Source organism: Rhodococcus sp. NPDC060084, from assembly GCF_042730335.1.
Taxonomy (GTDB): Bacteria; Actinomycetota; Actinomycetes; order Mycobacteriales; family Mycobacteriaceae; genus Rhodococcus.
Genome location: NZ_JBHWWX010000040.1, coordinates 1 through 41,116 on the forward strand (window position 1 = coordinate 1; position 41,116 = coordinate 41,116).

The following is a 41,116-nucleotide window of genomic DNA, read 5'->3' on the forward strand; positions in this document are numbered from 1 at the left end:
CGCCGCAAGCTGACCGTGCCACCGGAACTCGCATACGGTCCGGCCGGTTCCGGTCACCCGCTCGGCGGCAAGACGCTGGTGTTCGTGATCGACCTGGTCGACCTGCCGTAGAAAATCGTTCATGAAGGCCCGAGTCCGGTGTATGCCGGACCCGGGCCTTCATGCATCCGGGCGCATTCACGAGCACGCGCCGGTTCTCGCTGCCAGACTGGGGCAATGGCAGTACGAGTGCAGGTGCCGGCGGAACTCCTTCCGCACCTGCGCCGCGCCCGCGACGTCGCCGACCGCGACTATGCGGAACCGCTCGAACTCGGCGAACTCGCCGCCAACGCCGGCGTATCCAAGTTTCACTTCCTCCGGTGTTTCGCCGCGGTGTACGGCAGGACTCCGGGGGCCTACCTCGCCGAGCGGCGCATCGAGCGAGCCCAGGACCTGCTGCGGGCGACCAACCTGACGGTCACCGAGATATGCCACGTCGTCGGGTACACCAGCCTCGGTTCGTTCAGCGCCAAGTTCCGGCAACTGGTCGGTACGTCACCGTCGGTGTATCAGGCGAAGTTCGCCGAGTCCGGTGCGCCGCGAATCCCCGGTTGCTACGTCTTCATGCACGGCCTGAGCGACCGGTCCTGAACGCCGCAATTTCGGAGAAGCGCGGGCACCGGCGCCGACCCTAGGTTGGAATACATGATTACCAACATTTCTCTGGTCACCCTCTGGGTCACCGACCAGGACGCAGCCAAGAAGTTCTACACCGACACGATGGGATTCGTCGAAGGCACCGACGTCACGCTGGGCGACGGGTTCCGCTGGGTATCGATCCTGCACCCCGACCATCCCGAATTGCAGGTCACGCTCGCCACACCGGGTCCGCCCCTCGACGACGACACGGCAGAAGCGATCCGGCGGGCACTGGCCGCCGGGACGATGGGCGGATTCGGTATGGCCACCTCCGACTGTCGTGCGACGTATCGCGACCTCGCTGCCAAGGGGGTGGAGTTCGTCCAGGAACCGGCCGAACGGCCCTACGGCGTCGAAGCCGTGATGCGGGACAACTCCGGCAACTGGCTGGTGCTGGTGGAAGGCCGGGAGTACACCGGAGAACCCTTCCCGCACTGAGTGATTCGGTCATCGATCGCGGGGGCGCGTGCGGGGCAACCGGATGACGAGACGCGCACCCCCGAGCGGGCTCTCGTCCAGGTACGCGTCGCCGCCGTGCAGGGTCGCCTGCTGCGCGACCAGTGTCAGTCCGAGCCCGGACCCGGTCTGGCGCGAGTTCGATCCGCGCCGGAACCGTTCGAACACTGCCGAGCGTTCGTCGGCGGGGACACCCACTCCGTCGTCGTCGACGATCAGGCTGGTGGCGGCATCGTCCCTCGAGACGGTGATCCGAACGAGCGATGCGCCGCCGTGCCGGACGGCATTGGTGATCGCGTTGTCCACCACGAGTCGCAGGCCTGCGGGCAGGCCGCGCAGCGTCCGGCCGGCATCCCCGCGGACGTCCACGGTCAGGCCCGGATATCGGCGCATCGCGTCCGCGGCAGCGGTGTCGCAGATCTCGACGGGATCGACGTCGACGAAATCGCGGTCGGTGGACAAATCGCCTCTGGCGAGGCGTTCGAGGTCGTTGAGGGTCGCTTCCAACCGTGCCTGAGTGCGCGCGAGGTCGGTGAGTATCTCGGACCGGTCGTCCGCCTCGAGATCGAGGGTCGTGAGTACTTCGATGTCCGTCCGCATCGCCGTCAGGGGCGTCCGCATCTCGTGTGCCGCTGCCGCCGCGAAGTCACGCGCCGTGGCCAGCGCGGCGTCGGTGGCGGCACGCGCACGTGCCACGTCGTCGAGCATCGCGCCCACCGCCGACGCGAGTTCGTCGGCTTCCGTGACTCCGGACGGGCGCGGGGAGAGATCCCGGTCGCGAGCGACGATCCGGCGGGTGAGGTCGACGAGGGGCCGCACCGCGCCGCCGCCGAGCAGCCAGCCGAGAGCGGTCGCGGCGGCCACCGCGACGGCGCCGGCGATCATGACCTGCCGGTGCTGATCGGTGGTGACATCCTGCGCTTCGGCCAAGAGCACGGCCACCGACATCAGACCCCGATTCGATTCGATGGGGGTGGTGTACGCCCGGTAGTCGATACCGTCGACGGTGACGGTGTGCGCGCCGGGTTCGAGGACTGGAAGTTCCGTAGGCGTGCTCGCACGCAGATCACCGTCGGGTTCCGCGCGGATCGTCATGGCGAACGCGCCGCCGTCGCCGAATACCGGGAGGAACAGTTCGGCAGCCGCGGCGTTGGCTGCCAGTACATCGGCGGCGAGGTCGAGCCGGCGGTCGAGTTGTGCAAGGTTGTTGCGCGAAATCGCGAGTGCCACAATGACGCCGAGGATCCCTACGACGATCGTCGTGCCGAGCGCGGTCGCGGTGGCCACTCGGGCGCGCAACGAGAACGAGCGGGACATCTCACGGCTCCCGCAGGACGAAGCCGACCCCGCGCACCGTGTGGACGAGCCTGGCGCGTCCACCCGATTCGAGTTTGCGGCGCAGGTAACCGACGAACACATCCACGACGTTGGTGTCCGACGTGAAGTCGTAGCCCCACACGAGCGACAGCAACCGGTCGCGGGACAGGACGATGCCCGCGTTGCGCGCGAGCACTTCGAGCAGTTCGAATTCGCGTTTGGTCATGTCCACCGGATCACCGTCGACGAACACCCGCCGGCCCGCCGGTTCGATGCGCAGAGCGCCGACCCGCACCACCTGATCGTCGACGGGCGCGCGACGGCGCAGCATTGCTTTGATCCGCGCGACGAGTTCGGCCAGAACGAACGGTTTGGTCAGGTAGTCGTCGGCCCCGGATTCGAGCCCTGCGATGCGGTCGTCGACGGTGTCGCGGGCACTGAGCACGCAGATGGGGATGTCGTCGCCCGCTCCCCGCAGAGTGGTGATGACGTCGGTCCCGTCGAGTCCCGGCATGTTCATGTCGAGCACCATCACGTCGGGTCGCGCAGCCTCCACGACCTCGAGAGCTTCGGCACCCCCGGCTGCGGTCAGCACCGAGAACCCGGACAGGCGGAGGCCGCGGTGCAGGGAAGCGAGGACGTCCGCGTCGTCGTCGACGACCAGTACGGAAGGGGACCCGTTCATGAAGGGCAGTATTCCCGCATTCGGGGCGTCGGCGCCAAGCATCGCGCGGTACCGTGCATCCACGGGTGCCACCCCGCCGGCCGACCGCCGCGCCCGGATTGCTCTACTGGGTGCGCGCTCGATCGGTACGCCGCCGAAAGGACCTCTCCATGCCTGCTCCCGTGCTGTCCCGCCGCGACCTGGACTTCTTGCTGTTCGACTGGCTCGACATCGAGTCCCTGACGACGCGTTCGCGGTTCGCGGAGCATTCCCGTGAGACGTTCGACGCGGTGCTGGATCTGAGTGCGGACATCGCTACGAAGCATTTCGCGACGCACAACAAGAAGGCCGACGCGCAGGAACCTCGTATGGACGAGGACGGCCGCGTCGAGATCATCCCCGAGGTCAAGGCCGCACTCGACCTGTTCTCCAAGGCGGGCTTGATCGCCGGCGGGTTCGACGAAGCGCAGGGCGGCATGCAGTTGCCTATGGCCGTGTTGCGGGGGTCGATGGCCTGGTTCCAGGCGGCGAATGCGGGTACCTCCGCGTACCCGTTCCTCACCGCGGCCAACGCGAGCCTGCTCGTCGCCCACGGCGACGACGAGCAGATCGCAACGTTCGTGCCTCCCATGCTGGAGGGACGATTCTTCGGCACCATGTGCCTCTCCGAGCCCCAGGCGGGTTCGTCGCTCGCCGACATCACCACCAAGGCGGTCCCCGCGGACGACGGCACCTTCCGGCTGACCGGCACGAAGATGTGGATCTCCGGTGGTGACCACGAACTGACCGAGAACATCGTCCATCTGGTGCTCGCGAAGATCGCGGGCGGACCGGCGGGCGTCAAGGGCATCTCCCTGTTCATCGTCCCCAAGTTCCTCGTCCGGCCCGACGGCACGCTCGGTGAGCGCAACGACATCGCGCTCGTGGGCCTCAACCACAAGATGGGCAATCGCGGAACCACGAACACGCTGCTGAACTTCGGTGAAGGTGTCCACACTCCCGGCGGCGAGGCGGGAGCCGTCGGCTATCTGCTCGGCGAACCGCACAAGGGCCTCTCCTACATGTTCCACATGATGAACGAGGCTCGTATCGGAGTCGGCTTCCTCGCCACCTCCCTCGGCTACGCCGGATACCTCCAGTCGCTCGAGTACGCCCGCACCCGGACGCAGGGACGCCCCCTGGGAACGAAGGACCCCGCCTCCCCGCAGGTGCCGCTCGTCGAACACCCGGACGTGCGCCGGATGTTGCTGGCGCAGAAGTCGTACGTGGAAGGTGCACTCGCCCTGGGCCTCTACTGTTCCAAGCTGGTCGACGAACAGCGAACCGCGCCCGACGACCACGCCCGCACCCGTGCGGGTCTGCTGCTGGACCTGCTCACCCCCATCGCCAAGTCGTGGCCGTCGCAGTGGTGCCTCGAAGCCAACAGTCTTGCGATCCAGGTCCTCGGCGGATACGGATACACCCGGGAATTCGACGTCGAACAGTACTACCGGGACAACCGGCTCAACCCCATCCACGAAGGCACCCATGGCATCCAAGGCATGGATCTCCTCGGCCGCAAGGTGATCATGCAGGGTGGTGCCGCGCTCGCGGTACTGGGGGAGACCATCGGCGAAACCGTGACGAAGGCACTGGACGCCGGTGGCGACGCCGCGGAGTGCGCACAGCAGTTGCAGCGCGCCGTCGTACGGGTGGGGGAGACGACGACCACCCTGTGGTCGACCGGCGATCCGGCTGTCGCGCTGGCGAATTCGACCGTGTACCTCGAAGCCGTCGGGCATGTGGTGGTCGCGTGGATCTGGCTCGAACAACTCCTCGCCGCAGGCGAGCGCGACGGCGCCTTCTACGACGGCAAGCGCGCCGCGGCCCGGTACTTCTTCCGGTTCGAACTTCCGAAGACGGGGCCGCAGTTCGACCTGCTCGCAAGCCTCGATCGCACCACCTTGGATGTCGATCCGTCGGTGTTCTGACCTCTGCCGCCGCGACCTTGATCGGGTCGCGGCGGCGCTCGTCAGCGACGCGCGGTCAGGCGGTTGATGGTGACTCCGCAGACAGTCCGGCTCTCGGCTGGTTCGAAGTAGTACGGTTCGAAACCCGTGCGGAACAACGGCACTCCGTCGCCCGCGACTATCGGATTGACCTTCAGAACGAGTTCGTCGATCTCGGGCAACAGCGCACCTGCGAGAGATCCGCCGCCGCACAACCAGATTCCCGCGCCGTCCTGCTGCTTGAGATCCCGCACGTACGCGAGCGGATCACTGTCGACGAGCGTGACGGTCTCGTCCGGCGCTGCGCTCATCGTGGTGGAGAAGACGTACTGCTTCAGGTGCTGATACGAACTCGTGACTCCGTCGGCGAGGGACGGCTCCCAAGTTCTTCTGCCCATGACCACCGCGTCGAAGTTCTTGTTCGGCGGGTCGATCCCGAGATGCGCACGCGCCTGGGTGGGGATGGTTTCCGGGAACTCCTCGACGAGTACCGACACCACCAGTTCGTCGGGTACCGGAAAGAAATCGAACCCGCCCGACGGATCGGCGATGAACCCGTCGAGCGTGGTGGCCACGTAGTAGGTCAGTGTGCGCAAGAATGCTCCCGTCTCGGCAGTCAGGCCTGTGCCCGATCGACGAGCAACGTTAGTGCATGACGCACCGTCCGAGCGAGCACTTTTTGCGGATCACCCTCGAATTGCTTTTCCTCGCAGCGGGTTCCCTCCGGCCCGGTCGTGGCGAACCAGACCGTGCCCGGTGGGCGCCCGTCCTGCGGATCGGGTCCGCCCGCCCCGCTCACGGCGACCACGATCTCCGCTTCGAGGAGTCGGGAGGTGGACTCGGCCATGGCCCGGACCGCTGCCTCGCTGACCACCGGTCCTTCGGGAACGCGGAGAAGTCCGTGCTTCACCTCGCGTGAGTACGCGACGATGCCGCCGCGAAACCACTCCGAACTACCTTGCGCCGCACCGAGCCTGGCGGCCAGAGTGCCCGCGGTGAGCGACTCCGCGCATCCCACGGTCAGGCCGCGCTCGGACGCGAGGTCGGCAAGCCGTTCGATCAGGTCGTCGGAACGATCCGTTCCCTCGACGATGTCGTCATCAGCCACGTGTTGCTCCTTTTGTGTTGTCGCGAATCCAGCGGGTGAGCAGGGTTCCGTCGTCGTCGCAGAGCAGGTGGGTCCGTCGCATTGGCGTGAGCGCGGGGGCAGGCGTCGAGGCGATGCGCCCCGCGGCACCGGCTGCCAGGACCGGGGCCCAGGTCAAGCACAGGTCGTCGACGATGTCGGCTTCGATCATGCTTCCGAACAATTGCGGACCACCTTCGCACAGTACGCGCGTCCACCCGGCCTTGGTGACGGCGGCGAGCAGGGCCGCACCGTCGATGGTGTCATCCGCGATCACCCGGACATCGGCGCCCGCGTCCTCCGCCGCGCGGCGATTGGCGGCCGGCGCACTCTCACTGGTGAGCACGACCGGCGGCACCGTGGTGTCGGTGAACAGCCGCAGATCGGAGGGGAAATAGCAGGACGTCGTCACGACCGCGATCGGAGGTACCGCTTCGAGGCCGTCTGCCTCACGACGGGCACGAAGCGTCTCGCTGGTGCGTGCGCCCCCGTAGTTCTCGGTGCGAGCGGTGCCCGCGCCGACGAGGATGACGTCCGCGAGTTCCCGCAGCAGCCCGAAGACCTTCTTGTCCGACGGGGTGCCGAGCGCTCCCGACCTGCCTTCCACTGCGACCGCCCCGTCGAGCGAGGAGACGAAGTTGACGCGCATCCACGGGCGTTCGAGCCCTTCCGGATACGCATACAACTGCCGGAGCCGGGCGTCGTCGACTTCGGTGGGGGAAGCGGGGTCGTCGAGTTGGTGCATGCACCCGATCAGATCACGCCGGTTCGTTCCCCGCTATGTCACGCGCCGTGGCCGGCCTCCATGTCGCTCACGTCGCGGAAGGTCAGCAGCGTGTCCAGGTTCTCGCGGAGTTCACCCTCCTCGGGATCGAGCAGGAACCCACTGTGGTCGCCGAGATCGAATCTGTCCAGCACGCGCCCGACGAACCATCCGGCTGCGCCGTCGAGGATCGGCAGGCCGTGCGGGCCCTCGCTCCACGAGCACTGCGCGAACTTGTCGATCTCGTCTCCGGTTTGCTCTCCGAAAAGCTCCGAGATCGGGCGGTTCTCCGGCGAGAGAACGTGCACGGCGAGGTACTCGGCGTCCTGGGCGACACGAAAGGTGTGGTTCTTGTTCGAGATGGCGACGAGGAAGCGTGCCGGATCGATGCCCGTCTGAGTCGTGAACCCGACGAGGCACCCGCTGCGTTCTTCTCCGCCGCGTGTCGTGACGATGTACATCGGGTAGTCGAGCTGGGACATGATGTCGGCGAACCCCTCGGAGGAGCCGCGGACTGCATCGGTGTCGGACATGCTCCGATCGTACGTTTTACGTAGTGCCGATACGGTTTGGTGCGGGCGACGGCGCGGTACCCGAGTGCCATGACGGACCAACACGGCGGGGACGGTGCGGCCGGCGCAACCGTGGCACCCGACGATGCGCGCAAGCCCGACTCTCCGACGGACATCGAGAAACCGTCGTGGAAATACGTGGTCAAGAGGACCGTGCGGGAGTTCAGCCGAGATCAGTGCACCGATCTGGCGGCGTCGCTGACCTATTACGCCATCCTGTCGCTGTTTCCTGCGTTGCTGGTCGTGGTCTCGTTGCTCGGCGTCTTCGGGCAGGGCCAGGCCACCGTGGATGCGGTGCTCCAGATGGTCGAGGAACTGGGACCCGCCTCCGCGGTCGACACCCTGCGCGGACCCATCGAACAGTTGGTGCAGGCACCCACCGCCGGCCTCGCACTCGTCGTCGGTGTTCTCGGTGCCCTCTGGTCGGCTTCCGGCTACGTGGGGGCCTTCGGCCGCGCCATGAATCGCATCTACGAGATCGAAGAGGGACGCCCGATCTGGAAGCTGCGCCCCCAGATGCTGCTGGTGACGGCGCTCGTCCTGGTCTTCGCCGGTGCAACGGGCCTGATGCTCGTGGTGAGCGGACCGATCGCCCGCACCATCGGTGACGTCGTCGGCCTGGGCGAGACAGCGGTGACGGTCTGGAACATCGCGAAGTGGCCCGTGATGCTGATACTCGTCATCGTCCTTGTGGCGGTGCTCTACTACGCCACACCCAACGTCAAGCAGCCCAAGTTCCGGTGGGTGAGCGTCGGTTCTGTGATCGCGATCGTGGTCTGGATCGTCGCGTCGGTGCTGTTCGCGGTGTACGTCAGCAATTTCGGGAGTTACAACAAGACCTACGGTTCGCTCGCCGGTGCGGTGATCTTCCTGTTGTGGTTGTGGATCACCAACCTGGCACTGCTGTTCGGGGCCGAATTCGATGCGGAACTCGAACGTGGCCGGCAGTTGCAAGGTGGAATCGAAGCGGAGAAGACCCTCCAACTGCCCCCGCGCGACACCCGTGCGAGTGAGAAGAACCAGGCGAAGCATCAAGAACTGATCGAACGCGGGCGTCGCCTGCGTGGAGAAGTCGGCGACAACCAGGAAGGGGAACGAACATGACGGAACCGACCGGAGGGGGTGCGCGTCACGTGGCGGCCCAGCCCTCCGAACTGTCCACTGTCGAACTCACCGAACGGCTGACCGCGCAGGTCTCCACCCTCGTGCGCACCGAGGTCACCCATGCCCTCGACGAAGTGAAGTCCAAGGGCACCAGGATCGGTATCGGTGCCGGAATCTCCGGGGCCGGTGCGCTTCTGCTCTACCTCGGCCTCGCCACCCTTATCGCCGCGGGTGTGCTGGGGCTTGCGACCGCAGTGGACCCCTGGTTGGCGGCACTGATCGTCGCGATCGTGGTTCTCGTGATCGGCGGCATCCTCGCGGCCGTCGGCGCCTCGAAGGCCAAGAATGCCGCACCGCCGATGCCGGCACACACGGCCGACAGCGTTCGGGCCGACGTGGCCGCCGCGAAGGGAGCAATGCAATGAGCCGACAGGACTCCTCCAACACCGGGCCCACCGAGTCGACCCCCAACGGGTCGGGCGGACCCGAGGCCGATATCGAACAGCAGCGCGCGGAACTCGCTGCGACGGTAGGCGAACTGACCGACCGGCTGGACGTGCCCACGCGCGTCAAGCACGCGGCCGACGAGCGCGTCGAAGCGGTACGGAACCGCCCCGACCTGCTTGCTGCAGCCGGGGCAGTTCTCGTCGCCGTCGTGCTGGTGGTCGTCTGGCGCCGCCGCCGCTAGCCCCTCGCGGGGTCAGCCACCCAGTTGTGCCCGAAGCGCCTCGAGGACAGCCGGATCCTCGATGGTCGACGGCACCGAGTACTGCTCGTTGTCGGCGATCTGACGCATGGTCTTGCGAAGGATCTTGCCGGAGCGCGTCTTCGGAAGGGCCTGCACGACCGTGACGTCGCGGAAGGTGGCCACCGCACCGATCTGGTCGCGCACCATCGCCACGAGTTCCTGACGCAGCGTTTCGGGGTCGATCTCCACGCCGGCCTTGAGCACGACATAGCCCGACGGGCGCTGCCCCTTGATCTCGTCGCGGATCCCCACCACCGCGCATTCGGCCACAGCCGGGTGCGACGCCACGACCGCTTCCATCGTTCCCGTCGAAAGTCGATGTCCGGCAACATTGATCACGTCGTCGGAGCGTCCGAGCACGAATACGTAGCCGTCTTCGTCCACATAACCGGAATCACCGGTGAGGTAGTAGCCGGGGAACGTGTCGAGATACGACCTGCGGAAGCGGTCCTCGTCTTGCCACAGCCCGGTCAAGGTACCCGGCGGAAGCGGCAGCCGGACGACGATGTTGCCTTCGGTGTTCGCCTTCACGAGATCGCCGTGCGCGTCGACGATTTCGACGCGATATCCCGGGACGGGGACCGTCGGTGAACCGGGCTTGAGGGGCATCGGATCGAGACCGCGCAGATTTGCGGCGATCGCCCAGCCCGTCTCGGTCTGCCACCAGTGGTCGACGACCGGGCGCTCGAGAATCCGGCTCGCCCATTCGTAGGTGTCGGGGTCGAGACGCTCGCCGGCGGCGAACAACGTCTCCAACGTGTCGATCGAATACTTTGTGAGTTCCTCGGCTTCGGGGTCGGCCTTGCGGATCGCACGGATCGCGGTCGGCGCGGTGAACAGCGCTTTGACATTGTTCTCCGAGATCATGCGCCAGAACGCGCCTGCGTCGGGCGTGCCCACCGGCTTGCCCTCGTAGAGAACGGTGGTGGCGCCTGCCATCAACGGCCCGTAGACGATGTACGAGTGGCCGACCACCCACCCGACGTCCGACGCGGTCCACCACACGTCGCCCGCGTCGATGTCGTAGATGTTGCGCATGGACCACGTCAGCGCGACCGCGTGCCCGCCGTTGTCGCGGACGACACCCTTCGGCTTACCGGTGGTGCCGGAGGTGTAGAGGATGTAGAGCGGATCGGTCGCGGCGACCGAGACCGGTTCGGCCGGCGACGAGTCGGCGACGAGTTCGTCCCAGTCGAACCACGCGGCGGACGACGCCTTGTAGTCGGCTGCGGAGCCGGGGATCTGCTCCCGATCCTTCACGATCACGGTGTGCGGGGGAGTCTTCGTCAAACCGAGGGCCGCCTCGACCATCGGCAGGTACTCGACGGTGCGGCCGGGCTCGAGACCACCCGACGCGGTGACGAGCACGACCGGCCGGGCATCGTCGATGCGGGTCGCGAGTTCCTTAGCCGCGAAGCCGCCGAACACCACCGAGTGCACGGCACCGATGCGGGCGCACGCGAGCATCGCGATCGCGGCCTCCGGGATCATCGGCATGTAGATGATGACCCGGTCCCCGGCCACGACGCCCTGATCGCGCAGCACTCCGGCGAACGTGGCGACCTCGTCGAGCAGTTCGGCGTACGTGTAGGTCTTCTTCGCCGGCACCATCGCCGAGTCCCAGATCAGCGCGGTCCGGTCACCCGCGCCCGCGGCGACATGCCGGTCGAGCGCGTTGACACTGGTGTTGAGAGTGCCGTCCGGGAACCAGTGGTACGAGGGTGCGTGCGTGTCGTCCAGTGCGCGGGTGGGCGCCGTATCCCAGTCGACGGCCTTCGCGGCCTCGAGCCAGAAGGCCTCGGGGTCCTCGACGCTCTGGCGGAACGCCTCCTCGTACGAGCTCATCGCCTGGTGTCCTTCCCTCGCACTGACAGTGGTGACCGCGTCACCCTATGTGACTGGCTGCGGCCCGGAACACGATGTGCGACGGGCGGCAGTGGTTGGGCGACGAGCGGGGTGCCGACGGAAGGGCAGTGGACGGAAGGGCAGTGGAGGAGGTGGGCGTGATCTCGCCCGTTCGGGGAATCCGGATCCCATGGCTCAACGAACCACACCCGCAGTCGCGGCGTCGAGTCGGTGGACCGACACCGACGGGATCAGATACCCGCGTGGCGATACGCACGCGTGGACGCCCGGCACCAACCAGACCCTGTGCGGAGTCCCGCTCTCCCGTGCCCGACTCGCCCGCTTCCCGCACGTGCCGTGGACCGACGCCCTGTACCTGGCCGAACTCGGGGAACACGGAGTCTTCCCGTGCCGTCGCTGTAGCGGGGCCACGCTCAGCGATCGGCGCCGGTGGACCCGCACCGATCCGCGGCCGTGACGGCTGGTCGCTGTGTGGGTGGTCGCCTCGATCCAACGCACCTACGAACGAGAACTACCACGCACGCTCCGGTCACACCGCATGCCGGACACCGCACGCAAAGTCGCCGCGCTCGCTGCGCCCAAGCGAAGGACCAGGTCTGCCGGCACCGAGGAGGGGGGTCGGTGGCCGTTGGCGGCGCCAGGGTGAGGCGGTGGGGGGAGGTGCGGGCCTTGCCGCTGCCGGGGAATCGCTGCAGGCGCGAGTCGAGGTAGGACGTGAGCGCGTCGACGAGTGCGGGCTCGGCGGTGAGGACGCGTTGCTTGTTTCCCTTGCCGTGCAGGGTAATCGACTCGAGTCGACCCGTGTCGTCGAGGTTGCGGAATTCCCCGATATTGAGGGTGACCAGTTCGGACAGGCGGCATCCGGTGAGCAGTGCGTGAGGACGATGGCGAGGTCGCGCTCTCGCCAGGCGTGTGCGTTGTCGTCCTCGTCTGTGGTCAGCGCGGTGATCAGTTTCTCGACCGCGTCGTGATCGAAGGCCTTCGGTACGGTCTTGGCGACTTGGGGCGCAGGACCGCATCCATCGGGTCGGCAACGATCAGATCCGAGGTGAACAGGTAGCTGCCCAGGGCGTTCCAGGTCGACCAGCAGCGCAGGATCGAGGCTGGGGAGTGCGTGTCGGCGAGAGGTGCGGGAAGCCGGCATGGTTCCCCTGATCGGCCGATTTCTTCGATTCGGTCCTCTGCCGGTCCGGGGCCTGGTCGGTGCTTCGTCTGCGAGTTGGCGGCCCGGGTGGGAACATGGACGGTACTGACCATGTGATTTATCCTGTAATCAGGAGGTGGATGCCATGACAACCGCACACCCACGACCCGACCTCGCCGCCTACAACGACGCCGCCCGAATGACCCAATCGGAGCTGGTCACGGCGCTGCGTGAGCTGCTCGGCGCCAAGCTGGTCGCGTACCTGGGGAAGGTGAAAGAAACCCGCGCTGTGCGCCAGTGGGCAGAAGGCACCCGCACCATCAACAACGACACCGACGTCGAACGCCTCCGTATCGCCTACCGTGTCGCCCGGCTGATCGTCGAGCGCGATACCCCCGCCGTGGCCCAGACCTGGTTCCAGGGTCTGAACCCGATCCTGGACGACCGTCCGCCGGCGCTGCTGCTGCGCGAGGGCGATCTGTCCGATGTCGGCCCGAAGGTCCTTGCCGCTGCCCGGCAGTTCGCGGCGGTCGGATGAACGCACCGGATCGATCGTTGATCTCGACCCCGCGCGGCGATGTCCGCTGCTTCCACGTCGATGGCGTGGTCGCCTACCGCGTTGGCTACCCGCCGACCTCGTGGGAGTGGACACCGTGGGAGTTCGCCACCGACGGGCGCTTCACCGGCCGCTGGGACGATCCTGCGGGGATGTGGCGAACCCTGTACGTCGGCGCGACCCGCCTGTCGTGTTACCTCGAGGTCCTCGCCTACGCGCGCAGGAGCGAGGAGCTCAGCGCCGCGCTCGAGGAGATCGTCGACGACGAGCCAGATGAGTTCCCCACCATCGAACCGGGTCGTATCCCGCGGTCGTGGATGTCGAGCAGGGTCACCGGCAGCGGAGCGATCAGCGGATGGTTCGTCGTGCCCGGCGACACCGAGTCGGTGGCCACCCTGCGAACCCTCTTCCGGCCCCACGCGATCCGGCACGGCCTCCTCGACCTCGACACCGCGGCGATCCGCGACGGCCGCCCGCGCGCCCTCACCCAGGCGATCTCCCAGTGGGTCAACACCCTCTCCGATCCCGACGGTGAGCCGGTGGCCGGCATCCAATTCGACTCCCGGCACGGCGACGGACTGGTGCTCTGGGCGCTGTACGAACGTCCCGGTGACGGACCGGTCAGCAAGAACATCACGGTCCTGGACTACGGCCCCGTCGAGGAACACGACCCCGACCTGATCGAAGCGATGCGCCTGCACAACCTGATCTGGGAGGACGACTGAATCCCCGGCGGCACAGTTGCGCAGCGCAGACAACCACCCCGCGTGGGGGAATCGCAGCTCGGGCGGTGATATAAGAGTGCGTGCCTTATCGGCACCTCGGCGCGGCTCGGTGTTCCGGAATCGTGACAGCGGTGCGCGGTAGCCGCAGGTTTACGTCGCACCCGCCGGGTACTCGGAAGCATGACCGAACACTCGAAAGCTAGCTCTTCCGGCATGCACGTGGTGGTCACCGGCGCGACCGGCAACGTCGGCACCGCAGTGGTTCGCGCCCTCGGGGCGGAACCCGCCGTGGAATCGGTCCTGGGCATTGCCCGTCGCCCGACCGACTGGGCGGTCCCCAAATCGACCTTCGCGCCTGTCGATGTCGCGTCGGACGATCTCGCGGAGACGCTGCGCGGCGCCGACGCGCTCGTCCACCTGGCCTGGCTGTTCCAACCCACGCACAAACCGGAGACGACGTGGGAGAACAACGTGCTGGGCACGATCCGGACACTCACCGCCGCAGCGGAGGCGCAGGTGCCCGTGATCGTGGTGGCGTCGTCTGTCGGGGCCTATTCGCCAGGCCCCACTTCGGAGCCCGGAGTCGAGGAACCGCGCGTCGACGAAACGTGGCCCACCCACGGATGGCCGGGCGCGGCGTATCCGAGGGAGAAGGCCTATCTCGAGCGGTGGTACGACGCCTTCGAACTCGAGCATCCGGAGATCCGTCTCGTCCGGATGCGGCCCGGGTTCATCTTCCAGCGACGCTCTGCCACAGCGCAGCGACGGATCTTTGCGGGGCCGTTCGTACCGGGCTCGCTGCTGCCTGCGATTCCGGTCATTCCGGACATGCCGGGCCTGCGGATGCAGATCCTGCATTCCGACGACGCGGCGGATGCCTACGTGCGTGCCGTCCTCCGGCCCGTGCGTGGTGCGTTCAACATCGCGGCCGAACCGCCGGTCGACGCCCACTCGTTCGCGGAAGTGCTGGGCGCGCGGGTCGTGCCGATGAAGCGCGGGATCGTCCGGTCGGCCGTCGCCGCGGCCTGGCATACCCATCTCGCGCCGGCCGATCCGGGACTGCTCGACACCGTGCTTCGGTTACCGCTGATGGATTGCACGCGTGCTCGGACCGAACTCGGGTGGTCGCCGTCGGCCGAGCCGCTGGATGTACTCGCCGAGTTCGTCTCGGGTCTGCGGGAGGGTGCCGGAGCGCCGACCCCGCCGCTCGTGGCAGACAGCCTGCGCGGCCGGGCGGAAGAGGTAGCCACCGGGGTGGGTGTGCGTCCCTGATCACCGGGCGAGCTCACTCCGCTGGGAGACCCAAGCGGCGATACCGGTCGATTCGGCGGCTGTACCGTTCGTCGGCGGGTTCCCCGGCCAGTCCGGTGAGTTCGCGTGCGACGGCGGCACCGACCCGCTTCACGAATTCCACCGGTTCCTCGCTCGCGTCGGGTCGTTCGGGAATCACCCCGTCCACGATCCCGTCACGCAGCAGGTCTCGCGCGCGAATTCCCTGCGCCTCCGCCATCCGCGGGGCGTGGGTGGTGTCGCGATGAACGATGGCACTTGCGCCCTCAGGAGGTAGCGGGGCGAGCCAGCCGTGCTGCGCGCACAGCACGCGGTCGGCGGGAAGCAGGGCCAGTGCGCCACCGCCGGTGCCCTGGCCGAGCAGCACCGACACGGTCGGCGTCGACAAGGTCACGAGATCGGATATGCAGCGGGCGATTTCGGGCGCGAGTCCGCGTTCCTCGGCCTCCTTCGACAACGACGCGCCGAGGGTGTCGATGACGAGAACGAGGGGGAGTCGGAGTTCTTCGGCGAGCCGCATTGCGCGACGTGCTTCCCGCAGCGCGCCGGGTCCCATCGTGCTCGACGCGGACTGGCCGGTGCGGTCCTGCCCGAACATCACACACGACACGCCGCGAAAACGCGCCAGCGACAACAACACCGTCTTATCGGACTCGCCTTCCCCGGTACCGGACAGTCGTACCTGAGCCGACGCGGCGTGCCGGAGCAATTCACGGATACCCGGGCGTTCGGGCCTGCGGCTGAGCATGACCGACTGCCAGGCCGGGATGTCGGGCACGTCGTCGACGGTGGTGACGGCGCGAGAGGTGCTGGTGTCGGGCCGATCCGGTTCCACGAGCACACGGAGCAGTCGGTGGACGAGCCGCCGGACTTTTTCGAGCGGGACGACTCCGTCGATCACGCCCTTGCGGTAGAGGTTCTCCGCCGTCTGCACGCCCTCCGGGAACGGTTCGTTGTAGAGCGCCTGGTAGACGCGGGGGCCGAGAAACCCGACGAGTGCGCCGGGTTCGGCGACAGTGACGTGTCCGAGCGATCCCCACGACGCGAACACACCGCCGGTGGTCGGATTACGCAGGTACACGAGGTAACCCAGATGTGAAGCCTTGTGCTGGGCGACTGCAGCGGCGATCTTCACCATCTGCACGAACGCGAGCGTCCCCTCCTGCATTCGGGTGCCTCCGGAGGTCGGGGAGGCGAGCAGGGGTAGACGCTCGGCGGTGGCGCGTTCGATAGCGGTCACGATCCGTTCGGCCGCCGCGACGCCGATCGATCCTGCGAGAAAGGAGAACTCGCAGGCGATCAGAGCGACACGGCGACCGTGCACGGTGCCTGTTCCGGTGAGAACCGATTCGTCGGTGCCGGACTTCTCGGCGGCTCGCCGGAGGTCCGCCTGATATTTCTCGTCGGCGTGGACCTTCACCGGGGTGGTGTCCCACGAGGTGAAACTGCCGGGGTCGACCACGTTGTCGATGAACTGCTGAGCCGAGATCTTGTCGCCCGCCACGTCGCCTCCACCTGTCGATCACGCTGTGGAACAAACCTATACGAGGTGAGCGGTGGTCCAACTCAGCTGTGCTGCCGTGCGGTTACCGGCCGAGAGCTTCCTTCCACGTCACCGTGCGGCCGATACGCAGGATCGAACGCTGATAGATCTTCGCGGCCACGAGACTGAGCAACCCTGTCGCGGCGAGCATCAGAAGCACGGTGCCGACGATCTGCACCGGTGTCGCGACACCGGCGGCGATGCGCAACGGCATAAGGATCGCCGAGAACGGCGGGATCCAGCTGAGGGTCGTGCTCCACGACGCTTCCGGATCGTCGATCGACGAGAACGCGGCGAAGAACATCGCGATGATCAGGATCATCAACGGCCCTGACGTGGAGTTCACGTCTTCCTGCCGCGACACCATCGACCCTGCCGCGGCATAGAGCACGGCGAAGAACGCGAAGGCGAGGATGAACCAGCCGAGCGTGCCGATCAGCACACTGATCGCGGTTCCGGTGATGGTGAGCGTCCCGGTGGCGAGCGACGCGCCGACACCCACCACGCCGTACGCGGTGAGCTGGAGCAGACCGACGGCACCGATGCCGACGATCTTGCCCCACAGCAGTTGCAGCGGCCGGAGGGTGGAGAGCAGAAGTTCCACGACACGCGAGGACTTCTCCTCGACCACACCCATCGCGACATACGTTCCGAACAGCAGGATCTGCAAGTACAGCAGGAGTACCGAAACGGTCGCCAGGATGATCCGCTGGCCCTGTTCGGGGTCGGGAGGTTCGATGGCCTCGACGACCACGGTTGCGCGAGCAGCGGCCGCAGCGATCTCCGCGGGGTCGACTCCGCGGGTGGACAGCGCCGCGGATTGGGCTTCCTGCACGACCGCGGTATCGATGAGTGCTTTGAGATCGGCGTCGATATCGGACTCGGTGATCGCGGTGACGGTACCGTCACCGCCGGGAACGAGGGCGACGTCGAGGCTGCCCGCACCTACCTGCTCGCGAGCGGCGTCGGCGTCGGGCACGGTGGAGACTTCGATCGGCGTGCCCACGGCGTCGCCGATGGAACCGAGCGTCGTGCCGAGGGTGTAGCCGGAGACGACACCCACGGTGGGGCGGTCGTCCTCGCCGCCGGAAAAGATCGACATCGCGACGATGCCGACGACGATCGCAGCGAGCACGATCGCGTTGCTGATGACGAAGCTCTTCTTCTGTACCTGGGTGACGAATTCGCGGCGCGCCACCAGGCCGATCGCGTGCGAGTTGCTCAGTGGGGCGCTCATGCGGCTACCACCTCTCGGAACAGGTCGGTCAGGGACGGTTGCTGCAAGGAGAACTCGTGTACCGGTCCGGTGGACAACGCGGTCTTGAGGATCTGCTGGTCGTCGGCGCCCGGCTCGATGGTGAGCACGGTGCGACCTTCCGTGTATTCCGAGCCGGAGACACCCGGCAGGCCGTCGGCCCAGCCGGCGGGGGCGTCGGGAGCGTGCACGACCAGGCGGGAAGCACCCTCGGCGCGCAAGTCGTCGACGGCACCGACGACGCGCATGCGTCCATGGACGATGATGCCGACGCGCTCGCACAGTCGCTGCACCAGATCGAGCTGGTGACTCGAGAAGATCACCGGGACACCGGTGTTCGCCTTTTCGACGAGAACCTCGCTCATCACGTCGACGGCGACCGGATCGAGACCCGAGAACGGTTCGTCGAGAACGAGGACGGCGGGATCGTGTATGAGCGCTGCGGCGAGCTGAACGCGCTGCTGATTGCCGAGGGACAGTGAATCGACCGTGTCACCGATCCGCTCGGCGATGCCGAGCCGTTCGGTCCAGCGCTGCATCGCCGCCGTGGCATCGCGCTTCGAAAGCCCGTGCAACCGAGCAAGATAGATCAGCTGGTTACCGACCTTCATCTTCGGATAGAGTCCGCGTTCTTCGGGCATGTAGCCGATGGTGCGGCGGACGTCGAGATCGACGGGCTTGCCCGAAAGCCGGACTTCTCCGCCGTCTGCGGCGAGCACTCCCAGCGCGATGCGCATGGTGGTGGTCTTGCCGGCGCCGTTGCTGCCGACGAACCCGAACAGTTCACCGGGCTGCACCTCGAAGCTCACCCCGTCGAGGGCGACCGTGGTGCCGTAGCGTTTCGAGAGATTGTCGATGGTGAGGGTCACAGCTGGTCCTCCGGGTCGTCGTCGGGTCGGGTCCACGCCAGCAGCACTGCCGGGAGGCATCCGCTGAAAAGTATTGCGGCGAGAGCGAATCCACCCGCCGAGTAGCACAGCGCTTTGTGGTCGATGAAGTCGAACGGCGGGCTCCACAGGAGCGCGAAGATCGGGATCAGGAGCAGGCTCTGCGCCACCGAGAGCCCGATCGAGCGGGCGCTGTTGCGTTCGGCGATCTCACGCTCGTCGAGGGCATGCCGGGGTGCGTCGGACTGCCGCCCCGAGACGATCTGCAGGCATGTCCACGTGGGCAGGAATACCAACACGACAGCTAGCCACACAATGGCGACGACAGGGAAGAAGTAGGTTGCCACGGAGATGACGAACATCGCCGAGATCAGGGCGACGACGGCACCGGCGAGGATGCGGCGACGGTGCCGGGTGCGCCATGCCGGCAGCCATTTCGCGAATGTGGCCTCGTGCGTGAGGAACCGGCGGGTGCGGTAGTCCTCGTACCGGTCGATGAGCGACGCGGTGGACATGTCAGGCCTCCTTGGTGTGGGGTCTGTAGAGCTCGGTCGACAAGGGGGTGAACTCGGTGCGCGAGAAGACCGCTTCGACCGGGAGGTCGAAGACGTCGCAGATCCGGAAAGCAAGATCCAGGCTCGGATAGTGGTCTCCGCGCTCGAGTGCGCCCACCGTTTGGGGGTTCACGTCGATGAGCTCGGCAAGTTGGGCTCGGCTCATACCGCGTTCCGCACGGAGAACGCGGATGCGGTTGAAGATGGGGAGCGTTTCCCCACGGCGTACCGGACTCATGGAACAAAGTGTTGTAAAAACCCAACGATTTGTCAATGCCGGGAACTCGCCCTCCCGCCACGGCCCCGGCGGTCGTGGCGTCAGCACGTGCATCAGAGGGGCTCGAGGCGAGTCTTCAGGAGGCAGAACTCGTTGCCCTCGGGATCGGCCAGCACGTGCCACGACTCGTCGCCCGTCTGTCCGATGTCGGCCCGACGTGCGCCCAGGCTCAACAGGCGCTCGAGTTCCGCGTCCTGATCACGATCGATCGCGTTGACATCGATGTGCAAGCGCGACTTTCCCGGCTCGGGCTCATCTCTGCGACTCAGGATGATGGTCGGCTGCGCGCCGCCGAACCCTTCGCGTGGCCCGATCTCGAGCGTCCCGTCGTCCTCACGATCGAGCACGACGAAGTCCAGGACCTCACACCAGAACTGGGCGAGCACCTCGGGTTCTCTGCAGCTGAGCACCAGCTCACTGATACGACACGCCATGGATGAAACCCGCCTCCCCTCGGGGACTGTCGGGGAGGCCACCCCGAGATTCGCCAGCTCCCGGCAGCCGAATTGCCCGTGATAATAGCGAGCCGAGCGCGACGCGGGCCAGGTTTCCGCGGATGCGGCGACTGTCACACGACCGGCACGAAGCCCACGGCGTCCGTGTCCGGAGACGACCCGTCAGTCGTCCTGGAAACCGCGGATCCGGTCGAGTTCGCGCCGATCTTTCTTCGTGGGCCGACCCGCGCCGCGATCGCGGATCGGGATCGCCGCGAGAATCTCCTTCGGCGGCGGCGGTGGGCTGTGATCGATGTAGGCGGTGGCGGCGATCGGCGCGCCCACCCTCTTGTTGACCAATTGCGTTACCTCGACGATCTTTTCGACCCCGTGCGCCCGCACGCGGACCTCGGTGCCGATCGTCACCGGTGTCGACGGCTTTGCTGTCACGCCGTCGACCTTCACGTGCCCGGCGCGGCACGCCGATGCCGCCGCCGAACGGGTCTTGAACAGCCGCACCGACCACGTCCAGCTGTCCACCCGAACGCTTCCGCTCATCTACAGCAACTCCTCGCTCAGCCGTCCTTCTTCGAGTCGCCACCGCCGCGTGCTTCGCGTCGTCTCCAGCATTCTGCGGTCGTGTGTCACCAGCAGGAGAGTGCCGTCGAAGCTCTCGACCGCCTGCTCGAGTTGCTCGATCGCCGGGAGATCGAGGTGGTTGGTGGGCTCGTCGAGCACGAGCAGGTTCACACCGCGCGCCTGCAGCAGTGCCAATCCCGCTCGTGTCCGCTCGCCCGGAGACAACGACGCCGCAGGCCGTAGGACATGGTGCCCCTTGAGTCCGAACTTGGCGAGCAGGGTACGTACGTCGGCGTCCGGCCACTTCGGGACCTGCCGGCCGAACGCGTCGACCAGAGGCTCGTCGCCTTCGAACAGGCCGCGCGCCTGATCGATTTCGCCGACCTGGACTCCGGAACCGAGGCTCGCGCGCCCGGAATCCGGGGTAAGGGTGCCGAGCAGCAATCGCAGCAGCGTGGTTTTCCCTGCCCCGTTCGGGCCCGTGACGATGATTCGGTCACCCCACTGCACCTGGGTGGTCACCGGGCCGAAGGTGAAGTCACCACGCCGGACGACAGCGTCGTCGAGCGTCGCGACCACCGTGCCGCTGCGCGGTGCCGCCGCGATCTCCATCCGCAGTTCCCATTCCTTGCGGGGTTCCTCGACCACATCGAGGCGTTCGATGCGCCGCTGCGTCTGACGCGCTTTGGCGGCCTGCTTCTCGGTGGCCTCCGCGCGGAATTTCTTCCCGATCTTGTCGTTGTCCTTCGACTTCCGACGAGCATTTCGTGTTCCGTGTTCGAGCCAGTTGCGCTGCATCTGCGCGCGGTCCTCGAGTTGCGACTTGGTGTCGGCGAATTCCTCGTACTCTTCGCGGGCGTGCCGCCGTGCCACCTCGCGCTCGACGAGGTACGCCTCGTACCCGCCGTCGTACACCGAGATCTGCTGCTGGACGGGATCGAGTTCGACGATGCCCGTCACGGTCCGCGCGAGGAATTCGCGGTCGTGGCTCACCACCACCAGCGCGGTGCGGGTCTCCGCGACGAAACGCTCGAGTTGCTCCAGCCCCGCGTGGTCGAGATCGTTGGTGGGTTCGTCGAGAAGCAGCACGTCGTAGCGCGACAGAAGCAGCGCCGCGAGTCCGACGCGCGCCGCCTGCCCGCCGGACAGTCCGGTCATCGGCGCGTCGAGCCCGACCCCGAGCCCCAGATCCGACACGACCTTCTCGGCGCGCTCTGCGAGATCGGCACCGCCGAGCGCGAGCCACCGCTCGAGTGCCGGGGTGTAATCGTCGACATCCGACTCGCCGAGCGCCTCGGCAGCCGCGTTCATGATGTTCTCGGCGTCCGTCACGCCCGTGCGACGGCCGAGGAAATCCAGGATCGTCTCACCGGGGACGCGCTCGGGTTCCTGGGCGAGGTATCCGACGGTCGCGTCGGGCGGACTGAGCACGATCGATCCGGTGACGTCCGCGTTCCCCAGCCCGGCCAGTGTCGTGAGCAGCGTCGATTTGCCGGCGCCGTTCGCGCCCACCAGCCCGATCACGTCACCCGGTGCGACGGTGAGGTCGAGGCCTTCGAACAGCGTGCGTTCGCCTCTCGAGGTGGACAGGCCGCTGATACGTAGTGTTGCGCTCACGTGTCGAGTATCCCGCTGCGACGATTCCGTCTTCCGCCACGGGTCTGTACCGGCCCGGATGTGGTCACGGCCGAGCGTGCACACACCACCATGGTGAGTGGTGCACACTCTCTGGAATGGCGTCACCGCAGCTTTCGACGAGCAGCCCTGCGACCGGCACCGATTCGCGGACGATCCCTCAACCTCGGTGGAGGCTGCCGATTCTGGGGGATCTGCTCAGCATCGACGTGGCCAAGCCTGTGCAGCGCGAGATGCGGGTGGCACAGGAACTCGGCGGGATCTTCGAACGGAAGATCTTCCGGCACCGACTGATCGTGGTGTCGGGGGCGGACCTGGTGCGCGAGGTCAACGACGAGGAGAAATGGGCAAAGTTCCTCGGAGAGCCGCTGCGTAAGCTCCGCGTCATCGCCGGAGACGGGTTGTTCACGGCGTTCAATTCCGAGCCGAACTGGCGCAAGGCCCACAACATCCTCGGGCCGGGGTTCAGCCAGGCCGCGATGCGCGGCTACCACGACTCGATGCTCGCGGTGATCGACCGACTGCTGCACAGCTGGGACGTCGCAGCAGACAGCGGCGAGTACGTCGACGTGCCGCAGAGCATGACGTCGCTGACCTTCGATGTCATCGGGCGATGCGGGTTCGGCTATGACTTCGATTCCTTCGGCCGCGCCGAGCCCGATCCGTTCGTCGAGGCGATGAGTCGCGCCCTCGAGTACATCAACCGCTCCTCGAACGACATCCCGATCCTGCGCGCCGTGTTCGGTCGGGCGGCCCGTGAGCAACACGCCCGCGACATCGCATTGATGCAGGACACGGTCGATCGCATCGTCGACGAACGGATGCGCTCGCAGGACACGCAGGCCGATCTGCTCGAGCTGATGATGCACACTGCCGACCCGGACACCGGTGAGCAACTGGATCGTGAATCGATCCGTAACCAGGTCCTGACATTCCTGGTCGCGGGCAACGAGACGACCGCCGCCACCCTGGGCTTCGCGGTTCACTTCCTGAGCCGGCACCCCGAGGTGGTGGCGAAGGCACGCGCCGAGATCGCCGAGGTGGTCGGAGCCGACGGGCAGATCGGTTACGAGCAGGTCGCGAAGCTGCGATACGTGCGGCGGGTGGTGGACGAAACGTTGCGGCTGTGGCCGGCAGCGCCGGGCTACTTCCGCAAGGTGCGAGGCGAGACGACTCTCGGTGGCCGCACCCTTCCTCCGGGATCGTGGGTGTTCGTGCTGCTGCCGCAGTTGCACCGCGATCCACTGTGGGGCGACGACCCGGAGCGGTTCGACCCGGACCGGTTCGCACCCGACGCGGTGCGGCGACGGCCGGCGCACATCTTCAAGCCGTGGGGCACCGGGATCCGCGCGTGCATCGGCCGGCAGTTCGCGCTCCACGAAGCTGTGCTCACACTCGCGTCGCTGATCCGCCGGTACGATTTCGTTCCCGAGCCCGGTTACGAACTCGATGTTCACGAGGCCGTCACGCTGAAGCCGCGGGGGTTGAAGGTCAAGCTCTCGAAGCCTTGACGTGCCATTTCATTGCGAGGAACCTCATCGGTGCGGGCCGCGCGTTCTGCTCGTCCTCACCGGGCCAGGCTCGTCGCGAGATTTCGCACGGCGTCCCGAGCTGCGGCCAAGCTTTCCGCGGCGAGGTCGGCGAACGGGGCCAGCGGTGTCAGGCGATCGGCGAGTGTGAGTTCCGCCGTCACCACCGATACCGACATGCCGAGCGAGGTGCCGAGGACCTGCACGAGGGGAGGTATGACGAAATCGGTTCCCTCGCCGGGGCTTCCGGGAGCGTACGTGTTTCCTCGGCTCGACACGATCACCACCGGCTTGCCCACCAGGGGTGCGTCCGGCGTATCGAACGGCACTGTGGTGCCGAGTACGTGGATGTAGTCGAGCCAGGCTTTGAGCGAGGACGGCATCGACCAGTTGTACATCGGCGCACCGATCACCACCGCGTCCGCGCCTGTCACCTCGGCGATCAATTCGGCTTGCAGGCCCTCGGCCGCCGGGTCGGGCCGCTCCGTACCGGTGCGCAGCCGTGCCGCGTAGTGCAGCGCGGCGTCCGGGAGGTGGGGGAGCGGCGATCGGTGCAGGTCCCGCTCGATCACCGTGTGGCCGGAACCGGTTGCGCGCCAGGTATCGACGAACAGCCGTGTCAGCTCGCGTGAGACCGAGGCGTCGAGGTCGGCGGACGAATCGAGGTGCAGAAGTCGAGGCATGTGCCCTCCCGGTTCCGGTGCGGTGTCGCCCCACGTTACGGCGTTCTGCGGATCAGCGGGCGGGGCCGTCTTCGAGAACCACGTCGGCTGTACGAGAACGGCCGTCCCCGTCGAGCCATTCGATCCGGACGGTGTCACCCGGTTTCCGGGTTCGTAGCCGTTGCTCGAGGTCGGTCGTCGACGACACCGTGTCGCCTCCGAAGGAGACCACCACGTCGCCGGCTTCGAGACCGGCGCGATACGCGGGGGTATCGAACGACACCCACAGCACTTCGGCCCCGCGGTCGGAGCCGTCTGCCCGGGCCGTGGAGACGCCGAGACCGAGTCGTGGTGTGGGGCCGACGTGCACGGTGTCGGTGCCGACCCCGGTCCGGACCTGTTCGACGACGGCGAGAGCCTCCGCGATCGGGACGGCATACGCCTCCGGTGCGGACTCGGACGGTTCTTGCTGCTCACGTTCGATCGCGCCGGCGGTGTTGACTCCGACCACCGCGCCGTAATGGTCGACGAGCGGACCGCCCGAGTCTCCGGGGCGGATCGGGGTGTCGGTCTGCAGCATTCCGGTGAGTCGCTTGCGGGAGCCCTCGGTGGAGTCGCGGACCATCACGCTGCGATCGGCCGCGATGACGGTGCCCGCCGCTGCGACCACGACGCCGCCGCCGTCCGCGTTCCCGAATGCGGTGACGGGAGTTCCTGCCGGTGGCAGAGCGTCGGCGACCGGTGCCGCGGGAAGGCCGTTCGCGGTGCCGAGCTGGAGTACGGCGATGTCGCGTGCACTGTCGTACCCGATGACGTCGACGTCGTAGATCAGTCCCGTCGCCGCGCTCACCGCGGTGATGTCGGTCGCTCCGCTGACCACGTGATGATTGGTCAGCACCGTGCCGTCGGGTGTGAGAACGATTCCCGTTCCGGACGTTCCCGTCCATCCGCGGCTCGCGTCGATGGTCACGACGACCGGCACGGTACGGGCGGCGAGTTCGTCGGGCGCCAGTGGCGTGGGCGGCGGCGCCGGGATCGGTGGCGGCGGGGGAGGGAGCGCGATCTCGACGGCTTCGGGCGCGGAGGCGAGAAGGCTGGTCGCGGCTGCGAACGCGACCACCAGGACCGACCCCCCGCGCCGTTTCACAACGCCGCAGCTCCGGTGGTCAGATGGTCGACGAGTTCACGTGCCGCAGCCCGCCCGGCGCGGTTGGCGCCGATGGTGGACGCGGACGGGCCGTAGCCGACGAGGTGGATTCGGGGGTCGGCGGCGACCTGCGTCGCGAGCCGGCCCGTCATCGTGATTCCCCCGCCGGGATTGCGCAGGCCGAGCGGCGCCAGGTGGTCGAGTGAGCTTCGAAAACCGGTGCACCACAGGATTACGTCGACATCGAGGGTTGTTCCGTCGGGCCAGCGGACACCGGTCTCGGTGATCTCGGCGAACATCGGCAACCGGTCGAGTACTCCGCGTTCGCGTGCCGCCCGGATCATGGGTGTGACGGGAAGCCCGGTCACGGAGACGACCGAACCGGGAGGCAATCCGTGGCGCACCCGGTCCTCCACGGCCGCGATCACCGTCCGTCCGAATTCCGGCGTGAATTCCTCGTCGCGCCAGGCGGGTTCGCGTCGAGTCACCCACGTGGTGGCGGTGACGAACGAGATCTCGTCGAGCAACTGCACCGCGGAGATTCCCCCGCCCACGACCAGCACGTGCCGTCCACGGAACTGCTCGGCGTCGCGGTAGTCCTTCGTGTGGAGTTGCTGCCCCCGGAACCGCGCCGCACCCGGATACCACGGGACGAACGGGTGTTCCCAGGTGCCGGTCGCGTTGATGAGTCCCCGTGCGGAGTACACGCCGGTATCGGTCTCCACCCGCAGGCGTTCACCGCGGTTGCACACCACCGTGACCTGAACGGGGCGGTGTACGGGAAGGTCGAACTCCTTCTCGTAGGCGCCGTAGTACGCGGGCACCGCCGACGACGCGGGCACTTCACCGGAGCCGGTGTCGACCGCGTCGGAGAACGCGGACCCGGGCAGGTCGTGCAGGCCGTTGACGGTGTTCAACGTGAGGGAAGGCCACCGGTGCTGCCACGCGCCGCCGGGGCCGAACGACCGGTCGAACACCACGAACCCCGTTTCGGGTTCGAGCCCGAACCGCCGCAGGTAATACGCGGCCGACAGGCCCGCCTGCCCGGCACCGATCACGACGACGTCGACGGGCGTCGTGTTCTCCGTGTTGCCTCCGGACGTCATCACCGGCCTCTCCGCAGATGGTTGCCCTCCATCATGCCGTGACATCGGGAGGCGTGCCCTGTGAACCCGGCACCGGCGATGATCCAAAAATGTGATATCACTTTGACATCGCATTCGTGCCCGGAAGGATCCCCATGGGAACAGCAGAGTCCACCACCTCGTCGGAACGCCCGGGACGCTCGTCCAACGGCTGGCCCGTACTTGCCGCCGCACTCGTCGCCGCCGCACTGGCGTCCGCACTGATCGTGTGGGCCGCGGTCGAGATCAACGTTCCGCTGATCGTGGTGGGATCCGTCGTCGCGGTCATCGCTCTCGTCGCGCTCGCCGGCCTGATTCTCGTCGAGCCCAACGAAGCCCGCGTGCTCCAATTGCTCGGGGGCTCGTACGCAGGCACTCTCCGCGAACCGGGCCTGCGGTGGATGAATCCGCTCAACTCCCGTCGCAAGATCTCCACGCGCATCCGCAACCACGAGACGGCCAGGGCGAAGGTCAACGATGCGGACGGCAACCCCATCGACATCTCGGCGGTGATCGTGTGGCAGGTCGAGGACACCGCGCGGGCGGTCTTCGACGTGGACGACTTCGAGGAGTTCGTCGCCGTCCAGACCGAGGCCGCGGTGCGTCACATCGCCGGGAGTTACCCGTACGACGGTGCGCCCGAGGCGATGTCGCTGCGGCAGAACGCCGACGAGATCACCACGAAGCTGTCGTCCGAGGTGCATGCTCGCGTCCGGTCGGCCGGCGTGCGCGTGATCGAGACCCGCATCAACCAACTCGCCTACGCCCCGGAGATCGCGCAAGCGATGCTGCGCCGTCAGCAGGCCGGCGCCGTGATCGCCGCCCGGGAACAGATCGTGCACGGCGCCGTCTCCATGGTCGGTACCGCCCTCGAGCGCCTCGAGGCCGAGCACACCGTCATGCTCGACGAGGACCGCAAGGCCGCGATGGTCTCCAACCTGCTCGTCGTACTGTGTGGCGATCAGAGTGCCCAGCCCGTTCTCAACACGGGATCGCTGTACCAGTAGGGAATTCGGCATGCCCGAACGCAAGAAGGTCTTGTTGCGGCTCGACCCGGCGGTCCACGACGCGCTCGCGCGCTGGGCCGCCGACGAGTTGCGCAGCACCAACGCCCAGATCGAATTCCTCCTGCGCCGCGCGCTGGCCGAGGCCGGGCGGGCACCGCGCGACGCGGGCAGGATGCGTGGTCCCGGACGACCCCGCGCTCAGGAGTCGCGCGGTACGGGCGACACAATGGAATGATCGTTGGGCAGTGACGGAAGGGTGCCAGATACATGATCGGGATCAACCGCGACGGTGACGTCGTCACGCTGGAATTGCAGCGCGAAGAACGCCGGAACGCGCTCAATTCGCAGTTGTGCATCGAGATCCGCGATGCGGTCGAACAGGCAGTCGGCGACGATGCCCGGGTTGTCGTGATCACGGGCCGCGGAACGAGCTTCTGCGCCGGCGCCGACCTGTCCGGCGACGTCTATGCCGCCGGGTTCCTCGACAACCTCGGCGACATGCTGCAGACGATCGAAAGCGCACCGGTTCCCGTGATCGCGGCGATCAACGGACCCGCCATCGGAGCGGGCACCCAGCTCGCGCTGGCCTCGGACCTGCGAGTGGTGGCCCCGGGCGCGAGGTTCGCGGTGCCCGCAGCGCGTCTCGGGATCTCGGTGGACCGATGGACGGTGCGTCGGCTGGCGTCACTCGTCGGCGGTGGTCCGGCCCGGACCGTCCTGCTCGCCGCCGAACCCATCGACGCCGAAGAGGCGCTGGCTCGCGGCCTCGCCAACAGGATCGGCGACCTCGCCGCCGCGCAGGCGTGGGCGCAGGAGATCGCGAAGCTCGCGCCGCTGTCGCTGCAAGCACAGAAGCTGTTCCTCAACGACGACGGCACCCGCGACGACAGCACACCCGAGCAGACGGCAGCACTGGCTGCTGCGTGGCTCAGCGAGGACGCCCAGGAAGCCAGGCTGGCCCGCGCGGGCGGCCGCGACCCGATCTTCCGCGGCCGATGAGGGCCCGGCAGGCCGCGTCGTCCGCGCTCGCCGGCGCAGGTGCGCTCTGGTTCGCTCGTGCTGCACGGGGCCTGCCGAGTTCGATCGGGGCTTCCGTCTCCGACATCCGGCCTTACGCCGCAGGATCGCCGCACTATCGCAACGGGCGGTTCCACAACACCGATCCCGCGTCCGTGCTCGATCCCGACGACAGCGGCGGACTCCTGAAGGACATGCTCACCCGCGGTTCCCGTGGAACCCCGCGCAGCGACGTGCCCCTCGCACCGTCGCTCGCGCCGGTCGACGCCGCCGAACTCGCCGTCACCTGGTTCGGGCATTCCAGTGCCCTCCTCGAGATCGACGGCTACCGGGTGCTCTGCGATCCGGTGTGGAGCGACCGGGTCTCCCCGTCGCCGACCGTCGGCCCGAAGCGGATGCATCCCGTGCCCGTCGAACTGCAGGCGCTGCCCGCCGCCGACGCGATCGTCATCTCGCACGACCACTACGACCACCTCGATCGGGTCACGGTCGAAGCCCTCGCCGCCCTGCAGCCCGAGGCCCGGTTCGTCGTGCCCCTGGGGATCGGTGCCCACCTGCGACGGTGGAAGGTCGCCGAGAACCGGATCGTCGAACTCGACTGGGATCAGCACGTCGAGATCGACGGTCTGCGCATCACGTGCACCGAGGCCCGGCACTTCTCCGGCCGCGGTCTGCAGCGCGACATCACTCTGTGGTCGTCCTGGGTGATCGCCGGTCCGACCCGCCGCGCGTTCTTCGGCGGCGACACCGGTTACACGCGGCGCTTCGCGGACCTCGGCGACAAGTACGGGCCGTTCGACCTGACATTGCTGCCCGTCGGCGCGTACGACCGGCGCTGGCCCGACGTCCACATGGACCCCGAAGAAGCCGTGCGCACGCACCTCGACCTCGGCGGCACCGAGCGTCGCGACAGCCTGCTCGTCCCCGTGCACTGGGGGACGTTCAACCTCGCCCTGCACTCGTGGTCCGAGCCGATCGCGCGCCTGCTCCCGGCTGCGCAGGAGGTGGGCGTCGCGACTGCCGTGCCGATGCCCGGCCAGCGGATCGACGCTCTCCGCCCCGTCGCGCGCGACCCGTGGTGGATCCCACTCGGCTGACGCAGCCTCCGGGGGAACAGGGGCGCCGCCCGGTGGAATACGCTCATTGGTTATGGCAGGAGAAGAGCCCACCGCGGTAGTCGAGACGAGTGACACGCTCACCGACGACCCCGCATATCTCGAGCACGGGCTGGCCACCGAACAGGTCGCCGAACGAGTCGCCCGCGGGCAGACCAATGACGTCCCCGACCGCGCGTCCCGTTCGGTCAAGGACATCGTCCGTGCCAACGTCTTCACCCGGATCAACGCGATTCTGGGCGTCCTGCTGCTGATCGTGCTCGCGACCGGCTCGATCGTCGACGGCATGTTCGGCCTGCTCATCGTGGCGAACAGTTCCATCGGCATCATCCAGGAAGTCCGCGCCAAGCGGACCCTGGACAAACTCGCGATCGTCAGCCAGACCAGGCCGGTAGTGCGCCGCAACGGCAGCAGCGGCGAGCTGCCCCCGCGCGAGGTCGTGCTCGACGACATCATCGAACTCGGTCCCGGCGATCAGCTCGTCGTCGACGGCACCGTCGTGGAGTCGGCCGGGCTCGAACTCGACGAGTCCTTGCTCACCGGTGAATCCGACGCCGTGCACAAGGACCCGGGGACATCGGTGATGTCGGGCAGCTTCGTGTCCTCGGGGACCGGCGCCTACCGGGCGACGAAGGTCGGACGGGACGCGTACGCGGCGCGGCTCGCGGAGGAGGCCAGCAAGTTCACGCTGGTCCACTCGGAGCTGAACGCGGGCATCAACAAGATCCTCAAGCTCATCACCTACCTGATGATTCCCGCGGGCCTGCTCATCATCTTCAACCAGCTGTTCTCGAGCGGTGAAGCCCTCGGACCCTCGCTGAGCGGCATGGTCGCGGCGCTGGTGCCGATGGTGCCCGAAGGCCTGGTCCTCATGACCTCCATCGCGTTCGCGGTCGGCGTCGTCCGGCTGGGCCGCCGCCAGTGCCTCGTGCAGGAGCTTCCCGCGATCGAGGGACTGGCACGGGTCGACATCGTGTGTGCGGACAAGACCGGAACTCTCACCGAGAACGGCATGCGGCTCGCCGACGTCGAACTCGTCGAGAGCCCCGGCGGAACCGACCTCGACGCTGCCCGGACCGCGCTGGCTGCCCTGGCCTGCGACGACCCCCGCCCGAACGCGAGCGTGCTCGCGATCGCCGAGGCGTTTCCCGACGGCCCCGATTGGGGCAAGCCCACGGCGATCGCACCGTTCTCCTCGGCGAAGAAGTGGAGCGGCCAGTCGTACGGGGCACACGGCAACTGGCTGCTCGGCGCGTGCGACGTGCTCCTCGATTCGGGAACACCGACGGCGCGGCGCGCGGAAGAACTCGGAGCTCAGGGGCTGCGCGTGCTGCTGCTGGCCCGCAGCGACCGGCCCGTCGACGACGCACTCGCACCCGGAACCGTCGCGCCCGTCGCCCTGGTCGTGCTCGAGCAGCGGGTGCGGACCGATGCGAAGGCCACGCTCGAGTACTTCGCGGAACAGCACGTCGACGTCAAGGTCATCTCCGGCGACAACGCCGTGTCTGTGGGAGCGGTCGCGTCGTCACTCGGCCTGCCGCACGGCGACAGCCCGATCGACGCGCGCACACTGCCCGACGATCGCGAGCAACTCGCCGACATCGCCGAAGCATCGACGACCTTCGGGCGCGTACGTCCCGACCAGAAACGCGCCATGGTCGGTGCGCTGCAGTCGCGCGGCCACACCGTCGCGATGACCGGAGACGGGGTCAACGACGTCCTCGCGCTCAAGGACGCGGACATCGGAGTCGCCATGGGCTCGGGCAGCCCCGCAGCGCGGTCCGTCGCGCAGATCGTCTTGCTCGACAACAAGTTCGCGACGTTGCCCTACGTCGTCGGTGAGGGCCGCCGCGTCATCGGCAACATCGAACGCGTCTCGAATCTGTTCCTCACCAAAACGGTGTACTCGGTGCTGCTCGCATTCTTCATCGGTGCGTCGGGGGTGCTGGCCCCGATCTTCGACTTCGATCCGCTGCCGTACCCGTTCCTGCCGCGGCACGTGACGATCGCCGCGTGGTTCACCATCGGTATCCCGGCGTTCCTGCTGTCGCTCGCTCCCAACAACGAGCGGGCACGACCGGGTTTCGTGTCGCGGGTGATGCGCCTGGCCATCCCGTCGGGCGTGATCGTCGGTGTCGCGACCTTCGTCTGCTACCTCCTCGTCTACGCGGGACCGGACCAGACCGAGGCACAGAAGGTGCAGGCCGGGACGTCCGCGCTCATCACCCTGATCATGATCGCCCTGTGGGTGCTGGCCGTGGTGGCACGGCCGTACCAATGGTGGAAGATCGCACTGATCGCGGGAGCCGTGCTCGGCTACGTCGTGCTGTTCTCGGTGCCGTTCTGCCGGGAGTTCTTCGCGCTCGACCCGTCGAACGTCGCGTACTCCACCATCGCGCTCACCTGCGGTGCGATCGGTGTGCTTCTCGTCGAGGCCTGCTGGTGGGTAACGGGTCGCATCCACGGTGAGCGCCGGCGTCTGTTCGCATCTCGGGAGGACCTGCCCGGAGCACCCTGACCTGTGGGACGCTGGTCGTAGTTCCAACGGAAGGACACGCCATGGGACTCATGGACACCGTCAAGGGACTGCTCGGCAAGGGCAAGGGTTACGCCGCACAGAACTCCGACAAGGTCGACGGGTACATCGAGAAGGCAGGCCACATCGCCGACTCCAAGACCCGCGGAAAATACTCGCAGCACATCGGCAAGGCGCAGGACGCGGCGCGCAAGCACCTCGGCAGCGAAAACCCCGCTGCCGGAAACCCGGCTGCCGAAAACCCCGCCACAGACGCTTCGGCATCGGATCCGCGGCCCGGGTCACCGCCCGCCGGTCCACAGCCCGATCCTCGCCCGGGGGGCGGTCCGGGCCCGGCTACCCCGCCGGGCACCGCACCCTGACCCGGCCGGGGCGGTGACCGGTTCATCACCCCGGCTCTCGCTGTGTCACGCTTTGTTCGCTCGATCATCGAACAAAGGGGTTCCCGCATGGGATTCATGGACAGCGTCAAGGGCATCGTGGACAAGGGCAAGCAGTTCGCGGCCGAGAATCCCGACAAGGTGAACAGCGCCATCGACAAGGTCGGTGACGTCGCGGACAGCAAGACCGGCGGCAAGTTCGCCGGGCAGGTCGATTCCGCGCAGAGTGCAGTGAAGAAGGCCCTCGGCACCAAGTGACGACGTGACCGGAGGGTGTGCCCCACGGGCGGCATAGGGGGAGAATCGGTCCCGTGAACGGGACCATGATTCTGCTCGTCGTCATCGCGGCCATCGCCGTCACAGGACTGGCGAACAGGGGAAACCTGCAGGGCCCACTGGTTCTCGTCATCATCGGCGCGATCGCGTCGTTCCTGCCCGGCCTGCCGCGGCTCGAGCTGGAACCGGACGTACTGCTCGGGGTCGTGCTGCCCCCGTTGCTGTACTCGGCGGCGCTGAAGTTCTCCGTTCCCACGTTCCGGCGTTATCTCGCACCGATCCTCAGACTCGGGATCGTCACGGTGCTGGCGACGGCGTTCGCGGTGGCATTCTTCGCGAACTGGCTGGTTCCGGACCTCACGTTCGGTGCCGCGCTGGTCCTGGGGGCGGTGGTTGCGCCCACCGACGCGGTCAGCGCGGTCGCGGTGGGGCAGAAACTCGGACTGCCCAAACGCGTCATCTCCATCCTCACCGGTGAAGGACTCGTCAACGATGCGACCGCACTGACGCTGTTCGCGGTGGCGATCGCCATGGTTGCGGGGACCCCGGTGTTCGCCGATTCACCGGTGCTGTTCTTCGCATACGGAGTCGTCGGCGGCGTCGCGGTGGGTCTGGTCCTCGCGGCAGTGGTGCACTGGGTCCGCGGCCGCATGTTCGACTCGCCGCTGGAAACTGCTCTCGGGCTGGTCCTTCCGTTCGCGGCTTATCTCGTCGCCGAGGAGATCCACGCGTCCGGGGTGCTCGCAGTGGTCGCGGCGGGCCTGTACATCGGGCACCGGGCCACCGACACCGCGGTCACCACGCGGTTACAGGAACGCTTCGTGTGGGAGAGCGTCGACATCCTGCTCGAAATGTTCGTCTTCGCTTACATGGGCCTGCAACTGAAATTCGTCCTGGACGAAGTGGCCGACACCGGCCTCGACGTGGTGCCGGTGTTGCTCTATTCCGTTGCGGTGCTGGCGGTGGTCATACTCGTCCGCCCGATCTGGGGCTTTCTGAACTGGGGTCGCCGCCGGGCGGTGCGCACGGCCGGGTTCACCCGCCTCGGCCGCGACCCGCTGACGTACCGCGAGCACATCGTGGTGTCGTGGGCGGGGATGCGCGGCGTCGTCACCCTTGCCGCAGCCGGCGGTGTGCCGGCGGTCCTCGGCTCGGGGGAGCCGTTCCCGGGACGGGAGCTCATCCACCTGGCCGCGCTGGTCGTGGCGGTGGGCACGCTGCTCATTCAGGGCGCCACCATGCCGATGCTGATCCGGCGGCTCGACGTCGTCGATCCGTACGAACGCCTTCGCGCCACCGAGCAACGCGAACTGGCCCGCACCATCACGGCGAACGCGGCGAAAGAAGAGATCGCAAGCTTGGAGAAGGATCCGCCGGGCGGGTTCGACCCGGACGCGGTGCGCCGGATCCTCGAACGCGTGCGACGATCCGTCAAGGCCCGCGTCGACGCGCGACAGGTCGAGTCCGAGGACGACACCGAGGCCGGTGTCGACGCCGGCGCACTGTTCGACGAGTTTCGACGCGCCGTGCTCCGCGCCCAGCGCACCGCGCTCATCGCGGCACGAGACGACGGCACGCTGGACGACGAGAGTCTGCGGGCCGAACTCGAGAGTCTGGACATCGAGGAAGCCGCCGCGGAGGAACGGGTCGAACATCGCGGCAGAACGGGAAACGGGACACCCCCGCCGTGATCGACCTGCCCGTCACCGGTGCTCGTCGTAGCGTATGACCATGATCGAACCGCCAGACCCCGTGGCCGTAGCGCCGAGGATCGCCGAAACGTGACCGGAACCGTTCTCCTCGCGTTCGCGGCCGTCACGATTCTGGTCGTCGCCGTACTGGCCGTGGTGTGGGCGCGGACCCGCCGGGTCGTCACCACCCCCGCCGAACGGGCGGTGCATTCCACGCTGCACACGGCGTCCCTCGCCGCGCGTCCCCTGCGACGGGGGCTCGACGCCTCGTCCGCGACGGAAGCGGCCGTGCACCTGCGGATGCTGCTCGCAGAAGCGCAGGCCGTCGCCCTCGTGGACGCGGACGGAACGCTGCTCGCGTGGGACGGCCCGTTCGAGAGCCTCGCGGACCGCATGCACGACGCCGCCGCGCGCGCCGTCGCGGAGGAGCGGCGGGTACTGGTCGGACACCGTGACCTGGCTCCGGGCCCCCGGGACCTCGCCGCGCGCGCACTGATCGCCCAGCCCCTCGTGATCGAAGGCGTGGGAGTGGCAGGTGTGCTGGGCGTGGTGACGACGACGACTCCCGGTCCCGCATTGCTCGGCGCGATCACGGAGGTGGCGCGGTATGCGTGCAGCCAGCTCGAACTGGCCGAACTCGACGCTTCCAGGGCCCGGCTCGACCGGGCCGAGCTGCGGGCCTTACGCGCGCAGATCAGCCCGCATTTCATCTACAACGCGCTCAACACCGTCGCGTCGTTCGTGCGCACCGACCCGGACCGGGCACGAGAACTGCTGCTCGATTTCGCAGATTTCACGCGTTACTCGTTCCGCGCGACGGGGGAGTACACGCTGCTCGCCGACGAACTGCGGAACATCGATCGCTATCTCACGCTCGAGCGAGCCCGTTTCGGCAATGCGCTCGAGGTGCGGTTGCAGGTCGCACCCGAGGTTCTCAACGTGACGCTTCCGTTCCTCGCGTTGCAGCCACTCGTCGAGAACGCGGTCCGGCACGGTATCGCCGGGACATCCACCCGCACCGGCACCATCACGATCACCGCAGCCGACGAGGGCACCGACTGCGTCATCAGTGTGGAGGACGACGGGGTGGGAATGGACCCGGAACTGCTGCGTTCCGGAACGCTGGACTCGATCGCCGAGAGTGAGCACGGCAGCGGGGTCAAGGAGTCCGCGCACGTCGGGCTCGCCAACGTCGACGACCGGCTCCGGGCCGCTTTCGGCAACGACTACGGGCTGGTGGTGGAGACCGCCCCGGGGGCCGGTACGAAAGTGAGCATGCGGGTACCCAAGTTCCGTGCGGGTATCCGGCCTTGACGGGTGCCCGACGTGGCACGATAGGTCCGCCGTGAACGACAAAGCAGAGAAGACACTCACCGTACTGGCCGTCGACGACGAACCGCCCGCTCTCGACGAGCTTGCGTACCTGTTGCGCGCTCAGGACGAGATCGCCCAGGTCCATACCGCGAGCGACGCGACGACGGCGCTGCGGTTGTTGCGCGACGGTGGGGTCGATGCGGTGTTCCTCGACATCAACATGCCCGGACTGGACGGTCTGGAGATCGCCGGCATCCTTCGCAACTTCGCGACCCCACCGGCTGTGGTGTTCGTGACCGCACACGACGACCGCGCGGTGTCGGCGTTCGACCTCGGTGCCGTGGACTATGTGCTCAAGCCCCTTCGGGAGGAGCGCCTCGCTCAGGCGGTGCAACGGATCGTCGAGCGGCGCCGGTCCGGGGCGGGGCGGGCGCCGGAACCACAGTCGGGCGACGAAGTGATCCCCGTCGAACTGGGTGGGGTGACCACTCTCGTTCCCCGGTCGTCGGTGCAGTGGGTGGAGGCCGACGGTGACTATGCCCGGTTGCACACCGCGACCGGTTCGCATCTCGTGCGCATCCCGATCTCGACCCTCGAGAGCCGATGGGCCGACGCGGGCTTCCTGCGCGTGCATCGGTCCTTCCTCGTCGCGCTGCCCCTGGTCACCGGTATTCGCAGCGTCGGCTCCGGACTCGTGGTGTGTGTGAAGGGGAACGGTGACGCGCCACCGGTCGAGTTGCCGGTCAGTCGTCGCCACACCCGTGAACTCAAGGACCGCCTCATCCGCGGCCCGATGCAGACGTGGACGTCGCGGTGAGCACCCAGGCAGGCGGGTCACCCCCGCCGCGGCAGCGTGTGGTTCTCGCGCAGCGGCGGGGCGCGCGCATCGTCCGCACGCGGGTCGAGGTGCAGCAACAGACCGAGGTCGGCGATGCGATGGTGCGCGGCCTGGTGCGCGCCCAACTCGGCCTCGCCATCCGGGTCGCCCTGGCAACGGTGTGCCTGCTCGGGACAATTCCCGTGCTGTTGCACTTCGTGCCGCGACTGTCGGAGGTGACGCTGATGGGCGTCCGGCTCCCGTGGATTCTGCTCGGCATCGTCGGTTATCCGGTCCTGCTCGGGATCGCGTGGGTCTATGTGCGCCTCGCCGAACGAAACGAGCAGGACTTCACAGACCTGACCGACGACTGACGCGCCATGACCGAGTCGATTCCCGTCGCGACCGTCGTCGGCCTCGTCGCGGCGGCTGTCGCCACCGTCGCGATCGGTGTCTACGGCGTCCGTATGGCCCGCACGACCTCCGATTTCCTCGTCGCGTCCCGCAGCGTCGGGCCGCGGTGGAACGCCGCCGCCATTTCCGGGGAGTACCTGTCCGCCGCGTCCTTCCTCGGCGTCGCCGGGCTGGTCGCGAAGTTCGGGGCAGACGCCCTCTGGTATCCGGTCGGGTTCACCGCCGGGTATCTCGGGCTGTTGTTGTTCGTCGCGGCACCGCTGAGGCGATCCGGTGCCTACACGGTGCCGGATTTCGCGGAGTTCCGTCTCGGCGAACGATGGCTGCGCACCCTGTCGATGATGGTGGTCGCGATCATCTGCGTGCTCTATCTCGTGCCGCAGTTCCAGGGCGCGGGACTCACGCTGAATATTCTTCTCGGCGTCCCGGACTGGGTGGGGGTCGCAGTCGTCGGCATCATCGTCGTCGCGAACGTGGTCGGTGGCGGGATGCGGTCGATCACGTTCGTGCAGGCGTTCCAGTATTGGCTCAAGCTCACCGCGGTCGCCATTCCCGCCCTCGTCCTGATCCTGCATTTCGTCGGTGATGATCGCGCGGTGGACGGTCCTGTTCCCCCGACAGTCACCGAAACCACCACCGTCGACATCACCGTCGACGTCATCGTGCAGGTCGCCGACCCGCTGGAGGTGACGGCCCGGGGCGACGTGGACGGTGTGCCCGTCTCCGGCGTGATCGAGCTTGCACCGGGAGAACACGAATTCGGGGCCGGAACCCAGCTGGTGCTCGAGGCGGGGTCGCCGGTCCCCGTGGTGGCGGGCGCTCCGTCGGACAACGACACCTGGGCCGCACCCGGCGCCGGCATCGGTGCGGGCGGCGCGCACCCGTTGTTCCAGGTGTACTCACTGATGCTCGCGACGTTCCTGGGCACCATGGGGTTGCCGCACGTACTCGTCCGCTTCTACACCAACCCCGACGGACGTGCCGCCCGCATGACCTCGCTGGCGGTGATCGGGCTCCTCGGGCTGTTCTATCTGTTCCCCACCGTCCTCGGGGTCTTCGCCCGGCTGTACGTCCCGCAACTGCTCATCACCGGCCGCTCCGACGCCGCGGTACTGCTGCTGCCCGGGTCGGTGCTGTCCGGGTGGGGCGGGCAACTGGTCGCGGCGCTCGTGGCCTCGGGTGCGATCGCGGCGTTCCTGTCCACGTCGTCGGGCCTGCTGGTGAGCGTGGCGGGGGTGCTGTCCACCGACGTGTTGCGCGGGCGGGTCCGTGACTTCCGGCTCGCGGCGGTGCTCGCGGGTGTCGTGCCGCTCGTGCTCGCGTTGTCGGTGACGTCCCTGGACCTGTCGCGGTCGGTGGGGCAGGTCTTCGCGATCGCCGCCTCCACGCTGTGTCCGCTGCTCGTACTGGGGATCTGGTGGCGCGGGTTGACGGCAATCGGTGCTGCCGCGGGCATGGTGGTGGGCGGCGCCGTCGCGGGTGGTGCCGCCCTGATGTCGATCGTGGTGCGGTTCGATCCGGCGACCGCGGAGGGATGGCCGGCGGTGCTGTCGGAATACCCGGCCGCGGCGAGCGTGCCGCTCGCATTCCTGACCATGATCACCGTGAGTCTTGCTACGCGGACGCGGATTCCGGCCGATGTGGGCCGCACATTCTCGCGGATGCACGTGCCCGAGCGACTGGGCATGGGCCGGGATCGGGAGCTCGGAGCGTTCGACGACCGCCGTTCGTCGCAGTGAGCCGACCGTTCGTCGCATCGCTCGGCAGTTCGGCGTGCGGTCGGCACACCCCTCTATTTGTGTGATCGCCGTCTCATTAACGTGTGTGAGCACTACACCTCACACGTACGACCAAGGAGTCGGCAGTGACCACAGCACCTCCCAGCGAGAGCGACGTACCCCAGCGGCGCGTTCCGACGCCGCAAGAGTTCGTCGACATGCAGGAAAGCCCTGAGTTCCAGGAGCTGCGCAGTCGCCTGCGCCGGTTCGTGTTTCCCGTGACGGCGTTCTTCCTGGCCTGGTACGCCTTGTACGTTCTGCTCGCGACCTACGCGACCGACTTCATGGCCACCAAGGTCATCGGCAACGTCAACATCGGGCTCCTGCTGGGACTCGCCCAGTTCCTGACCACCTTCATCATCACCGGGGTGTACGTGAAGTTCGCCGGTCGTCAGCTCGACGGCCGTGCCGCTGCGATCCGTACCGAGCTGGAAGGACCGCAGCAGTGAGCGTTCTCGCACAGGGCACCACCGACATCGGTAACCCGCTCCTCAATATCGCGATCTTCCTCGCGTTCGTCGTCGTCACCATGGGCCTGGTCATCCGTGCCAGCCGGACCACGAAGACGGCGTCCGACTTCTACACCGGTGGCGGGCAGTTCTCCGGCCCGCAGAACGGGTTCGCCATCGCAGGCGACTACCTGTCGGCAGCGTCCTTCCTGGGTATCGCGGGTGCCATCGCCGTGTACGGCTACGACGGCTTCCTCTACTCGATCGGCTTCCTGGTCGCGTGGCTCGTCGCGTTGCTGCTCGTCGCCGAACTCCTGCGCAACACCGGCCGTTTCACGATGGCCGACGTGCTGAGCTTCCGGCTCAATCAACGGCCCGTGCGCATGGCCGCGGCGCTGTCCACCCTTGCGGTGTCGCTGTTCTACCTGCTGGCCCAGATGGCCGGTGCAGGTGGTCTGGTTGCGCTCCTGCTCGACATCGAAGGCAAGACGGGGCAGGCGGTCGTCGTCGCCGTCGTCGGTGTGCTCATGATCGTGTACGTGCTGATCGGCGGCATGAAGGGCACGACCTACGTGCAGATGGTCAAGGCGGTGCTCCTCATCGCCGGTGCAGGTGTGATGTTCGTGCTCGTGCTGGTCGCGGTGCGGGGCAACTTCTCTCAGCTCCTCGCCGACGCACAGGCGATGGTGTCGGGTTCCGCGAGCGAGGCTGTCGCCCAGCGCGACGTCCTGGCCCCGGGTGCGAAGTACGGCATCAGCGACATGTCGCGGATCGACTTCATCTCGCTCGGCCTCGCTCTGGTGCTCGGTACCGCCGGCCTGCCGCACGTGCTGATGCGCTTCTACACGGTGCCCACCGCGAAGGAAGCTCGTCGCTCCGTGACGTGGGCCATCGCGCTCATCGGTGGCTTCTACCTGTTCACGCTGGTTCTCGGTTACGGTGCTGCCGCCCTGGTCGGTCCGGACGTCATCCTCAACGCACCGGGCAAGGAGAACGCCGCGGCCCCGCTGCTCGCGTTCGAACTCGGCGGCACGGTGTTCCTGGCCGTGATCTCGGCGGTCGCGTTCGCCACGATCCTCGCCGTGGTCGCGGGGCTGGCCATCACCGCGTCGGCGTCGTTCGCCCACGACATCTACGCCAGTGTCATCAAGCGCGGCAACGCCACCGAGGACGAGCAGGTGCGCGTCTCGCGGATCACCGTTGTGGTGATCGGCCTGGTCTCGATCGTTCTCGGCATCCTCGCGATGGGACAGAACATCGCCTTCCTGGTCGCACTCGCCTTCGCGGTTGCCGCTTCGGCGAACCTGCCGACGCTGCTGTACTCGCTGTTCTGGAAGAAGTTCAACACCACGGGTGCGCTGTTCAGCATCTACGGCGGTCTGATCAGCTGCCTCGTGCTGATCGTGTTCTCGCCCGCCGTGTCCGGCAGCCCGTCCGCGATGTTCCCCGACGCCGACTTCTCCTGGTTCCCGCTGTCGAACCCCGGCATCGTGTCCATCCCGCTCGCCTTCCTGCTCGGCATCGTCGGCACGTACCTGGGCCGCGGCAAGCCGGAAGATCCCTACAAGCAGGCAGAGATGGAAGTTCGCTCGCTGACCGGCGTCGGCGTGGAGAAGTGCCCGAACTGACGCGCAGCGCGGGCAAGTCGGCCCGCATCCTCAAGGCCGAGGCACGCGCCATGAAGGAGCAGGACGAGCCG

The 41,116-nt window shown here is 67.6% G+C and carries 44 protein-coding genes and 1 pseudogene; 27 read left to right on the forward strand and 18 right to left on the reverse strand.

The genetic code is table 11. The annotated features are described in order from the left end of the window. From ACFWBU_RS17570 to ACFWBU_RS17580, 3 genes are all read left to right on the forward strand, one after another. On the forward strand, positions 1 to 111 hold a 111-nt coding region (locus ACFWBU_RS17570), incomplete at its 5' end, for an FKBP-type peptidyl-prolyl cis-trans isomerase (protein WP_378528873.1). Positions 112 to 216: 105 nt separating this feature from the next. Then, a complete protein-coding gene (locus tag ACFWBU_RS17575) occupies positions 217 to 630 on the forward strand; it encodes a helix-turn-helix transcriptional regulator (RefSeq protein ID WP_378528844.1) in 414 nt (137 codons plus the stop codon). A 54-nt stretch (positions 631 to 684) separates the two neighbouring features. Continuing rightward, complete coding sequence (locus ACFWBU_RS17580; protein WP_378528845.1) at positions 685 to 1,116, forward strand: VOC family protein; 432 nt, start codon at positions 685 to 687, stop codon at positions 1,114 to 1,116. 9 nt (positions 1,117 to 1,125) lie between these two features. Here the strand turns inward: ACFWBU_RS17580 and ACFWBU_RS17585 are convergent, their stop codons facing one another. Next, a complete protein-coding gene (locus tag ACFWBU_RS17585) occupies positions 1,126 to 2,451 on the reverse strand; it encodes a sensor histidine kinase (RefSeq protein WP_378528846.1) in 1,326 nt (441 codons plus the stop codon). A 1-nt stretch (position 2,452) separates the two neighbouring features. Beyond that, the gene (locus tag ACFWBU_RS17590; protein ID WP_378528847.1) at positions 2,453 to 3,136 is read right to left on the reverse strand and encodes a response regulator transcription factor; all 684 of its coding nucleotides are present in this window, start codon (positions 3,134 to 3,136) and stop codon (positions 2,453 to 2,455) included. A 149-nt stretch (positions 3,137 to 3,285) separates the two neighbouring features. On the opposite strand from ACFWBU_RS17590, the gene ACFWBU_RS17595 reads away from it, so the two are divergent. Next, complete coding sequence (locus tag ACFWBU_RS17595; protein ID WP_378528848.1) at positions 3,286 to 5,085, forward strand: acyl-CoA dehydrogenase; 1,800 nt, start codon at positions 3,286 to 3,288, stop codon at positions 5,083 to 5,085. A 41-nt stretch (positions 5,086 to 5,126) separates the two neighbouring features. Here ACFWBU_RS17595 and ACFWBU_RS17600 read toward each other — a convergent pair whose 3' ends face one another. Genes ACFWBU_RS17600 through ACFWBU_RS17615 form a run of 4 tightly spaced genes read right to left on the reverse strand, consistent with a single transcriptional unit; the run spans position 5,127 to position 7,525 of the window. Further along, positions 5,127 to 5,699, reverse strand: coding sequence for a dihydrofolate reductase family protein (locus ACFWBU_RS17600; RefSeq protein WP_378528849.1), 573 nt, complete (start codon positions 5,697 to 5,699; stop codon positions 5,127 to 5,129). A 20-nt stretch (positions 5,700 to 5,719) separates the two neighbouring features. Beyond that, complete coding sequence (locus ACFWBU_RS17605; RefSeq protein ID WP_378528850.1) at positions 5,720 to 6,211, reverse strand: CinA family protein; 492 nt, start codon at positions 6,209 to 6,211, stop codon at positions 5,720 to 5,722. Beyond that, positions 6,204 to 6,974, reverse strand: coding sequence for a pyrimidine reductase family protein (locus ACFWBU_RS17610; protein ID WP_378528851.1), 771 nt, complete (start codon positions 6,972 to 6,974; stop codon positions 6,204 to 6,206). Before ACFWBU_RS17610 ends, ACFWBU_RS17605 begins: the two co-directional genes overlap by 8 nt. Before the next feature lie 38 nt (positions 6,975 to 7,012). Beyond that, positions 7,013 to 7,525, reverse strand: a complete 513-nt coding sequence (locus ACFWBU_RS17615; RefSeq protein WP_378528852.1) for a flavin reductase family protein — start codon at positions 7,523 to 7,525, stop codon at positions 7,013 to 7,015. A 69-nt stretch (positions 7,526 to 7,594) separates the two neighbouring features. On the opposite strand from ACFWBU_RS17615, the gene ACFWBU_RS17620 reads away from it, so the two are divergent. The 3 genes from ACFWBU_RS17620 to ACFWBU_RS17630 are packed head-to-tail and all read left to right on the forward strand — an operon-like array spanning position 7,595 to position 9,356. Next, positions 7,595 to 8,668 carry a YihY/virulence factor BrkB family protein gene (locus ACFWBU_RS17620; protein WP_378528853.1) on the forward strand — a complete coding sequence of 358 codons (1,074 nt, stop codon included), beginning with the start codon at positions 7,595 to 7,597 and terminating at the stop codon, positions 8,666 to 8,668. Further along, complete coding sequence (locus tag ACFWBU_RS17625) at positions 8,665 to 9,093, forward strand: phage holin family protein (RefSeq protein WP_378528854.1); 429 nt, start codon at positions 8,665 to 8,667, stop codon at positions 9,091 to 9,093. The genes ACFWBU_RS17620 and ACFWBU_RS17625 overlap by 4 nt, the downstream gene beginning before the upstream one ends. Continuing rightward, the gene (locus ACFWBU_RS17630; protein ID WP_378528855.1) at positions 9,090 to 9,356 is read left to right on the forward strand and encodes a DUF3618 domain-containing protein; all 267 of its coding nucleotides are present in this window, start codon (positions 9,090 to 9,092) and stop codon (positions 9,354 to 9,356) included. Before ACFWBU_RS17625 ends, ACFWBU_RS17630 begins: the two co-directional genes overlap by 4 nt. Before the next feature lie 12 nt (positions 9,357 to 9,368). Here ACFWBU_RS17630 and ACFWBU_RS17635 read toward each other — a convergent pair. Beyond that, positions 9,369 to 11,264: pseudogene (locus tag ACFWBU_RS17635) on the reverse strand (propionyl-CoA synthetase); the annotation flags it as partial. A 187-nt stretch (positions 11,265 to 11,451) separates the two neighbouring features. On the opposite strand from ACFWBU_RS17635, the gene ACFWBU_RS17640 reads away from it, so the two are divergent. The 5 genes from ACFWBU_RS17640 to ACFWBU_RS17660 all read left to right on the forward strand — a co-directional run bounded on the left by ACFWBU_RS17640 (position 11,452) and on the right by ACFWBU_RS17660 (position 14,979). Beyond that, the gene (locus tag ACFWBU_RS17640; protein WP_169621158.1) at positions 11,452 to 11,739 is read left to right on the forward strand and encodes a hypothetical protein; all 288 of its coding nucleotides are present in this window, start codon (positions 11,452 to 11,454) and stop codon (positions 11,737 to 11,739) included. A gap of 193 nt (positions 11,740 to 11,932) precedes the next feature. Continuing rightward, positions 11,933 to 12,253, forward strand: a complete 321-nt coding sequence (locus ACFWBU_RS17645; protein ID WP_378528856.1) for a hypothetical protein — start codon at positions 11,933 to 11,935, stop codon at positions 12,251 to 12,253. A gap of 318 nt (positions 12,254 to 12,571) precedes the next feature. After that, positions 12,572 to 12,964: a hypothetical protein gene (locus tag ACFWBU_RS17650; protein WP_378528857.1), complete on the forward strand. Its 393-nt coding sequence runs from the start codon at positions 12,572 to 12,574 to the stop codon at positions 12,962 to 12,964. Further along, entirely contained in the window at positions 12,961 to 13,707 is a 747-nt protein-coding gene (locus ACFWBU_RS17655; RefSeq protein WP_378528858.1) for an RES domain-containing protein, read from the forward strand. The genes ACFWBU_RS17650 and ACFWBU_RS17655 overlap by 4 nt, the downstream gene beginning before the upstream one ends. 180 nt (positions 13,708 to 13,887) lie before the next feature. Beyond that, positions 13,888 to 14,979, forward strand: a complete 1,092-nt coding sequence (locus tag ACFWBU_RS17660) for an NAD-dependent epimerase/dehydratase family protein (RefSeq protein ID WP_378528859.1) — start codon at positions 13,888 to 13,890, stop codon at positions 14,977 to 14,979. 13 nt (positions 14,980 to 14,992) lie between these two features. Here ACFWBU_RS17660 and ACFWBU_RS17665 read toward each other — a convergent pair whose 3' ends face one another. The 8 genes from ACFWBU_RS17665 to ACFWBU_RS17700 form a co-directional block, all read right to left on the reverse strand. Next, positions 14,993 to 16,501 carry a carboxyl transferase domain-containing protein gene (locus ACFWBU_RS17665; protein ID WP_378528860.1) on the reverse strand — a complete coding sequence of 503 codons (1,509 nt, stop codon included), beginning with the start codon at positions 16,499 to 16,501 and terminating at the stop codon, positions 14,993 to 14,995. Between the two features lie 82 nt (positions 16,502 to 16,583). Next, positions 16,584 to 17,777: an ABC transporter permease gene (locus tag ACFWBU_RS17670; protein WP_378528861.1), complete on the reverse strand. Its 1,194-nt coding sequence runs from the start codon at positions 17,775 to 17,777 to the stop codon at positions 16,584 to 16,586. Beyond that, the gene (locus ACFWBU_RS17675; RefSeq protein WP_378528862.1) at positions 17,774 to 18,664 is read right to left on the reverse strand and encodes an ABC transporter ATP-binding protein; all 891 of its coding nucleotides are present in this window, start codon (positions 18,662 to 18,664) and stop codon (positions 17,774 to 17,776) included. The genes ACFWBU_RS17670 and ACFWBU_RS17675 overlap by 4 nt, the downstream gene beginning before the upstream one ends. Further along, on the reverse strand, positions 18,661 to 19,197 hold the full coding sequence (locus ACFWBU_RS17680; protein ID WP_169621151.1) for a hypothetical protein: 537 nt from the start codon (positions 19,195 to 19,197) through the stop codon (positions 18,661 to 18,663). Before ACFWBU_RS17680 ends, ACFWBU_RS17675 begins: the two co-directional genes overlap by 4 nt. A gap of 1 nt (position 19,198) precedes the next feature. Beyond that, a complete protein-coding gene (locus ACFWBU_RS17685; protein WP_169621150.1) occupies positions 19,199 to 19,474 on the reverse strand; it encodes a helix-turn-helix transcriptional regulator in 276 nt (91 codons plus the stop codon). 92 nt (positions 19,475 to 19,566) lie between these two features. Further along, on the reverse strand, positions 19,567 to 19,947 hold the full coding sequence (locus ACFWBU_RS17690) for a VOC family protein (RefSeq protein ID WP_169621149.1): 381 nt from the start codon (positions 19,945 to 19,947) through the stop codon (positions 19,567 to 19,569). Between the two features lie 183 nt (positions 19,948 to 20,130). Continuing rightward, entirely contained in the window at positions 20,131 to 20,505 is a 375-nt protein-coding gene (locus tag ACFWBU_RS17695; protein WP_169621148.1) for an RNA-binding S4 domain-containing protein, read from the reverse strand. Next, a complete protein-coding gene (locus ACFWBU_RS17700; RefSeq protein WP_378528864.1) occupies positions 20,506 to 22,143 on the reverse strand; it encodes an ABC-F family ATP-binding cassette domain-containing protein in 1,638 nt (545 codons plus the stop codon). It abuts the gene before it with no gap. 116 nt (positions 22,144 to 22,259) lie between these two features. On the opposite strand from ACFWBU_RS17700, the gene ACFWBU_RS17705 reads away from it, so the two are divergent. Beyond that, entirely contained in the window at positions 22,260 to 23,672 is a 1,413-nt protein-coding gene (locus ACFWBU_RS17705; protein WP_378528865.1) for a cytochrome P450, read from the forward strand. Between the two features lie 56 nt (positions 23,673 to 23,728). On the opposite strand, the gene ACFWBU_RS17710 is transcribed toward ACFWBU_RS17705, so the two are convergent. Genes ACFWBU_RS17710 through ACFWBU_RS17720 form a run of 3 tightly spaced genes read right to left on the reverse strand, consistent with a single transcriptional unit; the run spans position 23,729 to position 26,605 of the window. Then, positions 23,729 to 24,373, reverse strand: coding sequence for an FMN-dependent NADH-azoreductase (locus ACFWBU_RS17710; RefSeq protein ID WP_378528866.1), 645 nt, complete (start codon positions 24,371 to 24,373; stop codon positions 23,729 to 23,731). Between the two features lie 52 nt (positions 24,374 to 24,425). Next, positions 24,426 to 25,499 (reverse strand): S1C family serine protease, encoded by a 1,074-nt coding sequence (locus tag ACFWBU_RS17715; protein WP_378528867.1) that lies wholly within the window; start codon positions 25,497 to 25,499, stop codon positions 24,426 to 24,428. Further along, positions 25,496 to 26,605 (reverse strand): NAD(P)-binding domain-containing protein, encoded by a 1,110-nt coding sequence (locus tag ACFWBU_RS17720; protein WP_378528874.1) that lies wholly within the window; start codon positions 26,603 to 26,605, stop codon positions 25,496 to 25,498. Before ACFWBU_RS17720 ends, ACFWBU_RS17715 begins: the two co-directional genes overlap by 4 nt. Positions 26,606 to 26,739: 134 nt before the next feature. On the opposite strand from ACFWBU_RS17720, the gene ACFWBU_RS17725 reads away from it, so the two are divergent. The 14 genes from ACFWBU_RS17725 (at position 26,740) to ACFWBU_RS17790 (ending at position 41,045) form a co-directional block, all read left to right on the forward strand. Further along, entirely contained in the window at positions 26,740 to 27,630 is an 891-nt protein-coding gene (locus tag ACFWBU_RS17725) for an SPFH domain-containing protein (RefSeq protein ID WP_378528868.1), read from the forward strand. A gap of 10 nt (positions 27,631 to 27,640) precedes the next feature. Next, positions 27,641 to 27,865: a hypothetical protein gene (locus tag ACFWBU_RS17730; RefSeq protein ID WP_169621143.1), complete on the forward strand. Its 225-nt coding sequence runs from the start codon at positions 27,641 to 27,643 to the stop codon at positions 27,863 to 27,865. A gap of 32 nt (positions 27,866 to 27,897) precedes the next feature. Continuing rightward, positions 27,898 to 28,629, forward strand: coding sequence for an enoyl-CoA hydratase (locus ACFWBU_RS17735; RefSeq protein WP_169621142.1), 732 nt, complete (start codon positions 27,898 to 27,900; stop codon positions 28,627 to 28,629). After that, entirely contained in the window at positions 28,626 to 29,744 is a 1,119-nt protein-coding gene (locus ACFWBU_RS17740; protein WP_169621141.1) for an MBL fold metallo-hydrolase, read from the forward strand. The genes ACFWBU_RS17735 and ACFWBU_RS17740 overlap by 4 nt, the downstream gene beginning before the upstream one ends. A gap of 52 nt (positions 29,745 to 29,796) precedes the next feature. Further along, the gene (locus tag ACFWBU_RS17745; RefSeq protein ID WP_378528869.1) at positions 29,797 to 32,280 is read left to right on the forward strand and encodes an HAD-IC family P-type ATPase; all 2,484 of its coding nucleotides are present in this window, start codon (positions 29,797 to 29,799) and stop codon (positions 32,278 to 32,280) included. 41 nt (positions 32,281 to 32,321) lie between these two features. Beyond that, positions 32,322 to 32,660 (forward strand): antitoxin, encoded by a 339-nt coding sequence (locus ACFWBU_RS17750; protein ID WP_169651874.1) that lies wholly within the window; start codon positions 32,322 to 32,324, stop codon positions 32,658 to 32,660. Between the two features lie 87 nt (positions 32,661 to 32,747). Next, on the forward strand, positions 32,748 to 32,936 hold the full coding sequence (locus ACFWBU_RS17755) for an antitoxin (protein WP_169621138.1): 189 nt from the start codon (positions 32,748 to 32,750) through the stop codon (positions 32,934 to 32,936). A 53-nt stretch (positions 32,937 to 32,989) separates the two neighbouring features. Further along, positions 32,990 to 34,645, forward strand: a complete 1,656-nt coding sequence (locus ACFWBU_RS17760; RefSeq protein WP_378528870.1) for a Na+/H+ antiporter — start codon at positions 32,990 to 32,992, stop codon at positions 34,643 to 34,645. A 90-nt stretch (positions 34,646 to 34,735) separates the two neighbouring features. Further along, positions 34,736 to 35,959 (forward strand): sensor histidine kinase, encoded by a 1,224-nt coding sequence (locus ACFWBU_RS17765; RefSeq protein WP_169621136.1) that lies wholly within the window; start codon positions 34,736 to 34,738, stop codon positions 35,957 to 35,959. 31 nt (positions 35,960 to 35,990) lie between these two features. After that, a complete protein-coding gene (locus ACFWBU_RS17770) occupies positions 35,991 to 36,776 on the forward strand; it encodes a LytTR family DNA-binding domain-containing protein (protein WP_169621135.1) in 786 nt (261 codons plus the stop codon). Beyond that, positions 36,761 to 37,150 carry a hypothetical protein gene (locus tag ACFWBU_RS17775; protein ID WP_378528871.1) on the forward strand — a complete coding sequence of 130 codons (390 nt, stop codon included), beginning with the start codon at positions 36,761 to 36,763 and terminating at the stop codon, positions 37,148 to 37,150. Before ACFWBU_RS17770 ends, ACFWBU_RS17775 begins: the two co-directional genes overlap by 16 nt. 6 nt (positions 37,151 to 37,156) lie before the next feature. Then, positions 37,157 to 38,929 carry a cation acetate symporter gene (locus ACFWBU_RS17780; RefSeq protein ID WP_296549414.1) on the forward strand — a complete coding sequence of 591 codons (1,773 nt, stop codon included), beginning with the start codon at positions 37,157 to 37,159 and terminating at the stop codon, positions 38,927 to 38,929. Between the two features lie 125 nt (positions 38,930 to 39,054). After that, complete coding sequence (locus tag ACFWBU_RS17785) at positions 39,055 to 39,417, forward strand: DUF485 domain-containing protein (RefSeq protein ID WP_169621132.1); 363 nt, start codon at positions 39,055 to 39,057, stop codon at positions 39,415 to 39,417. Further along, the gene (locus ACFWBU_RS17790) at positions 39,414 to 41,045 is read left to right on the forward strand and encodes a cation acetate symporter (RefSeq protein ID WP_378528872.1); all 1,632 of its coding nucleotides are present in this window, start codon (positions 39,414 to 39,416) and stop codon (positions 41,043 to 41,045) included. The genes ACFWBU_RS17785 and ACFWBU_RS17790 overlap by 4 nt, the downstream gene beginning before the upstream one ends. The last annotated feature ends 71 nt before the right edge of the window (positions 41,046 to 41,116 follow it).

Excerpts from the sequence above, each read along its gene's own strand:
- ACFWBU_RS17685 (WP_169621150.1), bottom strand. The coding sequence starts at position 19,474 with ATGAGTCCGGTACGCCGTGGGGAAACGCTCCCCATCTTCAACCGCATC.
- ACFWBU_RS17730 (WP_169621143.1), top strand. The coding sequence starts at position 27,641 with ATGCCCGAACGCAAGAAGGTCTTGTTGCGGCTCGACCCGGCGGTCCAC.
- ACFWBU_RS17575 (WP_378528844.1), top strand. The coding sequence starts at position 217 with ATGGCAGTACGAGTGCAGGTGCCGGCGGAACTCCTTCCGCACCTGCGC.
- ACFWBU_RS17655 (WP_378528858.1), top strand. The coding sequence starts at position 12,961 with ATGAACGCACCGGATCGATCGTTGATCTCGACCCCGCGCGGCGATGTC.
- ACFWBU_RS17620 (WP_378528853.1), top strand. The coding sequence starts at position 7,595 with ATGACGGACCAACACGGCGGGGACGGTGCGGCCGGCGCAACCGTGGCA.
- ACFWBU_RS17660 (WP_378528859.1), top strand. The coding sequence starts at position 13,888 with ATGACCGAACACTCGAAAGCTAGCTCTTCCGGCATGCACGTGGTGGTC.
- ACFWBU_RS17610 (WP_378528851.1), bottom strand. The coding sequence starts at position 6,974 with ATGCACCAACTCGACGACCCCGCTTCCCCCACCGAAGTCGACGACGCC.
- ACFWBU_RS17695 (WP_169621148.1), bottom strand. The coding sequence starts at position 20,505 with ATGAGCGGAAGCGTTCGGGTGGACAGCTGGACGTGGTCGGTGCGGCTG.
- ACFWBU_RS17595 (WP_378528848.1), top strand. The coding sequence starts at position 3,286 with ATGCCTGCTCCCGTGCTGTCCCGCCGCGACCTGGACTTCTTGCTGTTC.
- ACFWBU_RS17680 (WP_169621151.1), bottom strand. The coding sequence starts at position 19,197 with ATGTCCACCGCGTCGCTCATCGACCGGTACGAGGACTACCGCACCCGC.
- ACFWBU_RS17735 (WP_169621142.1), top strand. The coding sequence starts at position 27,898 with ATGATCGGGATCAACCGCGACGGTGACGTCGTCACGCTGGAATTGCAG.
- ACFWBU_RS17780 (WP_296549414.1), top strand. The coding sequence starts at position 37,157 with ATGACCGAGTCGATTCCCGTCGCGACCGTCGTCGGCCTCGTCGCGGCG.
- ACFWBU_RS17705 (WP_378528865.1), top strand. The coding sequence starts at position 22,260 with ATGGCGTCACCGCAGCTTTCGACGAGCAGCCCTGCGACCGGCACCGAT.
- ACFWBU_RS17650 (WP_378528857.1), top strand. The coding sequence starts at position 12,572 with ATGACAACCGCACACCCACGACCCGACCTCGCCGCCTACAACGACGCC.
- ACFWBU_RS17725 (WP_378528868.1), top strand. The coding sequence starts at position 26,740 with ATGGGAACAGCAGAGTCCACCACCTCGTCGGAACGCCCGGGACGCTCG.
- ACFWBU_RS17640 (WP_169621158.1), top strand. The coding sequence starts at position 11,452 with ATGGCTCAACGAACCACACCCGCAGTCGCGGCGTCGAGTCGGTGGACC.
- ACFWBU_RS17690 (WP_169621149.1), bottom strand. The coding sequence starts at position 19,947 with ATGGCGTGTCGTATCAGTGAGCTGGTGCTCAGCTGCAGAGAACCCGAG.
- ACFWBU_RS17590 (WP_378528847.1), bottom strand. The coding sequence starts at position 3,136 with ATGAACGGGTCCCCTTCCGTACTGGTCGTCGACGACGACGCGGACGTC.
- ACFWBU_RS17670 (WP_378528861.1), bottom strand. The coding sequence starts at position 17,777 with ATGAGCGCCCCACTGAGCAACTCGCACGCGATCGGCCTGGTGGCGCGC.
- ACFWBU_RS17625 (WP_378528854.1), top strand. The coding sequence starts at position 8,665 with ATGACGGAACCGACCGGAGGGGGTGCGCGTCACGTGGCGGCCCAGCCC.
- ACFWBU_RS17750 (WP_169651874.1), top strand. The coding sequence starts at position 32,322 with ATGGGACTCATGGACACCGTCAAGGGACTGCTCGGCAAGGGCAAGGGT.
- ACFWBU_RS17615 (WP_378528852.1), bottom strand. The coding sequence starts at position 7,525 with ATGTCCGACACCGATGCAGTCCGCGGCTCCTCCGAGGGGTTCGCCGAC.
- ACFWBU_RS17630 (WP_378528855.1), top strand. The coding sequence starts at position 9,090 with ATGAGCCGACAGGACTCCTCCAACACCGGGCCCACCGAGTCGACCCCC.
- ACFWBU_RS17585 (WP_378528846.1), bottom strand. The coding sequence starts at position 2,451 with ATGTCCCGCTCGTTCTCGTTGCGCGCCCGAGTGGCCACCGCGACCGCG.
- ACFWBU_RS17755 (WP_169621138.1), top strand. The coding sequence starts at position 32,748 with ATGGGATTCATGGACAGCGTCAAGGGCATCGTGGACAAGGGCAAGCAG.
- ACFWBU_RS17745 (WP_378528869.1), top strand. The coding sequence starts at position 29,797 with ATGGCAGGAGAAGAGCCCACCGCGGTAGTCGAGACGAGTGACACGCTC.
- ACFWBU_RS17740 (WP_169621141.1), top strand. The coding sequence starts at position 28,626 with ATGAGGGCCCGGCAGGCCGCGTCGTCCGCGCTCGCCGGCGCAGGTGCG.
- ACFWBU_RS17580 (WP_378528845.1), top strand. The coding sequence starts at position 685 with ATGATTACCAACATTTCTCTGGTCACCCTCTGGGTCACCGACCAGGAC.
- ACFWBU_RS17710 (WP_378528866.1), bottom strand. The coding sequence starts at position 24,373 with ATGCCTCGACTTCTGCACCTCGATTCGTCCGCCGACCTCGACGCCTCG.
- ACFWBU_RS17720 (WP_378528874.1), bottom strand. The coding sequence starts at position 26,605 with ATGACGTCCGGAGGCAACACGGAGAACACGACGCCCGTCGACGTCGTC.